The sequence below is a fragment of the Arthrobacter sp. MDT2-16 genome (assembly GCF_054510925.1).
This window is the reverse complement of sequence record NZ_JBTNDP010000001.1, coordinates 508,059-561,842: the sequence shown is the minus strand read 5'-3', so window position 1 is coordinate 561,842 and position 53,784 is coordinate 508,059. Positions and strand designations below refer to the sequence as shown.

The 53,784-nt window shown below is 70.6% G+C and carries 58 protein-coding genes, 1 pseudogene and 3 riboswitches (2 of these 62 running past the window's edge); of the genes and pseudogenes, 27 read left to right on the top strand and 32 right to left on the bottom strand.

Annotated features, from left to right (window positions below; genetic code table 11):
• The 4 genes and pseudogenes from ACX80N_RS02730 to ACX80N_RS02715 all read left to right on the top strand — a co-directional run.
• A protein-coding gene (locus ACX80N_RS02730) for a Na+/H+ antiporter subunit E (protein ID WP_459338188.1) crosses the window boundary here: on the top strand, positions 1-544 show its 3' portion. The gene continues 5 nt to the left of window position 1, outside the view; the window shows 544 of its 549 coding nt (coding positions 6-549); the start codon falls outside the window, past its left edge; it ends in the stop codon at positions 542-544.
• Positions 541-798, top strand: coding sequence for a monovalent cation/H+ antiporter complex subunit F (locus tag ACX80N_RS02725; protein WP_105031732.1), 258 nt, complete (start codon positions 541-543; stop codon positions 796-798). The genes ACX80N_RS02730 and ACX80N_RS02725 overlap by 4 nt, the downstream gene beginning before the upstream one ends.
• A gap of 4 nt (positions 799-802) precedes the next feature.
• A pseudogene (gene mnhG, locus ACX80N_RS02720) lies at positions 803-1,153 on the top strand (monovalent cation/H(+) antiporter subunit G); the annotation flags it as partial.
• 313 nt (positions 1,154-1,466) lie between these two features.
• Positions 1,467-1,847, top strand: coding sequence for a response regulator transcription factor (locus ACX80N_RS02715; RefSeq protein WP_157940212.1), 381 nt, complete (start codon positions 1,467-1,469; stop codon positions 1,845-1,847).
• A gap of 11 nt (positions 1,848-1,858) precedes the next feature.
• On the opposite strand, the gene ACX80N_RS02710 is transcribed toward ACX80N_RS02715, so the two are convergent.
• From ACX80N_RS02710 to ACX80N_RS02690, 5 genes are all read right to left on the bottom strand, one after another.
• On the bottom strand, positions 1,859-3,133 hold the full coding sequence (locus tag ACX80N_RS02710) for a Y-family DNA polymerase (RefSeq protein ID WP_459338187.1): 1,275 nt from the start codon (positions 3,131-3,133) through the stop codon (positions 1,859-1,861).
• A gap of 5 nt (positions 3,134-3,138) precedes the next feature.
• On the bottom strand, positions 3,139-3,522 hold the full coding sequence (locus ACX80N_RS02705; RefSeq protein ID WP_240615142.1) for a LexA family protein: 384 nt from the start codon (positions 3,520-3,522) through the stop codon (positions 3,139-3,141).
• A 164-nt stretch (positions 3,523-3,686) separates the two neighbouring features.
• Positions 3,687-4,028, bottom strand: a complete 342-nt coding sequence (locus ACX80N_RS02700; RefSeq protein ID WP_459338186.1) for a UBP-type zinc finger domain-containing protein — start codon at positions 4,026-4,028, stop codon at positions 3,687-3,689.
• On the bottom strand, positions 4,025-5,596 hold the full coding sequence (locus ACX80N_RS02695; protein WP_459338185.1) for an FAD-dependent monooxygenase: 1,572 nt from the start codon (positions 5,594-5,596) through the stop codon (positions 4,025-4,027). Before ACX80N_RS02695 ends, ACX80N_RS02700 begins: the two co-directional genes overlap by 4 nt.
• Before the next feature lie 15 nt (positions 5,597-5,611).
• Positions 5,612-6,259, bottom strand: coding sequence for a 4a-hydroxytetrahydrobiopterin dehydratase (locus ACX80N_RS02690; protein ID WP_105031726.1), 648 nt, complete (start codon positions 6,257-6,259; stop codon positions 5,612-5,614).
• Positions 6,260-6,492: 233 nt separating this feature from the next.
• Here ACX80N_RS02690 and cycA point away from each other — a divergent pair, with 233 nt between their 5' ends.
• Positions 6,493-7,944, top strand: a complete 1,452-nt coding sequence (cycA, locus tag ACX80N_RS02685; protein ID WP_459338466.1) for a D-serine/D-alanine/glycine transporter — start codon at positions 6,493-6,495, stop codon at positions 7,942-7,944.
• A 15-nt stretch (positions 7,945-7,959) separates the two neighbouring features.
• Here cycA and ACX80N_RS02680 read toward each other — a convergent pair whose 3' ends face one another.
• Positions 7,960-8,253, bottom strand: a complete 294-nt coding sequence (locus tag ACX80N_RS02680) for a hypothetical protein (protein WP_459338184.1) — start codon at positions 8,251-8,253, stop codon at positions 7,960-7,962.
• A gap of 165 nt (positions 8,254-8,418) precedes the next feature.
• On the opposite strand from ACX80N_RS02680, the gene ACX80N_RS02675 reads away from it, so the two are divergent.
• A complete protein-coding gene (locus tag ACX80N_RS02675; RefSeq protein WP_459338183.1) occupies positions 8,419-9,546 on the top strand; it encodes an FUSC family protein in 1,128 nt (375 codons plus the stop codon).
• A 92-nt stretch (positions 9,547-9,638) separates the two neighbouring features.
• Here ACX80N_RS02675 and ACX80N_RS02670 read toward each other — a convergent pair whose 3' ends face one another.
• Positions 9,639-9,899, bottom strand: a complete 261-nt coding sequence (locus tag ACX80N_RS02670) for a DUF4235 domain-containing protein (RefSeq protein WP_105031723.1) — start codon at positions 9,897-9,899, stop codon at positions 9,639-9,641.
• A gap of 116 nt (positions 9,900-10,015) precedes the next feature.
• Positions 10,016-10,140: riboswitch (TPP riboswitch) on the top strand.
• Between the two features lie 61 nt (positions 10,141-10,201).
• Between ACX80N_RS02670 and ACX80N_RS02665 the strand changes: the two genes are divergently transcribed.
• From ACX80N_RS02665 to ACX80N_RS02655, 3 genes are read left to right on the top strand one after another with little or no spacing between them, the layout of a single operon-like run.
• On the top strand, positions 10,202-10,810 hold the full coding sequence (locus tag ACX80N_RS02665) for an ECF transporter S component (RefSeq protein WP_105031722.1): 609 nt from the start codon (positions 10,202-10,204) through the stop codon (positions 10,808-10,810).
• The gene (locus tag ACX80N_RS02660) at positions 10,807-12,303 is read left to right on the top strand and encodes an ABC transporter ATP-binding protein (RefSeq protein WP_459338182.1); all 1,497 of its coding nucleotides are present in this window, start codon (positions 10,807-10,809) and stop codon (positions 12,301-12,303) included. Before ACX80N_RS02665 ends, ACX80N_RS02660 begins: the two co-directional genes overlap by 4 nt.
• Positions 12,300-13,097, top strand: a complete 798-nt coding sequence (locus tag ACX80N_RS02655; protein WP_459338181.1) for an energy-coupling factor transporter transmembrane component T family protein — start codon at positions 12,300-12,302, stop codon at positions 13,095-13,097. The genes ACX80N_RS02660 and ACX80N_RS02655 overlap by 4 nt, the downstream gene beginning before the upstream one ends.
• A gap of 76 nt (positions 13,098-13,173) precedes the next feature.
• Here ACX80N_RS02655 and ACX80N_RS02650 read toward each other — a convergent pair whose 3' ends face one another.
• The 12 genes from ACX80N_RS02650 to ACX80N_RS02595 form a co-directional block, all read right to left on the bottom strand.
• A complete protein-coding gene (locus tag ACX80N_RS02650) occupies positions 13,174-13,911 on the bottom strand; it encodes an amino acid ABC transporter ATP-binding protein (protein WP_105031720.1) in 738 nt (245 codons plus the stop codon).
• Positions 13,908-14,672 carry an amino acid ABC transporter permease gene (locus ACX80N_RS02645; protein ID WP_105031719.1) on the bottom strand — a complete coding sequence of 255 codons (765 nt, stop codon included), beginning with the start codon at positions 14,670-14,672 and terminating at the stop codon, positions 13,908-13,910. Before ACX80N_RS02645 ends, ACX80N_RS02650 begins: the two co-directional genes overlap by 4 nt.
• A gap of 10 nt (positions 14,673-14,682) precedes the next feature.
• Positions 14,683-15,600 (bottom strand): ABC transporter substrate-binding protein, encoded by a 918-nt coding sequence (locus ACX80N_RS02640; protein ID WP_459338180.1) that lies wholly within the window; start codon positions 15,598-15,600, stop codon positions 14,683-14,685.
• Positions 15,601-15,759: 159 nt separating this feature from the next.
• Positions 15,760-15,878, bottom strand: a riboswitch (SAM riboswitch).
• A 107-nt stretch (positions 15,879-15,985) separates the two neighbouring features.
• A complete protein-coding gene (locus ACX80N_RS02635; protein WP_459338179.1) occupies positions 15,986-16,864 on the bottom strand; it encodes an aminodeoxychorismate lyase in 879 nt (292 codons plus the stop codon).
• A 34-nt stretch (positions 16,865-16,898) separates the two neighbouring features.
• On the bottom strand, positions 16,899-17,912 hold the full coding sequence (gene yjfF / locus ACX80N_RS02630; protein WP_459338178.1) for a galactofuranose ABC transporter, permease protein YjfF: 1,014 nt from the start codon (positions 17,910-17,912) through the stop codon (positions 16,899-16,901).
• On the bottom strand, positions 17,912-18,943 hold the full coding sequence (locus tag ACX80N_RS02625) for an ABC transporter permease (protein WP_105031715.1): 1,032 nt from the start codon (positions 18,941-18,943) through the stop codon (positions 17,912-17,914). The genes yjfF and ACX80N_RS02625 overlap by 1 nt, the downstream gene beginning before the upstream one ends.
• Positions 18,940-20,463 carry a sugar ABC transporter ATP-binding protein gene (locus ACX80N_RS02620; RefSeq protein WP_459338177.1) on the bottom strand — a complete coding sequence of 508 codons (1,524 nt, stop codon included), beginning with the start codon at positions 20,461-20,463 and terminating at the stop codon, positions 18,940-18,942. The genes ACX80N_RS02625 and ACX80N_RS02620 overlap by 4 nt, the downstream gene beginning before the upstream one ends.
• Positions 20,464-20,557: 94 nt before the next feature.
• Positions 20,558-21,547 carry an ABC transporter substrate-binding protein gene (locus ACX80N_RS02615; protein WP_105031713.1) on the bottom strand — a complete coding sequence of 330 codons (990 nt, stop codon included), beginning with the start codon at positions 21,545-21,547 and terminating at the stop codon, positions 20,558-20,560.
• A gap of 188 nt (positions 21,548-21,735) precedes the next feature.
• A complete protein-coding gene (locus ACX80N_RS02610) occupies positions 21,736-21,858 on the bottom strand; it encodes a hypothetical protein (RefSeq protein WP_276308019.1) in 123 nt (40 codons plus the stop codon).
• A 190-nt stretch (positions 21,859-22,048) separates the two neighbouring features.
• The gene (locus ACX80N_RS02605) at positions 22,049-22,654 is read right to left on the bottom strand and encodes a GNAT family N-acetyltransferase (RefSeq protein ID WP_459338176.1); all 606 of its coding nucleotides are present in this window, start codon (positions 22,652-22,654) and stop codon (positions 22,049-22,051) included.
• Between the two features lie 29 nt (positions 22,655-22,683).
• Entirely contained in the window at positions 22,684-23,817 is a 1,134-nt protein-coding gene (locus tag ACX80N_RS02600; protein WP_459338175.1) for an FAD-dependent oxidoreductase, read from the bottom strand.
• A 121-nt stretch (positions 23,818-23,938) separates the two neighbouring features.
• Positions 23,939-24,694 (bottom strand): GAF and ANTAR domain-containing protein, encoded by a 756-nt coding sequence (locus ACX80N_RS02595; protein WP_105031710.1) that lies wholly within the window; start codon positions 24,692-24,694, stop codon positions 23,939-23,941.
• Between the two features lie 290 nt (positions 24,695-24,984).
• Here ACX80N_RS02595 and ACX80N_RS02590 point away from each other — a divergent pair, with 290 nt between their 5' ends.
• Entirely contained in the window at positions 24,985-25,878 is an 894-nt protein-coding gene (locus tag ACX80N_RS02590) for a GAF domain-containing protein (RefSeq protein WP_459338174.1), read from the top strand.
• A 15-nt stretch (positions 25,879-25,893) separates the two neighbouring features.
• On the opposite strand, the gene pabB is transcribed toward ACX80N_RS02590, so the two are convergent.
• The 5 genes from pabB to ACX80N_RS02565 form a co-directional block, all read right to left on the bottom strand.
• Positions 25,894-28,005: an aminodeoxychorismate synthase component I gene (gene pabB / locus ACX80N_RS02585; protein ID WP_459338173.1), complete on the bottom strand. Its 2,112-nt coding sequence runs from the start codon at positions 28,003-28,005 to the stop codon at positions 25,894-25,896.
• 3 nt (positions 28,006-28,008) lie between these two features.
• The gene (locus tag ACX80N_RS02580) at positions 28,009-28,626 is read right to left on the bottom strand and encodes a LysE family transporter (protein WP_459338172.1); all 618 of its coding nucleotides are present in this window, start codon (positions 28,624-28,626) and stop codon (positions 28,009-28,011) included.
• A 23-nt stretch (positions 28,627-28,649) separates the two neighbouring features.
• Complete coding sequence (locus tag ACX80N_RS02575; protein WP_459338171.1) at positions 28,650-29,159, bottom strand: low molecular weight protein-tyrosine-phosphatase; 510 nt, start codon at positions 29,157-29,159, stop codon at positions 28,650-28,652.
• Positions 29,160-29,225: 66 nt separating this feature from the next.
• Positions 29,226-30,023, bottom strand: a complete 798-nt coding sequence (locus ACX80N_RS02570) for a methyltransferase domain-containing protein (RefSeq protein WP_459338170.1) — start codon at positions 30,021-30,023, stop codon at positions 29,226-29,228.
• 29 nt (positions 30,024-30,052) lie between these two features.
• Positions 30,053-30,523 carry a MarR family winged helix-turn-helix transcriptional regulator gene (locus tag ACX80N_RS02565; RefSeq protein ID WP_105031705.1) on the bottom strand — a complete coding sequence of 157 codons (471 nt, stop codon included), beginning with the start codon at positions 30,521-30,523 and terminating at the stop codon, positions 30,053-30,055.
• Positions 30,524-30,623: 100 nt separating this feature from the next.
• On the opposite strand from ACX80N_RS02565, the gene ACX80N_RS02560 reads away from it, so the two are divergent.
• Positions 30,624-32,774, top strand: a complete 2,151-nt coding sequence (locus tag ACX80N_RS02560; protein ID WP_459338169.1) for an MMPL family transporter — start codon at positions 30,624-30,626, stop codon at positions 32,772-32,774.
• 105 nt (positions 32,775-32,879) lie between these two features.
• Positions 32,880-33,326 carry a hypothetical protein gene (locus ACX80N_RS02555; protein WP_157940210.1) on the top strand — a complete coding sequence of 149 codons (447 nt, stop codon included), beginning with the start codon at positions 32,880-32,882 and terminating at the stop codon, positions 33,324-33,326.
• A gap of 15 nt (positions 33,327-33,341) precedes the next feature.
• Here the strand turns inward: ACX80N_RS02555 and ACX80N_RS02550 are convergent, their stop codons facing one another.
• Both ACX80N_RS02550 and ACX80N_RS02545 read right to left on the bottom strand, forming a co-directional pair.
• Positions 33,342-34,157: a response regulator transcription factor gene (locus tag ACX80N_RS02550; protein WP_459338168.1), complete on the bottom strand. Its 816-nt coding sequence runs from the start codon at positions 34,155-34,157 to the stop codon at positions 33,342-33,344.
• A gap of 122 nt (positions 34,158-34,279) precedes the next feature.
• Positions 34,280-34,354, bottom strand: a riboswitch (cyclic di-GMP riboswitch).
• A gap of 99 nt (positions 34,355-34,453) precedes the next feature.
• Complete coding sequence (locus ACX80N_RS02545) at positions 34,454-35,356, bottom strand: ArgP/LysG family DNA-binding transcriptional regulator (protein WP_459338167.1); 903 nt, start codon at positions 35,354-35,356, stop codon at positions 34,454-34,456.
• Positions 35,357-35,425: 69 nt separating this feature from the next.
• On the opposite strand from ACX80N_RS02545, the gene ACX80N_RS02540 reads away from it, so the two are divergent.
• Positions 35,426-36,031 carry a LysE/ArgO family amino acid transporter gene (locus ACX80N_RS02540; protein ID WP_105031700.1) on the top strand — a complete coding sequence of 202 codons (606 nt, stop codon included), beginning with the start codon at positions 35,426-35,428 and terminating at the stop codon, positions 36,029-36,031.
• Between the two features lie 50 nt (positions 36,032-36,081).
• Positions 36,082-36,567, top strand: coding sequence for a GNAT family N-acetyltransferase (locus ACX80N_RS02535; protein ID WP_459338166.1), 486 nt, complete (start codon positions 36,082-36,084; stop codon positions 36,565-36,567).
• A gap of 94 nt (positions 36,568-36,661) precedes the next feature.
• Here ACX80N_RS02535 and ACX80N_RS02530 read toward each other — a convergent pair whose 3' ends face one another.
• Positions 36,662-37,279, bottom strand: a complete 618-nt coding sequence (locus ACX80N_RS02530; RefSeq protein WP_459338165.1) for a cupin domain-containing protein — start codon at positions 37,277-37,279, stop codon at positions 36,662-36,664.
• Positions 37,280-37,398: 119 nt separating this feature from the next.
• Here ACX80N_RS02530 and ACX80N_RS02525 point away from each other — a divergent pair, with 119 nt between their 5' ends.
• From ACX80N_RS02525 to ACX80N_RS02485, 9 genes are all read left to right on the top strand, one after another.
• Positions 37,399-37,743, top strand: a complete 345-nt coding sequence (locus ACX80N_RS02525; RefSeq protein WP_459338164.1) for a PadR family transcriptional regulator — start codon at positions 37,399-37,401, stop codon at positions 37,741-37,743.
• A complete protein-coding gene (locus ACX80N_RS02520; RefSeq protein ID WP_459338163.1) occupies positions 37,740-38,729 on the top strand; it encodes a permease prefix domain 1-containing protein in 990 nt (329 codons plus the stop codon). Before ACX80N_RS02525 ends, ACX80N_RS02520 begins: the two co-directional genes overlap by 4 nt.
• Before the next feature lie 47 nt (positions 38,730-38,776).
• Positions 38,777-40,090, top strand: coding sequence for a DUF2252 domain-containing protein (locus ACX80N_RS02515; RefSeq protein WP_459338162.1), 1,314 nt, complete (start codon positions 38,777-38,779; stop codon positions 40,088-40,090).
• Positions 40,091-40,225: 135 nt separating this feature from the next.
• On the top strand, positions 40,226-42,097 hold the full coding sequence (gene dnaK, locus ACX80N_RS02510) for a molecular chaperone DnaK (RefSeq protein ID WP_459338161.1): 1,872 nt from the start codon (positions 40,226-40,228) through the stop codon (positions 42,095-42,097).
• Between the two features lie 2 nt (positions 42,098-42,099).
• Positions 42,100-42,738 (top strand): nucleotide exchange factor GrpE, encoded by a 639-nt coding sequence (locus ACX80N_RS02505; protein ID WP_459338160.1) that lies wholly within the window; start codon positions 42,100-42,102, stop codon positions 42,736-42,738.
• A 184-nt stretch (positions 42,739-42,922) separates the two neighbouring features.
• Positions 42,923-43,909: a DnaJ C-terminal domain-containing protein gene (locus tag ACX80N_RS02500; protein WP_459338159.1), complete on the top strand. Its 987-nt coding sequence runs from the start codon at positions 42,923-42,925 to the stop codon at positions 43,907-43,909.
• Between the two features lie 52 nt (positions 43,910-43,961).
• A complete protein-coding gene (locus tag ACX80N_RS02495; RefSeq protein WP_459338158.1) occupies positions 43,962-44,390 on the top strand; it encodes a heat shock protein transcriptional repressor HspR in 429 nt (142 codons plus the stop codon).
• A gap of 104 nt (positions 44,391-44,494) precedes the next feature.
• A complete protein-coding gene (locus ACX80N_RS02490; RefSeq protein ID WP_105031691.1) occupies positions 44,495-45,061 on the top strand; it encodes a hypothetical protein in 567 nt (188 codons plus the stop codon).
• A 48-nt stretch (positions 45,062-45,109) separates the two neighbouring features.
• Positions 45,110-45,811 carry a PspA/IM30 family protein gene (locus ACX80N_RS02485; RefSeq protein ID WP_459338157.1) on the top strand — a complete coding sequence of 234 codons (702 nt, stop codon included), beginning with the start codon at positions 45,110-45,112 and terminating at the stop codon, positions 45,809-45,811.
• Here the strand turns inward: ACX80N_RS02485 and ACX80N_RS02480 are convergent.
• The gene (locus ACX80N_RS02480) at positions 45,768-46,343 is read right to left on the bottom strand and encodes a DUF5655 domain-containing protein (protein WP_459338156.1); all 576 of its coding nucleotides are present in this window, start codon (positions 46,341-46,343) and stop codon (positions 45,768-45,770) included. The two genes, ACX80N_RS02485 and ACX80N_RS02480, sit on opposite strands and share 44 nt — an antisense overlap.
• A 78-nt stretch (positions 46,344-46,421) precedes the next feature.
• Between ACX80N_RS02480 and ACX80N_RS02475 the strand changes: the two genes are divergently transcribed.
• Complete coding sequence (locus tag ACX80N_RS02475; protein WP_459338155.1) at positions 46,422-47,105, top strand: SDR family NAD(P)-dependent oxidoreductase; 684 nt, start codon at positions 46,422-46,424, stop codon at positions 47,103-47,105.
• A gap of 176 nt (positions 47,106-47,281) precedes the next feature.
• Here ACX80N_RS02475 and ACX80N_RS02470 read toward each other — a convergent pair whose 3' ends face one another.
• Positions 47,282-48,457, bottom strand: coding sequence for an MFS transporter (locus tag ACX80N_RS02470; RefSeq protein WP_459338154.1), 1,176 nt, complete (start codon positions 48,455-48,457; stop codon positions 47,282-47,284).
• Positions 48,458-48,483: 26 nt separating this feature from the next.
• Here ACX80N_RS02470 and ACX80N_RS02465 point away from each other — a divergent pair, with 26 nt between their 5' ends.
• Positions 48,484-49,077, top strand: a complete 594-nt coding sequence (locus ACX80N_RS02465; RefSeq protein WP_459338153.1) for a TetR/AcrR family transcriptional regulator — start codon at positions 48,484-48,486, stop codon at positions 49,075-49,077.
• Between the two features lie 22 nt (positions 49,078-49,099).
• Here the strand turns inward: ACX80N_RS02465 and ACX80N_RS02460 are convergent, their stop codons facing one another.
• The gene (locus ACX80N_RS02460; RefSeq protein WP_459338152.1) at positions 49,100-50,131 is read right to left on the bottom strand and encodes a DUF695 domain-containing protein; all 1,032 of its coding nucleotides are present in this window, start codon (positions 50,129-50,131) and stop codon (positions 49,100-49,102) included.
• A 42-nt stretch (positions 50,132-50,173) separates the two neighbouring features.
• The gene (gene trmB / locus ACX80N_RS02455) at positions 50,174-51,052 is read right to left on the bottom strand and encodes a tRNA (guanosine(46)-N7)-methyltransferase TrmB (RefSeq protein ID WP_459338151.1); all 879 of its coding nucleotides are present in this window, start codon (positions 51,050-51,052) and stop codon (positions 50,174-50,176) included.
• Positions 51,053-51,312: 260 nt separating this feature from the next.
• Between trmB and ACX80N_RS02450 the strand changes: the two genes are divergently transcribed.
• Positions 51,313-52,062, top strand: coding sequence for a GAF and ANTAR domain-containing protein (locus tag ACX80N_RS02450; protein ID WP_459338150.1), 750 nt, complete (start codon positions 51,313-51,315; stop codon positions 52,060-52,062).
• Between the two features lie 15 nt (positions 52,063-52,077).
• On the opposite strand, the gene ACX80N_RS02445 is transcribed toward ACX80N_RS02450, so the two are convergent.
• A complete protein-coding gene (locus ACX80N_RS02445) occupies positions 52,078-53,322 on the bottom strand; it encodes a M20 metallopeptidase family protein (protein WP_459338149.1) in 1,245 nt (414 codons plus the stop codon).
• A 340-nt stretch (positions 53,323-53,662) separates the two neighbouring features.
• Here ACX80N_RS02445 and ACX80N_RS02440 point away from each other — a divergent pair, with 340 nt between their 5' ends.
• Positions 53,663-53,784, top strand: the 5' end (the start) of a protein-coding gene (locus ACX80N_RS02440; RefSeq protein WP_459338148.1) for a DEAD/DEAH box helicase. It continues 1,552 nt past the right edge of the window; only the first 122 of its 1,674 coding nucleotides appear in the window; it begins with the start codon at positions 53,663-53,665; its stop codon lies off the right edge, out of view.

Below are 53,784 nucleotides of genomic sequence, written 5' to 3'. Positions count from 1 at the left end.
CCGCCAGCGCATCCCCCTCATCACCGAACTGCCCCTGGTCGTCTGGCTCGTCCTCGTCTGGGGCGCCCTCTGGCACGACTTCGGGGTGGGGAACCTGGCGTTCGGGGCGATCCTCGCCTACGTCGTCGTGAACTTCTTCTACCTGCCGCCCGTCGAACTGACGGGCCGGTTCAACGTCCTGTGGCTGATCCCCTTCCTCGGGCGCTTCTTCCTCAAACTCGTTACGGCCAGCGCCGAGGTGTTCTGGCTGGCTCTCACCCGGGGGTCGCGGCTCCGCAATGCCGTCGTCGCCGTGACACTGCGCAGCCACTCGGACTTCCTGGTCACGGCCACCGGCCATGCCATCTCCCTCATCCCGGGTTCGCTGGTGCTGGAGGTGGACCGCTCCACGTCGACCCTCTACCTGCACTGCCTCAACGTCGCCTCGGCCGACGACGCCGCCGCGATCCGCCGCGACGTCCGCGCCACGGAGGCATGGCTCATCCGCATCATGGGTAGCCGCGACGACCTCGCAGCACTGCGGGCCGAGGGGGTTCGCCGATGACCGTCGTTATGTATGTCGTAGGAGGAATACTCGCGGTGGCCCTGGCCTTCGCGCTCTTCCGGGCGGTCCGGGGCCCATCCATCCTCGACCGCGTGCTGGCGCTCGACGTCGTCCTCGCCATCATCGGCGCCGCGCTCGTCGTGAACATGGTGGCGAACCGGCACCTCGACAACCTGGTCCTGCTCGTCACGATCTCCCTGATCGGTTTCATCGGCTCCGTCACGGTGGCCCGCTTCGTCACGGACAGGAAGTAGCGCCATGGCCACCGACGTCGTCGTCGCCGTCCTGATGATCGGCGGGGCCCTCATGTCCCTCGCCGCCGGGATCGGCCTCGCACGTTTCCCGGACCTCCTCTCGCGCATGCATGCCGCCACGAAGCCGCAGGTCCTCGGACTGCTGCTCTTCCTGCTGGCGCTCGCCGTCGAGAACGGGACCTGGCTCCTGGTACCCGTGCTCGTGCTGTGCTGGGTGTTCCAGCTGCTCACCAGTCCGGTGTCCGCGCACATGGTGGGCCGGGCAGGCTACCGCACACGGCACCTGCGACGCGACCTGCTCACCCTCGACGAGCTCGATGACGTCGTGGCGCGGGCGGCGGCCGGGGAGGCGGAGGCCCACGAGTCACCGCAACCCGACCCGGCAGCCGGCACCCCGGCCATCGGCGGCCCGGTACCGGTGGATCCCGCCGTCGTCGACCCGGCAGCGCCCCGCGCACCCGGTGGCACCGGCCGGCGGGCGCGCAGGGATCGCGCCTGAGCGCAGACGGCGGCGCGACGGACCTCCACGGGCCAGACGGCGCGCGGAAGGGTGCGTCACCGGCCTGTCAAGCAGCCCCCGGGACCACCGGTGGAGAGCCGCAGGGCCGGCAGGAGAAGGTAAGGTGGCTGCTGATCATGGGGCGACGTCAAGGAAATCGGGTTCAGGAATGGTAGGGCTGCAGCGCAACGCGGTGATCATCGAGGACGACGGCGACATCCGCCGGCTGCTCGGCATCGTGTTGTCCGGCCGGGGTTTCACGGTGCACGAGGCGGTCACGGGAGCCGAGGGGCAGCGCCTCGTCGACACGGTGGACCCCCAGCTCGTCACGCTGGACCTCAATCTCCCGGACATGGACGGACTCGACCTGTGCCCCCGGCTGCGCGCCGGATCGACGGCACATATCCTCACGATCTCCGCCCGGCCCCCGCAGCTCACCGAGGAACAGTGCCTCGCGGCCGGATCCGACCACTTCCTGGCCAAGCCGTTCAGCCCGCGCGCGCTCGCAGCCCACCTCGACGCCGTCCTGCCGATGAGGGCTGCCGCCTGACGCGCGTGCGCCTACCGGGCCTTCACGACGGGTAGCTCCGACCACTTGGTCGTGTAGTGGGGCGAGAGCATGTCCCGTTTCATCGTCCAGTCGGAGCCCGCCTTCAGCCCCGCGTGGCCGAGCCCGATGGCCGACCGTCCGAACCGCCGGCCCACGTCGTGTAGGAGAAGACCTGTGTCCTTCGGCGCCGAGCCGTCGACCGGCAGCAGGGCCTGGGCGCCGGCGGGTCGCAGGTCGGTGACGACCACGCCCGCGCGGATGTACGGCACACCCTCCTCGACGAGGGGGAGGAGCCGATCCGCGGCGCGCGTCAGTTCCAGGGGGTCCGCCGTGTGGGCGGGCAGCGGGACGCAGACGGTCGGCGCGCTCCTGGGTCCGGTGCTGAAGGGTGAGGTGGCGGCGAAGGCCGTGATCACCCGCCCCTGCAGTGACTTCCGGGCCAGGCGGGACGCGGCGCCCTGCGCGTAGGTGCTGAGCGCCTGATGCATCGCATCCCGCGTGGTCACCGGTGTGGCGAAGGAGCGGGAGTAGAGCACCTGCTCGTTGCCGGTGGATTCGTGTCCGGTGATGCAGGGAGTGCCCTGCAGCTCGAGCACCGTCCTCATGAGCACCACCGAGAAGCGCTTGCGGATGCCGACGGGGTCGGCGGCGGCGAGGTCCCATGCCGAGTCGATCCCGATCGCGTTGAGCCGCTGGGCGTTCCTCGCCCCGACACCCCAGACGTCCGAGACAGCGAGGCGCTGCAGCAGGGACCGCCGGTGCTCCTCGGGCACCAGGTCCCAGTGGCACACGCCGTCGAAGCCCGGGTTGCCCTTCGCCCAGCGGTTGGCGAGCTTGGCGAGGGTCTTGGTGGGCGCGATCCCCACGCAGACGGGCAGGCCGACGTGGCGGCGCACCACGGCCCGTATCTCGGTTCCGGTGCGGTGCTGGGCGTCCAGGGGGCCCGGGAGGGTGAGGAAGGCCTCGTCGATGCTGTAGATCTCGAGGTTCCCGGTGTACCGGCCGAGGAGTTCCATGACGCGGGCGCTGAGGTCGCCGTAGAGCTCGTAGTTGCTCGAACGCACCTCCAGCCCCCAGTCCCGCGCCTGCCCGGCGATGCGGAACCACGGCGTGCCCATGCTGATGCCGAGGGCCTTCGCTTCGGGGCTGCGGGTGATCACGCAGCCGTCGTTGTTGGAGAGCACCACGAGCGGCCGGCCCTCGAGCGACGGGTCGAAGGCGCGCTCGGAGGAGACGTAGAAATTGTTGACGTCCACCAGCGCGATGCTGCTGCGGTGCTCAGACATGGTGCTCAGACATGGTGCAGGCACCGGGTGGCGACCCCCCAGATCACCAGGTGGTCCGGATCGGGGACGGGGATGGGCTCGTAGGCGGTGTGGGCGGCGACGAGCAGAACTCCCGACGGTGCGATCCGGAGCCTGCGGATGACGAGCTCGCCGTCGAGCACCGCGATCACCACGGACCCGTCGCGCGGGCGCAGGGCGCGATCGACGATCAGCTCGTCGCCGTCGGAGATGCCCGCTCCCTCCATGGCATCCCCGGAGACCCGGACGATGAAGGTGCTCGTGATGTCCTTGATGAGGTGGCGGTTGAGGTCGATGCGGTCCTCGAACCAGTCCTGGGCGGGGGAGGCGTACCCCGACGGCAGAAGCGAGCCGCCTTCGGTCGAGCCCATCGGCCGGCGCGGCGCCGCACCGGACGCACCGGAACCGTCCATCCTCACACCCCGTCTCCCCGTGGTGCCGGCTCCTCGTCCCGGTGCCGGCCTTCGAAGCCTAGACGCTGCCACCGACGCCCGGAGCACGACGACGGGGGGGGGCCGTGGTGTCGCTGCCCGGGTCAGTGGATGCGGCGTCGCCAGTCGGCGGGCACGCGCCCGGCCGGGCCGGGGACGGGCTGGTCGGCCGGGCGGCTGGTCGGCTCGGCGAGGGCAGGACCGTCCGTGAACTGGTGCGTGCGGTAGTCCCAGAACCAGTCCTCGCCCGGCTCGAAGGACATCGCCACCGGATGACCGGCCGACGCCGCGTGCGCGGAGGCGTGGCGGGACGGGGAGCTGTCGCAGCACCCCACCTGACCGCACGCGGCGCACCGGCGCAGGTGCACCCACCAGCCTCCCGAGGCGTCGCACTCCTTGCAGCCGGTGCCCGAGGGGGCGACGCTCGTATCGATGGCGTCCGTCATGGCAGTCCTTTCGTCCCGGCGGGGTGAGCGGGGGATCCCGTTGTGGGCGAGGCGCGCCGCGCGGCGTCGAAGGCGGGGAGCGCCTCGGCAGGCGTGGCCGCCGCCGCCACGAAGCCGTCGGGCCGTACGAGGTACAGCACGCCGGCCTCGAGCGGGGTCGACCCGGTCGTCGCGAAGGTGGAGAGGGGAAGTCCGAGCTCGCCGGCGACCACACCTGCCAGGCGTGCCGCGGCGTCGTCCCCCGCATACAGGTGCAGCTGCCACACCGCGGTGCGGAGTGCCGCGAAGTTCTCCCCCGTCCAGGGCAGGCGGCGGCCGACGACGGCGTCGCGGCGCCGCCCCGGGGGCGAGTCGGGCATGCGGTAGTGGATCCTCAGCTGGCCCAGGTATCCGGCCAGACGGCGGCCCACCGGCAGGCGGGGCAGCACGGCCATGGCGAGGGGCAGCACCACCTGCGGCACGTAGCGGCGTACCAGGACCGCGGTCCTCCTGCGGGAGGTGACCCCGCGGAACACGGTGTCCGTCGTCCTCAGCAGGCGCATGGCCACGGGTCGGCGCTCGGCCTCGTAGCGGTCCAGGAGCGACTCCGGGGCACGAGCCGCGACCACGTCCGCGAGTTTGAACGCGAGGTTGTGGGCGTCCTGGAGTCCGGTGTTCATGCCCTGCGCGCCGACGGGTGAGTGGACGTGGGCGGCGTCGCCGGCGAGGAACACGGAGCCGGTCCGGAACCGAGCGGCGATCCGGTGGTGGACGCGGTACGTGGAGAACCAGCGGTGGTCCTCGTACGTGACGCCGAAGCCCTCGGCCAGGCGGCGGCGCGCGACGTCCTCCGTGATCGGCGGGGTGTCGTCGCCGGCGATGCCGATGAGGCGCTGCCCGCTCCGGCCGTCCTCCGCCGGGCGCATGGGGAACGCGAGCAGGAACTCGGTGGCGCCCTGGCGGATGTTCACGGAGGCGGGGCTGAGCCCCCGGACGCCCAGCGCGTCCACGAGGTAGAAGCTCTGCCGGCTGGTCGTGCCCTCGAAGGGCGTGCCGCACAGGGACCGGACGGCCGAGGACGCACCGTCGCAGCCGACGGCGAAGCGCGCACGGATGGTCGAGGTCCCGGCGGGGCCCTCGACGACGGCGGAGACGGCGCCGTCGTGCTGCTCCAGGGTGGTCAGCCGGTGCCGCCAGCGCACGGATCCGCCGGTTGCCTGCAGGTTGGAGGCAAGGATCCGCTCGTTGGCGCTCTGCTCCAGCATGTACATCCCGGGGTAGGGCGTGAGGCCCTGCCCGAGCCGGGTCAGCGGGATGGGGGTGAAGGCCTTCCGCCCGTACCCCTGGCGCAGCGACTCGGCGTGCTGGGCCTCGGCCAGCACGCGGTCCACGACGCCGAGCTGGTCGTAGATCTCCATGGAGCGCGAGTGCACGCCCAGGGCGCGCGACTCCACCGTCGGCCCGTCCTTGCCGTCGATGACCGCGACGCGCACGCCCAGCCTCACCAGCCAGTTCGCCAGCATCAGGCCCGTGGGGCCGGCCCCGACCACGAGCACCTCGACGTCGTCCGCCGCACCCTCAGGGGTCATCATCGCCTCCGGGGGTCAGCGGTCGAGGATGGTGCAGACGCAGGCGCGGTTGCCCTCGGCGTCCGCCAGCACCGTGAAGGACGGCGCCGCGGCGTCGTCGACCACCCTGCCCCCGGCGGCGACGGCGGCCGCGATGCGCCCCTCCGCCGCGTCGTGCGGCACCCACACGTCCAGGTGGAAGCGCTGCCGCGGGGTCTCGTGGGCGTCGGTGTGCTGGAACCACAGCAGCGGCACCCGCCCGCCGGGATCCTCGATGTCGTCCCCGTCCCGCGCGCCGGCGTCGCCGGTCAGCAGGGCGGCCCAGAACGGACCGATGGCGGCCACGTCCGCGGTGTCGAGGGCGAGTTCCACGACGGCGGGCGCGGCGGGATCGGCCGGGACACCCTGGCCGGCGGCGACCCGACTGATCCGTCGGGCGAGCTCGACGTCGCGCCCGGTCACGCCGGACGCGTCGTGGCTGAGGAGCCTCACGTCGACATGCGGGTAGGTGAGCGTCACGTCGGGGTGGTGGCCCGCCTCCTCCGCGAGTTCCCCGATGGCGGAGACGAACGCGAGGCCCGTGGCGAAGTCGCGCGTCAGGAAGCGGGCATGCAGTGCCTGGGCCAGCTTCCGCCAGTCGTCCAGCCCGGCGTCGAGGATGTCCTGGGTGCTGAGGATCGTCATGCGGCCAGTATGTCGAAGTCCCGGGGGACAGAGAAGGCCCCGGGGCGGGTGGAACGGCCGCCCGCGACGGATGTCGACCGACGATTCCCGGCGCCGTGATTTGACTCACGCCCGCGGACGGTTCAGGGTTTTAGGTCTGTCCCCATCCCGACCCACCCGCTCGCAGTCATGCCCGCATGCCCTGCAGCCGCAGAAGGAATTCCTACCCCATGCCCGAATCCGCTTCCCCGGCGATGGTCTCCACGGCCCACGCCGCCGGCGACCAGCACCAATCCCCGCACCTCACCCGGGCGCTCAGCAACCGCCACATCCAACTGCTCGCCATCGGTGGTGCGATCGGCACCGGCCTGTTCATGGGCTCCGGCAAGACCATCTCGCTCGCCGGCCCCTCCGTGATCTTCGTGTACATGATCATCGGCTTCATGCTGTTCTTCGTCATGCGCGCCATGGGCGAGATCCTGCTCTCCAACCTCGAGTACAAGTCCTTCAGCGACTTCGCCGGCGACCTGCTCGGCCCCTGGGCGGGCTTCTTCACCGGCTGGTCCTACTGGTTCTTCTGGGTGGTCACCGGTGTCGCGGACATCGTCGCCATCGCCGGTTACGTCGACATCCTCGCGCCCGGCACCCCGCTATGGATCCCGGCGCTCGCCACCCCCGTGGTGCTGCTGCTCCTGAACCTCCCCACCGTGAAGGCGTTCGGCGAGGCGGAGTTCTGGTTCGCCATCATCAAGGTGGTCGCCATCCTCGCGCTGATCGTCACGGGCATCGTCATGATCGCCACCCGCTTCCAGTCGCCCGGCGGGCAGGTCGCCGATCTCGCGAACATCTGGAACGACGGCGGCATGTTCCCGCACGGTCTCTTCGGCTTCATCCTCGGCTTCCAGATCGCGATCTTCGCGTTCGCCGGCATCGAACTGGTGGGCACCGCCGCCGCGGAGACGAAGGACCCCGAGAAGACGCTGCCCCGTGCCGTGAACTCCATCCCCATCCGCATCCTGCTCTTCTACGTGGGTGCGCTGATCGTGATCATGGCCGTCAACCCGTGGCGGACCATCGACGCCGCGAACAGCCCGTTCATCGGCATGTTCACGCTCGCAGGCCTCGGCATCGCCGCCGTCGTGGTGAACCTCGTGGTGCTGACCTCGGCCGCCTCCAGCGCGAACTCCGGCATCTACTCGACCTCACGCATGGTCTACGGGCTGGCGCAGGACGGCAACGCGCCGCAGTCGTTCGGCAAGCTCAGTTCCCGCAAGGTCCCGCAGAACGCCCTGCTGTTCTCCTGCATCTTCCTGCTCGCCGGGCTGATCCTGCTCTACTCGGGCGACTCCGTGATCGGTGCCTTCACCATCGTCACCTCGGTGGCCTCGGTCCTGACGATGTTCGTCTGGTCCATGATCCTCATCAGCTACCTCGCGTTCCGCCGCCGCCGGCCCGAGCTGCACGAGGCATCTGCCTTCAGGATGCCCGGCTCCTCGTTCATGCCGTACGTGGTCCTCGCGTTCTTCCTCTTCATGCTCGTGGCCCTCGCACAGGCTGAGGACACGCGCCTGGCACTGGTCATCGCGCCCCTGTGGTTCGCGCTGCTCGGCGGTGCCTGGTTCCTGAACCGCAGGACCCCGCTCCAGCAGGCCCGCATCGAGGAGCACAAAGCCCTGGTGCGGTCCGAACGGGCCCGCACCGCGTAGGTCCGGCCCTCCCGTTCAGACGAAGGACCGTCCCGTCCGGGGGCGGTCCTTCGTGCGTCCGGCCTGCGCCATCGGTCCGGGCGAGGCTGTCCCCCGGCCGTGCGCGGGCGGCTCTCCGGAGGGGCCGGAGTGCCGGCGCCGGCTGACGAGGGCTGCGTTGAGACCCCCGATGGCAGCGGCGGTGATGAGGCTGTAGAGGACGGCGGCGTCCAGGGCACGCCCGGTCTCGGTGTGCGCGATCACGAGGACCGGCATCAGCACGAGCAGGGTGGTTAGGAACCAGAGGGCCCTGCTGTGGACGAAGCGCATGTCTCCTCCTTCGGCCGACGGTCTGCGACCCTCCAAGCCTAGGAAGGAAGACGACCCCGCGCGTCATCCCTGAGTAGTAAGGGGCCGGTCGTCACCGGGAGGCGACTCCGTTCCCGGGGTCGCTGCAGCAGGGGCGTTCTCAGGTCCGGCTGCCATACTGCGGGGATGGCCAAGAACAGGAGCACATCCGGCCGGGGTGTCCTCGCCGCCCGTTTCGACGACGACCTGAAGGACCGCCTGCGCTCCGCGGCGGTCAGTCCCCAGCTCCTCCTCGCCGCCAAGGCCGCGCTTGCCGCGGCCGTCGCCTGGACCCTTGCGCTGGCCATCCCCGGGGAGGCCTCCCGGTACCCGTACTACGCACCGCTGGGCGCCCTGCTCGCGATCTACCCCACCGTCGCCGGGTCGCTGAAGTCGGGACTGCAGACGGTCGTCGGTCTCACGATCGGGATCGTCCTGGCCTACGTGGCGGTCTGGGCAGGGGATCCGAACTGGGCGACGATCGCCTTCGTCGTCGGAGCGGGCGTGCTCCTGGGAGGCGCCCTGCGGAGGACGGCGGGCGGTGGGTCCGGCATCGCGTCCGCCGGGCTGTTCGTCCTCGTCATCGGCAACGACAACCTCGGGTACTCGCTCGGCTACCTCGTGCAGACCGTGGTGGGGGTGGGCGTGGGGGTCGCGGTGAGCGCGCTGATCCTGCCGCCACTGAACCTGAATGACGCCGTGGGGCAGATGAGCCGGCTCCGCAGGACGGCGGCCCGGCAGCTGCAGGAGATGGGCGAGGCCCTCGAGACGGACTGGGCCGCGGACGACCCCCGCTGGTCGGAGCGCCGGGACGACCTCATGGCGTCCGCCCGGAACGCGCGCGACGCCCTGCAGTACGCGGACGAGAGCCGGAAGGGCAACGTGCGGCGCCGCTTCCACCCGCGCGACGTCCGCCGCGACCACCAGCACGTGGAGGTCCTCGAGGTGGTCGCCGCCCACACGCTGAATATCACGAACATGCTGCAGGACGCCCTGCACGGGACGTCCAGGGAGCACCCCATCCCAAGGGCCGTCCGGCCGGCCCTCCAGCGCTCGTTCACCGCCGTCGGTGACGTGCTCGACCTGTGGACGGTGGAGGAGGACGACGCCGCCACGCTCCAGGCCGCCGAGGACAGCCTGCGGGCCCTCGCGGCCGCGGCGTACGACTCCTCCACCCCGGACGTGCCCTTCGGCGCCGCGGCCGCCATCGCCATGAGCCTGCACCGCATCCTGCAGGCCGTGACACCCGGGCTGCGCATCGAGGGCGCGGACTGATCGGGGGACCGGCCGCGGGATGCCACGAAAAAGGGAGGAGGGACGCCCCTCCTCCCTTCGACCTCCTCCGACCGGCGGAAGGCCGGACCGGGTCAGGTCAGGTCGCGGGTCTTCGAGTACCGGGCGATCGCCTTCTGCGTGGAGCGGTTGGTGAGCACCTGGATGGTGGTGCTCACGGCCCCCGAGATGATGGCGAACACGAGCGCCGAGCGCAGGGTGTTCTCCAGCCCGTCCTTGCTCTTCGGCGGGGCCTCGCCCGTGATCTTCTCCCACAGGAAGTCGACGAGCTTGGTCCCGACGAAGCCCGCACCCGCGCTGAGGCCGACGCCGAGCAGTTTGAACACCACGTTCATGGTTTCTCCTTCTGGTCCGAATAGTCCTGCGCCTAGCCTAGTCGTGCTCCGCACCCGATCGCAGGCACGATCGGCGGGACACCGCCGCGCCGGTGTAGGATCGGGAACGCTCAAGCAACACACGACAGGGGAGCGCCGATCGGCAGCATGCTGCCGGGCCGGGCGCTGAGAGTGCGGACCGCCGCAGACCCTCGAACCTGATCCGGCTAGTACCGGCGAAGGGAGTCGAGTTCTCAGAGTGCACGGGTATCGCTGCGTCGACGCCCGACACTCTCCCCTCCTGTATCCCAGGAGGAATTCCCATGGCATCGTCAACATCCCTCAGGGGCGCCCCGGCGTCGACGCGGCAGTGGCGCGTCGTCGACATCGTGGTGGCCTCGGTCATCGCGGTCGCCGTCGGCGTCCTGTTCTTCGCGTGGTCCGCCGGTTACTCCGGCATCAGCGTCCTCACCGCCGGTTTCCCGCCGCTCGCAGGCCTGTACTCGGGCGGCTGGCTCATCGCGGGCGTGCTCGGCGGGCTGATCATCCGGAAGCCCGGCGCGGCCATCTACTGCGAGGTGCTGGCCTCGGTGGTCTCCGCGCTCATCGGGACCCAGTGGGGGGTGAGCGTGCTGCTCTCCGGGGCCATCCAGGGCATCGGGGCGGAACTGGTCTTCCTGCTCTTCCTCTACCGGAAGTGGAACCTCCCGGTCGCGCTCCTCGCCGGGCTCGGTGCGGGCCTGGCGCTCGCCATCAGCGAGAACATCCTCTACAACGCGCTGTGGAGCATCGAGTTCAAGCTCCTCTACACGCTGTTCGCGAGCATCTCCGGCGTCGTCATCGCGGGCCTGCTCTCATGGCTGGCCATGCGCGGCCTCGCGAGGACGGGCGTGCTGTCCGCCTTCGCGGCCGGGCGTACGGCGGACGTGTGACACCAGCGAATGCGCCGTCCCCGGGCGCGGTGCACATCCGCACCCGGGGATGGGGGTGGCGTCACGCCGGCCGCAGGGCCTTCGCCGCGCGCCACCTCGACCTCGAGATCCAGCCCGGCGAGCGCGTGCTGCTCCTCGGTGCTTCCGGTGCGGGCAAGTCCACCGTCCTGCACGGCCTGGCGGGCCTGCTCGGAAGCCAGGACGAGGGGGAGCAGGAGGGCGAGCTCCTGCTCGACGGCACGCACCCCGCCGCGTCGCGGGGGCGGGCCGGGCTGGTCCTGCAGGATCCCGAGACGCAGGTGGTCCTCGCCCGCGTGGGCGACGAGGTGGCCTTCGCCGCCGAGAACCTCGCCGTGCCCCGTGAGGAGATCTGGCGGCGCGTGGGACGCGCGCTCGACGACGTGGGCCTCGACCTCCCGCTCGACCACCCCACCACCGCCCTGTCCGGCGGGCAGAAACAGCGCCTCGCGCTCGCCGCGGTCCTCGCGATGGAACCCGGACTGCTCCTGCTGGACGAACCCACCGCGAACCTGGATCCCGACGGCGTCCTGGAGGTCCGCGACGCCGTGGTGCGCGTCCTCGAGCGCACGGGCGCCACGCTCGTGGTCGTCGAGCACCGCGTGGCCGTCTGGGCGGACGTCGTGGACCGCGTGATCGTGCTCGACGCCGCCGGCGGGGTCCTCGCCGACGGTCCCCCCGCCACCGTCCTCGTCCAGGAGGGCACCCGCACGCGCCTCGCCGCGGCAGGGGTCTGGGTGCCGGGGTGGCAGCCCGCTGTCGGCGGGACGATGCCCGGGAGCTCCGGCTTCGGCGACGGCGTGCTCCTGTCAGCGCACGGCCTGGGCGTCGCCCGGACGCGGCGCGGCCCTGCCGCCGTCGAGGATCTCGACCTGACGGTGCGGGCCGGGGAGGCCCTGGGCATCACCGGGCCCAACGGCGCCGGGAAGTCCACGGCCGCGCTGACGCTCGGGGGCCTGCTGCGCCCGCGCGCCGGGCGGCTCGACGCCTCACCGCTCCTGGCGGGAACGGCCGGGAGCGATCCGTTCCGCTGGCGCTCGGCCCAGCTGGTGCGGCGCATCGGGACCGTCTTCCAGGAACCCGAGCACCAGTTCCTCACCGCGACCGTCGCGGACGAGCTCGCGTTCGGGCCGCGGCAGGCCGGCATCGCCGAGGCGACGCGCACCGCGAGCGTCGCCGAGCGGCTGCGCCTCACGCACCTGCTGCAGGCCAACCCGTTCACGCTCTCCGGCGGGGAGAAACGGCGCCTGTCGGTGGCGACGATGCTCGCCACCGCGCCGCGCGTCCTCGTCCTCGACGAGCCGACGTTCGGCCAGGACGCGGGGACCTGGGCGGAGCTCGTCACCCTGCTCCGTGAACTGGTCGACGACGGCGTGGCCGTGCTGTCGGTGACGCACGACGCCGAGTTCATCGCCGCCCTCGGCGGCACCACCCTGCACATCTCCGGCGGGGCGGGACGGCTGGTGTCCCGATGAGCACCGACTACCTGACGCCCGTGCTCACCGGGACGACGCTCATGCGGGCCAACCCGGTGTCCAAGCTGTTCGCCGCCGTCGTGATCACCCTGGCACTGATGGCCAGCATCGACTGGGTGAGCGCCGCCGTCGTCCTGGCCTGCGAGCTCGCGCTGATGCCGCTGCTCGGCATCAGCGTACGGGGCCTCGTCCGGCGCATCTGGCCGCTGCTGATCGCCGCGGGGGTCGGTGCCTACGGCACGGCGCTGCTCGCGGAGAAGACGGGGGCGGTGCTGCTCGACATCGGGCCGTTCCTGTTCACCGAGGGGTCGGTGGCCGCCGGGATCGCCGTGGGGCTGAGGGGACTGGCACTCGCGCTGCCGGGCATCTTCATCCTGCTCAGCACGGATCCCACGGACCTCGCCGACGCGCTCGCACAGAAGCTGCACCTGCCGCACCGGTTCGTCCTCGGGGGGCTGGCGTCGCTGCGGCTCGTGGGACTGCTGGTGGAGCAGTGGGAGATGCTCGGGCTCGCCCGGCATGCACGCGGGATCGGCTCCGACGGGTCCCCCGTCGCCCGTGCCCGGAACCTGCTGGGGCAGTCCTTCGGGCTGATCGTGCAGGCCATCCGGCGGGCCACGCGCCTGGCGACGGCGATGGAGGCCCGTGGGTTCGGCAGCGGCAGTCGCACGTGGGCGCGGGAGAGCACCTTCTCGCCCCTCGACGCCGTCGTGGCCGCCGTCGGACTCCTCGTCGCCGCGGGCGCGGTGACGGCGGCCGTCCTGGCCGGGACCTGGAACTTCATCCTGTCCTGACGGCGCCCACGGATCGTGGGGGAACGGAACGGGGGCCCGCCCGGGCGGACCCCCGTTCGACGGGCCGACGCAGTACCTAGAGGACGTCCGAGAGGAACGACTTCAGGCGCGGCGTCCGCGGGTCGTCGAAGATCGCGGCCGGAGGTCCGGTCTCCACCACCACGCCGCCGTCCATGAAGGTCACGGTGTCCGAGACGTTGCGCGAGAAACCCATCTCGTGCGTGACGACCACCATGGTCATGCCCGCCGAGGCGAGGTCCGCCATGAGCGCCAGGACGCCCTTGACGAGCTCCGGGTCCAGGGCGGACGTGGCCTCGTCGAAGAACATCACCTCGGGATCCATCGCCAGAGCCCGGGCGATCGCGACGCGCTGCTGCTGCCCACCCGAGAGGTTGCCCGGACGGACGTCGGCCTTGTGCTTCAGGCCCACGAGGTCGAGCTGCGCGAGGGCCTTCTCACGGGCCTCGTCGGCGGACATCTTCCGGAGCTTGCGCAGCGCCAGCGAGACGTTGTCCAGCACCGTCTTGTGGGGGAAGAGGTTGAACTGCTGGAACACCATGCCGATGCGCCGGCGCAGCTCGTCCGGGTTGTCCTTCAGGACGGACCGGCCGTCGAGCAGGATGTCACCCTGGTCCGGTTCGATGAGCCGGTTCAGGACGCGCAGCAGGGTCGACTTCCCGGAGCCGGACGGGCCGATGACGGATGCCGTCGTGCCCTGGTCCACGTGCAGGTCGATACCGCGCAGCACGTGGTTGGTGCCGAAGGACAGGTGCAGGTTCCGCCCCGTCAGGGTTCCCGATTCGATGGTCGTCACGCCTTTGCTCCTTCGCCGATCCTCGCGGCCAGTTCATCCGGTTCGGGCTTCTGCTTCTTGCCCACGCGGAGCCGGTTGTCGATGAAGTTCACGAGGTGCGTCAGCGGGATCGTCAGGCACAGGTAGAACAGCCCGGCCGCGATGAGCGGCGACAGGTTGCCGGTGTTGCTCGCGGCGTCGTTACCGACCCGGAAGAGCTCCCGCTCACTGGCCACGAGGCCGATGAAGTAGACCAGCGAGGACTCCTTGATGAGCGAGATGAACTGGTTCACCAGGGCGGGCAGCACGCGCCGCACGCCCTGGGGGACCACCACGAGCTGCATGGACGCGCTGTAGCTGAAGCCCAGGGCGCGCGAGGCCTCCAGCTGTCCCTTCTCCACGCTCTGGATGCCGGAGCGGAAGATCTCACCGATGTACGCCGAGGCGATCAGCGAGAGGGCGAGGATGCCCAGGGGGTACGGACTGGTGCTGCCCGTGATCTGCCGGAGGATGGGACCGAGCCCCAGGCCGATGAGCAGGATGATCACGACGGCGGGCAGTCCCCGGAAGATGTCCGTGTAGATACGGGCGATCCACCGGAACACGCGGTTGCGGGAGATCCCCATGATCGCGAGGAGCATGCCGACGACCGTTCCGATGATCCCCGAGGCCAGGGCGAGCATGAGGGTGTTCGGCAGGCCGACGGTCAGGAGGTCCGGCAGGACGGCTGCCATCGCCTCCCAGTCGAAGAAGGTCTTGCCGAGCTGTTCGAGGGCGTCCATGCAGGGACCGCTACTTTACTTCCACGGCTTTGCTGCCGGGCTTCCAGTCGGAGGGCATCTCGCGGTCGGGGTACCACTCCTTGGTGAGCTCGGTCCACGTGCCGTCGGCGACGACGGCGTCGAGGCCCGCGTTCAGGGCGTCGATGAGGGGCTGGTTGTCGCTGTTCACGGCGTACGCGGTGAAGTTCTCGGTGTTGATGATCGTCTCGGCGATGGTGGTGTCGTCGCCTTCCTTGACCTGGCCGGTGGCCTGCTGCGACGGCGCCACCCAGGCGTCGACCTGGCCGTTCTTCACGTTCGCGTAGACGGTGTTGTAGTCCGGGAAGCGCACGGGCTCCAGACCCAGGGTGTTGGAGACGTAGTCGTCCTGGACGGTGCCCTGGACCACGCCGATGCGGGTGCTCTCCGAGAGGAAGTCGAAACCGGTGACCGGGGAGCCGTTCTTGGCGACGACGGCCATGTAGCCGAAGTCGTAGCCGTTGGTGAAGCCGACGTTCTCGCGACGGGCCTCCGTGGTGGAGATCGAGGAGGATCCGACGTCGTACTGCTTGTTCTGCACCTGGGCGAGGAGCGCCGAGAAGTCAGTGGACGCGAACTCCACCTCGAGGCCCAGCTTGTCGCCGATGGCGCGCAGCAGCTCGTTGTCGTAGCCGGTGAAGACGCCGTCCTCGAGGAAGATGTTCGGCGGGGCGTCCGACAGCGTGCCGACGCGCAGCGTGCCGTCGGTGATGAGGCCGAGGTCCGCCGTGTCGATCTCCTCGATCGGGGTGGTGGTCTCGGTGGTGTACTTGTCCAGCGACTGCTGGTCGCTGCCGGCCAGGGCGTCCGTGGTCTCGGCGGGTTCGCTGCTGGAGCTGCTGCCGCAGGAGACGGTCAGGGCGAGCATGGGTACGGCGAGTGCCGCGAGGAGCTTGCGGGAAAGATTCATGGTGTCCTTCTTGGAGGCGGGCCCGGGGAGGGCGCACTGGGTGAGATCGTTCGCCGGGTACCGGCGGGGGAGGAGATGCTGCTCGGTGACACGCTCGCTGTTCTGGGCTGTGCGCGCTGTGGCGGGAGGTGCCGACGAAAGCCGGGACATGACCGCACGACGCCGTACTTGCCAACCGGGGGACTGGGCCCGGCGACCGAATCTTCACCTGGAGCACCCCACTACGGGAGAGGGTTGCTGTCCAGCCGGCCAGGGCCTGAAGGCTGGAACTCTTGATTTCAGCAAAACGCTAGGGCAGGACGGAGTGCCGGGTCAAAACGGGACCACGGACATTGCGCCGCTTGACGCGCAATCACGCCCGTTCAGGCGGGTGGTGTGGCGGACTTCACACGAAGCGGTCCACGAGCTCCGTGAGTTCGGCGGTCAGTGGGGCCGACGTGCGGAGCTCCTGCCCGTCGAGCGAGAGGACGGGGGCGAGGAGCCGGATGCTCGAGATGAGCCATACGGCGTCGGCCTCCAGGAGGTGGTGCGGCTCGAGCGGACCGTAGCCGAGCTCCCACCCCTGCTCCTTCGCCGCCGCGAACAGCGCGGCCTGCGAGGTGCCCGCCAGGATGCCGCTCTCCAGCTGCGGCGTGAGGAGGGTCTTCCGCCCGTCGCGCTCGCGGGCGAGCAGCACGGTGGAGGTGGGGCCCTCGAGGACCTTGCCGTCGGAGGAGGTGAAGATGACGTCGTCGGCGCCGTGCGCCTTGGCGTAGCGGATCGCGGCCATGTTGACGGCGTAGGAGAGGGTCTTCGCGCCCATCAGCAGCCACGGCGCGCGCTGCGCCACCGTGCTGTCGTAGCCGCGTTCGAGGAAGAGGACCTTCAGGCCCGCCTCGCGCTGGGTCAGGGTCGACGCCGGGACCGGCGCCGCCTGCACCCACGCCGTCGCCCGTCCCGCGCCCTCGACGCCGCGGGTGGCGATCAGCTTCACGACGGCGTCGCTCCGGCCGGGCTCGGCCGCGGCGAACGCGCGCAGGGCGGTGCGGATGGCACGGCTCCACGCCTCGGCGTCGGGCACCTGAAGATCGAGGGCCGCGGCCGAGGACGCGAGCCGCGCCAGGTGCGCCCGCTCCTTGCGGGGTGTCCCGTCCACGGCCAGCATCGACTCGAAGACGCCGTCACCGCGGGTGGCCCCGAGGTCGGAGATCATGAGCTGCGGCTGCGACGCGTCGGCGATCCTGCCGTCGTCGTGGGCCGGGTCGAGGAACACGAGAACAGTCATGGCCCCAGCGTATCGGCCCGGGGCGCCGGAGCCCTCAGGTCAGGCGCACCTTCCGGGTGAACAGCTTCTGCAGCAGGATGAAGGCCAGGAGCAGGGCCCCGATCACGATGCGCGTCCACCACGAGCTCAGGGTCCCCTCGTAGGAGATGAACGTCTGCACGATGCCGAGGACGAGCACCCCGGCGAGGGATCCGAGCACGTAGCCGTACCCGCCGGTCAGCAGCGTCCCGCCGACGACGACCGCCGCGATGGCGTCCAGTTCCAGCCCGGTGGCCGCCAGGCTGTACCCGGAGAGGCTGTAGAACGAGAACAGGATCCCGGCGATCGCGGAGCACAGCCCGCTGATCCCGTACACGAGGATCTTGGTCCGCGGGACGGCCAGGCCCATGAGCAGTGCCGAGGACTCCCCGCCGCCGATCGCGTACACGGTGCGGCCGAACCGGGTCTGGTGCAGCACGTAGAACGCGACGGCGACGACGAGGAGGGCGATCACGACGCCGGGGGAGACGAACAGCTTGTCCGCCAGCGGGATCCTCGCCTGGGCCATGGAGGTGAAGAAGGGGTCGGTCACGGTGATGGAGTCGACGCTGATGACATAGCAGAGTCCGCGCGCCAGGAACAGCCCGGCGAGGGTCACGATGAACGGCTGGATCTCGAAGACCTGGATCACGGCGCCCATGGCCAGGCCGAAGACCGCGCCGGTCAGGAGCACGAGGAGAATCACGGCGAACGGGTTCCAGCCGGCCTGCAGGAGGGCGGCGGCGATCATCATGGACAGCGCGACCACGGAGCCGACCGACAGATCGATCCCGCCGGTGAGGATCACGAAGGTCATGCCGACGGCGAGGACGATCAGGAAGGTGTTGTCGATCAGGAGGTTGAGGAACACCTGCCCGGACAGGAACCCGGGGTACATGGCGGCACCGACGGCGAACATCGCGAGGAACAGGCCCACGGTCGCCAGCGTGGGGGCGTAGCGTGCCTTGCCCTGCAGCCGGCTGATGCGGCGGCGGTCGAGGGGTGCCGGGGTGCGGGTGAGGACCGACATCAGATGGCCACCTTCACTTGGGACTGCTCGGTCACGGGACGCCTGCGTTGCCTGAAGAGGGTGCGGGCCCTGCTGGACTGCAGGAGGCACACGATGATGACCACCAGCGCCTTGAACACGAGGGTGGCCTCGGGCGGGACGCCCAGCGTGTACACGGTGGTGGTCAGGGTCTGGATGATGAGTGCCCCCACGAGGGTCCCCACCAGGCTGTACCGGCCGCCGGCGAGCGATGTGCCGCCGATGACGACGGCGAGGATCGCGTCCATCTCGATGTAGAGACCCGCGTTGTTGGCGTCCGCCGCCGTCACGTTCGAACTGATCATGAGGCCGGCGACGGCCGCGCACAGCCCGCTGAAGACGTACACCGTCCAGGTGATGGTGCGTGCGTCGATCCCCGCGAGCCTGCTGGCCACGGGGTTGATGCCCACGGCCTCGATGAGCGTCCCGAGGGCCGTGCGGCGCGTCAGCAGGCCGGCGACGCCGAAGGCGCCTGCCGCGATGAGGATCGCGATGGGCAGGCCGAGGAAGAATCCAGCGCCGATCGCCTGGTAGGAGTCGTTCGAGACGGAGATGATCTGCCCGTCGGTGACCAGTTGGGCCAGGCCCCGCCCCGCGGTCATCAGCACCAGCGTGGCGATGATCGGCTGGATGCCGATGACGGAGACCAGGAAACCGTTCCAGAGCCCGAGGGCCAGGCCAGCCACGACGGCGATCGTCACCCCCATGGCGGCGGTCTGCCAGGAGGAGGGGTCCGGTGAGCTGTAGATGTACATGCAGGAGATGGCACCGGCGATGGCCGCGACCGCTCCCACCGAGAGGTCGATGCCGCGGGAGGCGATGACGAGCGTCATGCCGAGGGCGATCAGGATGGTCGGCGCCCCGTTGCGGAGGATGTCGATCAGGCTCCCGTACAGGTGGCCGTCCTGGATGCGGACCGAGAGGAAGTCCGCGCGGAAGAGCTGGTTGAGCAGCAGCAGGAGGACCAGCGCGAGCACGGGCCAGGTCAGGCGGTGCCTCAGCAGGGCGCTCATGCGCCGGTCCCCGCGATGACCGTCATGACGTCCTCCATGGTGACTCCGTCGTTCGGGATGTCGGCCACCATGTGCCGGTCCTTGAGGACGGCGATGGTGTCGCTGAGGCGCAGCACTTCCTCGAGCTCGGCCGAGATGAAGACGATCGACATCCCGCCGGAGGCGAGGCCGCTGATGAGTTTCTGGATCTGGGTCTTGGCGCCGATGTCGATGCCCCGGGTCGGTTCGTCGAGGATCAGCAGCTTCGGTTCGGTGATGAGCCAGCGCGCCAGGAGCACCTTCTGCTGGTTGCCTCCGCTGAGGTCGCGGATGAGGGCGTCCTTGTTGGCCGGGCGGATGTCGAGGGTCTCGATGAACTGCTCGGCCAGCTGGTCCTGGGTGTTGCGGGGCACGCGCCGCCACCAGCCCTTGCCGGCCTGCATGGCCAGGATCAGGTTGTCGCGCACCGAGAGGTCGCTGATCAGACCCTCCTCCTTCCGGTTCTCCGAGGAGAATGCGATGTCCCGGTCGATGGCCGAGCGGGGCGTGCGGAGCGTCCGGACGGACCCGTTGATGCTCAGCCGTCCCTGGTCCGCGCGGTCGGCGCCGAAGAGCAGCCGGGCCGTCTCGGTGCGGCCGGATCCGAGGAGGCCGGCGAGGCCGAGGATCTCGCCGGCGTGCACGGTGATGGTCACGTCCCTGACCGAGCCCTTCCTGCCCAGGCCCTCCGCCTGCAGGAACGGCGTCCGCTCCGCGCGGTCGGGCTGGCGCCGGCTCTCGGCCGCCTCGAGTTCGGCCAGCGCGTCCAGTTCCTTGCCGATCATCTTGGAGATCAGGCCCATGCGAGGGAGGTCGGCGGTCAGGTACTCGCCCACGAGCCTGCCGTTGCGCAGGACCGTCATGCGGTCCGAGACCTCGTACACCTGCTCGAGGAAGTGGGACACGAACAGGATCGCCACGCCCCGGTCCCGCAGTGTCCGGATCACCGAGAACAGCTGCTGGACCTCGTCCGCGTCGAGGCTCGAGGTGGGTTCGTCGAGGATGAGCACCCGGGCCTCGACCTGCATGGCGCGGGCGATGGCGACGAGCTGCTGGACGGCGATCGAGTGGGACGACAGCACGGACCGCGGGTCGATGTGGCCCAGCTGGAGCTGATCGAGGACCTCCTCCGCCTTCCGGCGGACGTTCCGCCAGTGGATGCCGCCGCGCCTGCGCGGTTCGCGACCGAGCAGGATGTTCTCCTCGACCGAGAGGTTGGGGCAGAGATTCACCTCCTGGTAGACGGTGCTGATCCCGGCAGCCTGCGCCTCGGCCGGCGTGCCGAAGCTCTGGCGGGCCCCCAGCACGGTGATGGTGCCGTCGTCGACCGCGTAGACGCCCGTGAGCGCCTTGATGAGGGTGGACTTCCCGGCGCCGTTCTCACCCAGCAGGGCGTGCACCTCTCCCGGGAACAGCCGGAAGTCGACGCCGTCGAGCGCCTTCACGCCCGGGAAGGCGATCGAGATGCCTTTCATGTCCACTACGGGGGTGCTCTCGCTCATGCCCTGCCCTCCTGTGGCCGGATGCGGCGGGTCGTCCCCACCGCATCCGGCTCTCCTGGTGACCCGGCCACCCTCGCGGGGCCGGATCCGGTTCCTAGTACTCGCGGCTCGCGAGGACTTCCTTGGCCTGCTCGGGGGTGAAGGTGGTCTCCTCGGTGACCACGCGGGCCGGGACCTCCTCGCCCGCCACCACCTTGGCCGCCAGGTCCATCAGCTGCTCGCCCAGGAGCGGATTGCACTCCACGATGAAGTTGATCTTGCCGTCCGCGAGGGCCGTCATGCCGTCCTTGACGGCGTCGACGGTGATGATCTTGATGTCCTTGCCCGGCACCTTGCCCGCCGCCTCGATGGCCTCGATGGCACCGAGGCCCATGTCGTCGTTGTGCGCGTAGACCACGTCGATGTCCGGGGTGTTCTTCAGGAACGCCTCCATCACCTGCTTGCCGCCGCTGCGGGTGAAGTCGCCGGTCTGCGACTGCACGATCTTCAGGTCGGGGTCCGCGGCGATGGCGGTCTCGAAGCCTTCCTTGCGGTCGATGGCCGGAGCGGCTCCCGTGGTCCCCTGCAGTTCGACGATGTTCACCGGGCCCTCGGTGGAGGCCGAGTCCTCGACGAGCCAGTCGCCGGCCTTCTTGCCCTCCTCGATGAAGTCCGAGCCGAGGAACGTCTTGTAGAGGGAGGTGTCGGCGGAGTCGACGGCGCGGTCGGTGAGGATGACGGGGATCTCCGCGTCCTTGGCCTCCTTCAGCACGGTGTCCCAGCCGGACTCGACCACGGGTGAGAACGCGATGACGTCCACCTGCTGCTGGATGTAGGAGCGGATCGCCTTGATCTGGTTCTCCTGCTTCTGCTGCGCATCCGAGAACTTGAGGTCCACGCCCGCGGCCTCCGCCGCTTCCTGGACCGACTTGGTGTTGGCGGTGCGCCACCCGCTCTCCGCGCCGACCTGGGCGAAGCCCATGGTGATGGTGCCGTCGGAAGCGCCACCGGCGTCGGAACCGCCACCGGAATCGGACCCTCCGCCGCAGGCGGTGAGGGCGAGGGTGGTGGCGGCGACGACCGCCACGAGGGATTTCCTGAACACTGCTGCCTCCTTGGAAACGGAACCACAGCAAGGGGTATCTGCACCGTCGTTGCTGCAGGGGCGGGGAGCCCTGCGGCAATTGTGAACGGTAACAAATGGCTGGTCAAGGGAATCGCGTCATTCCGGTAGTACCCCGGACGACATGGGGGAGGCCGGACCGCGGCGGGCCCGGCCTCCGGAGGGATCGGTTACTTCTGGTCGTCCTTGCCGTCGACGGCGTCCTTGGCCTTGTCCTTGGCCTGGTCCACCTTCTCCGGATGGTCCTGTGCAGCATCCTTGGCCTTGTCGGCCATTCCACCAATGTCCGCCATGAAGACTTCTTTCCGTCGAACCGGTCCGCGGCCCGCCGTGGCTGCCGCGCTCTGACCCCTCCATGCTCCACCCGCCCGGGAATGCGGGGAACGTGGGAGGACGGCGGAGCGGGAGGTTGACAAACGCATCCGGCCGGATCCCCGTGCGGGCCCCGCCGGGTGCTGCACCCGCCTGTGGGGGAGGATCCGCTCAGGAGTGGATCCTCATCCTGTGGAGGAGGTTCTCGCGCACCATCGGCCACTCGTGGGCGAGGATCGAGTAGACGACGGTGTCGCGCAGTTCCCCGCTCCTGGTGCGGCTGTGGCTCCTGAGCACCCCGTCCTGCTTCGCGCCGAGTCGCTCGATGGCCTCGCGCGACTGGTGGTTCAGCCAGTGCGTGCGGAACTCCACCGCCGGGCACGCGAACACGTCGAAGGCATGGCGCAGCAGGAGGAACTTGGACTCCGTGTTGGTACCCGTCCGCTGGGCGGAGGCGGCGTTCCACGTGGAGCCGATCTCGACCCGCGGGGTGTCCTGGTCGATGTTCATGTACGTCGTCATGCCGATGATCCTGCCGGGCCCGCCGTCGGCGTCGACCAGGCGCGTGGTGAAGGGCAGCATCGAGCCCTTCTCCTGCAGGCCCGTCCGGCGGTCGATCTCCTGTCGCATGCCCTCGGGCGTCGGCACGGACGTGTACCAGAGGTTCCACAGCTCGCCGTCGCGTGCGGCGGCCACGAGGCCGTCGTGGTGTGCGGGTGAGAGGGGCTCGAGGAGGACGCGGTCGCCCCGCAGGGTCGTAGGTCGCAGGGCGGTCATGCACCGACCCTAGCCGCGGACGGCGGGCACTACTGCCCGACGCGGCCGTCCGACCGGCTGGGGCGGAAACGCCCGGGGACCGACTCCCGGCCCTCCACGAGCGCGAGGACGAGTTCGCCGAGCAGCGGCGCGAACTTCGCGCCGTGGCCGGAGCAGGCGGACACGAGCGTGAGGCCGTCCTCGCGGTCGACGACGAAGTCCTCGGTGGGGGTGTTGGTGAACAGGCAGGTCGTCTCGGCGTACGGCTCGGGCACGAGACCCGGGAGGTAGCGCTCCACATGGGAGACCACGCGCTGCCGGTTCTCCTGCGCGATCACGCCGTCCTGCCCCGAGGCCGAACGGAGCCGTCGGCCGGCGTTGTACTCCGCCACCTTCTGGCCCGACCAGCCGGCGTCGCGACCGCCCGGCAGGCCGTACACCACCATGTCCTTCGTCTTGTGGATGAAGGTAGGCCATCCATCGCCTTCGTCCGCATACGGGAAGTGGTAGGCCTGCTCCTGCCTGACCTCCAGGGGAGGCAGTGCCCCGACGAAGGCCCGGGGCAGGTCCATGGTCCTCAGGAGGTCGGGGAGCCAGCCGCCCGCGGCCACGACGACCTCCTCCACGTCCACGTGGCGACCGTCCGCGCCCCGGACGCGGTAGCCCCGGGTGCCGCTGCGCTGCACCGCGACGACGCGCCACCCCTTCTCGAGCATGGCTCCGTGGGACGCCGCCCGGTCGAGCATGGCCAGCACCGCGGATTCGGCGTCGAGCACCCCCGCGCCGGGGTGCCACAGGACCGGGGTCTCGAACTCCCGGCCCCAGCGGGCAGTCGCTCCGGCGGCGCCGAGGAGTTCGTGGTCGATGCCCGCCGCCGCGAGGATGCGCGCGAAACCCTCCGGATCGTGGCCCTCGCCGTGGTCGAGCGCACCGGTGCGCGTGAGGAGGGCGGCGCCGCAGGCGCTCTCCAGCTCGGCCCATCCCCGTGCCGCCTCACGGACCAGGTCGACGTACAGTCGCTCGGCGTAGGCGTAGCGGAAGATGCGCGCCGAGCCGTGCGAGCTGCCGCGGGGGTGGGCCGGGGTGTCCTGCTCCAGGACGGCGACGTCGTGCCCGGCCCGCGCCAGCCGCCAGGCAGCGGAGGACCCGGCAAGACCGGCGCCGATCACGGCGATGCTCGTCATAGCGGCACTCCTTCACGATTCCTCCGCCGGCCGTCCTGATGGAGCTTACGAGCGGACACCCGACCGATCCGCGAACGGGCGGGAGGGGTGCCCGTCCGTCGAGCCGGCCGGGGGTCCGGCGTCAGTAGTCGAAGTGGGTGGCGACGGGCTCGGTCTGACCGACCGACTCGAGGATGTCGGCGGCCAGGAGCCGCAGCTTCGTGTTGCGGGTCGACGACGCCCGCCGGAGGATGGCGAACGCCTCCTTCTGGGTGCACCTGTTCTGGGCCATGATCGCGCCGACGGCGGTGTCGATCGTGGTGCGGGCGGTCATCGCGGCCTGGAGGTTCTGGGTGTCCTCGGTGAGTTTCGCGATCCGCACGGCCAGCCTCAGGGACCGCGAGGCGTCGCGGGCCAGGCCCTCGGCCACGGCGATGCCCTTGTCGTCGAAGATGTCCGGGGTGGTGGAGTAGAAGTCGAGTCCTGCGCTGGCTCCGTCCTGGAGCCGGATCGGGATGCCGAGGGCCGAGCGCAGGCCGTAGGACGCGATCGCCTCGCGGTACTCCGGGAAGCGCTCCTCCGTGAGGAAGTCACGGATGTGCACGGTCTCGCCGGTGCGCGCGGCGCGCAGGCAGGGGCCGTCGTCGAACCCGTACTGCACCTCGTCGACCTCGCGGGCGCGGTCGCTGCTGCTGGCCACCGTGACCATCGAGCGTGGGCGCAGGAGGGTCACCCCGCAGAACACCTCGCCGTAGGGTCCGGTGAAGGCCCGGGAGGCGACCGTGGCCAGTCCGGCGAGGAAGTCCTGGACGTCCTCGCTCTCGAGGACCATGTCCTGCAGTAGGGCCGTGACCGGGTCCCGCTCCTTCTCGGAGGCCAGTTCGTTCTCGTCCGGCATGGGAGCACCTGTCCGTTCATCGCACATCAGAGGGAGGGCTCACTGTTGAACCACGGGAAGCGGCACCGCGAGGGCGGGACCATGTCCTAGAACTATACGGCCGGGTATCGCCACCGCCTGTTCGCGGGGCAGTCGCGGACCATGCCCAGTCGCCGCCCCCTGTCCACCCCTCCCGTGTCCGCGTGGTCCGCGTACGGGAAGTACCCTGCAGGTCCTACGATGGACGGCAGCCGGGGCAGCTGATGGTGGATCGTCCCGAGACAGCAAGTGAACGGGATGAGGAACCAGCAGTGACTGATGCGTACCTCCAGCAATGGACCGCCCTGGAAGCGGTGAGGGTGGCGGGTCTGCGCTCCGAACAGGTGCTGGCCGGCTACACCGCGTTGGGCGGCAGCCACGACGTCTTCGACGTCACGGGGTACCTGCGCGGGCTGACCCGCCTGCCGGTGCAGGACCGCAATCTGATCGCCGACGCCATCAACGAACTCATCGACGCCACCGGTTCCATGGCCGACGGCGCGCACTACAGCACCGACGAGGCGGCATTCGCGTCCGGGTTCGAGGAGTACCTCCGGCCGCTGACCACGAATCCCGACGGCTACGGCTTCGACCGGCGCGCGCTGCGCCCCGATGCCCAGACGGTGGGCGGGACGGGGACGCAGCTGGCGCGCACGTCGTCCGGACCGAGGGACGGTACCGACATCACGGACAACGCGGAGGTCCGGCGTCTGCAGGCCCTGTACCTGTCGGGCATGCTGGATTCCGGTGCCGAGGAACGGTTCGATGCGCTCACCGTCCGGACCCGGGACCGGTTCGGCGTCAGTTCGTCCTCGATCGCCTTCATCGCCGAGGACCGGCAGGTGATCAAGTCCCTGGCCGGCCCCATCGGTCAGGATCTGCCCCTCGAGCTCTCCCTGTGCGCGGTGACGGTGAAGGCGGAGCGCACCCTGGTGATCCCCGATGCGACCCGGGACCCCTTGTACAGGGACCATCCCCTTGTCACAGGGGGCCCGAAGGTGCGCATGTATGCCGGGCACCCGCTGTCCACCATGGACGGATGGCGCATCGGCTCGCTGTGCGTCATGGATGACAGGCCGCGACGGTTCACGGAGGAGGACGCCGCGGACCTGCGGACCCTCGCGCGGCTCGTCCAGGACGAGATGTGGCGGGGCTCGATCAGCTGACGCGGGCCTGCCGGTTCAGGAGCCGGCTCGGATGTCGGCCGGGAACGCGGCACCCAGCGCCGTGAGGACGCCGCGCGCCTTCGTGCGTACCTCGTCCCACTCCTCCTCGGGCACGGAATCGGCCGTGATCGCGCCGCCCACGCCGAGGGTCAGGCGGGTGCCGTCGTCGTCGTCCTCGAGCACGAGGGTGCGGATGACGACGGCGAGGTCGGTGGCGCCCGTGAGGGCGAGGTAGCCCGCGGCGCCCGAGTAGGGTCCGCGCGGAGCCCGCTCCAGGCCGTCGAGGATGGCCATGGTGCTGATCTTCGGCGCTCCGGTCATCGAGCCGGCGGGGAAGGCGGACGCGACGACGCCCGCCCGTGCGCTTCCGGGACGGAGCCGGGCGTCGATGGTGCTGACCATCTGGTGCACCGTGGCGTACGTCTCGATGGCGCACAGGCGGCTGACCGTGACCGAGCCGGGTACGGCGTGGTGGGAGAGGTCGTTGCGCAGGAGGTCCACGATCATGATGTTCTCCGCGCGGTCCTTCGCCGACGTCCTGAGGTCCTCGCGCAGTGCTGCGTCCGCAGCCGGGTCCGCAGAGCGGCCCCGCGTCCCCTTGATCGGTTCGGCCCGCATGCGCCCGTCGGCGGTGATCCTCAGGAAGCGCTCGGGTGAGCTGCTCGCGACCGCGAACCCCGGGAAGCGCAGGAAGTGCGCGAACGGTGCGGGACTGCCCGCGCGCAGGCGCAGGTACACGGTCAGCGGATCGAGCCGGTCCCCGCGCCCGGTGCGCGCCGACAGCGACGTCGTCAGGCACACCTCGTAGGTGTTGCCGTCGGCGATCTCCGCCTGGGCGCGCCGGATCTTCGCCAGGTACCCGGCACGTGTGTCCCGCCCTGCGAAGTGCGGTACGGGCAGCGGGGGCGACGGCGGGACGGGACCGGGCGCCACGACGGCCTCACGGGCGCGAACCAGCCAGGCGTCGCGCTCGGGGTCGGGCCTGCCGTCCGAGAGCGTCAGCAGGAAGGCGGCGCCCTCGAGGTGGTCGAGGACCACGGCGCGGCCCGCGAAGATGAGGGCGGCCTCGGGCAGGCGGCCCGCAGGGGTGTCCGAGCCGCCCGTCTCGCGCTTCAGTTCGTAGCCGAGGTAGCCCAGCCAGCCCAAGCCGAACCCGCACGCCAGGCCGTCGGGTACACGCACGGCCCGCCGCCCCCAGACGTCGTCGAGCCAGCGGAAGAAGGGCTCGCGGATCCTCGTGGTCACGGGCCCCGCACCGACCTCCAGCACGCCGCCCCGGTAGAGCGCCACCTGCCCGAACGCGCCGCCGGCATCGGCCATGATGCTGAAACGGTTGCGCCCGTCGGCGAGCAGGCCGGTGGGCGGGTTCGTCGGGGCGTCGGAGCTGTCGAGCCAGGCGGCCGCCGGTGCCTCCCCGTACAGCGAGGAGAACAGCGCGGCCGGATCCGGGACGGCCTCGACACGCTCGCAGTCCAGCGCGAGTCCGCGCCGCCCCGCGCGCTCAGGAGCCAGCAGGACCGCGCAGGAGGGCAACCCGGTGAGGGCGAGGCGCACGGCCTGGGGTGACGGGGGTCCGCGGTGGCCCTGCACGACGACGTCGGCGGCGGCAGCGGGATCGTCCCCTGCCAGCCAGCGCTCCTCCTGTGCCGCCCAGCGCTGCCAGAACGGCGCATAGGCGTCGCCGTCGCGCTCGATCGCCGTCCGCCGCCTGATCCCGGCGTCGGCCTCGACCCAGATGACGGCGTCGAGCGAGGCGCGCGCTGCTGCCGCGGCCGCCCCCACCCCTTCCAGGAGCACGATCTCCGTCACCGGCGTCGTGCGCGCCGGGCCGTCGTGTCCCCGACCCCAGTCCCAGGCGTTCCAGTGCGCCGTGCGCCCTGCCCGCAAAGGGGTGAGGACCCGCTCCACGTAGCGGGCGATGCCGGCGTCGAGCCCGTCCCACCCCGGATAGATGTCCTCGAGGTGGAAGAGGCCCACGCTGTGGTGTTCGCGCAGGAGGGCCGCGAGCTCGACGGCGAGGGTCGTCTTCCCGGCGCCGGAGCGGCCGTCGATCGCGATGAGCAGGGGAGCCCCGCGCGATGCGGCGTCGGGTGCGGTGGTGGAGGAGATGCCGGGAGCGTCGGGCACGGGTCAGCCCAGGGCGAGCAGGGCGCCGACGCCCACGAACAGCGAACCGAAGGTGCGGTTGAGGATGGTCTGTCCGCGCTCGTCCTCGGTGAAGCGGCGGAACGAGCGTGCCGTAGCCGCGTAGAAGAACCACATGACGAGGACGTCGATCACGATCACGGTCGCGGCCAGCACGCCGTACTGGCTCAGCAGGGGATCCTCGGGACGGATGAACTGGGGGATGAGCGCGAGGAAGAACACGATCGCCTTCGGGTTGAGCAGGTTCACCCAGACACCCCGGCGGAACATCGACGAGGCTCCCTCGCTGACCTGCAGGGCGCGGACCTCGCTGTGCTCGGGCTTCGCGAGGAACTTCCACACCCCGAGGTACACGAGGTAGGCGGCGCCGGTGTAGCGGATGAGGTCGAAGGCGAGGGGCGAGTTCGCGACGAGGAGGCCCACGCCCGCCCCGGCGATGCCGATGTGGACCAGCAGTGCCGCCTGCTGCCCCAGGATGCCCCAGATGGAGCGGCGGAACCCGACCGTCAGCGCGTTGCTCATGGTGTTCACGGCTCCCGCACCCGGCATGAAGCTGATGAGCGTCTGTGCGCCGAGCAGCGCAAGCCAGAGGGAGGGATTCACCCGTTCATGGTATGCGCCGTGGGTCAGGGCTCCGAACCGTCGGCGTCGAGCTCGTTGCGGACGTACTTGACGACGCCGTCCACCGCGCCGTCCACCATCGCCCAGGTCGCCTCGAAATCGCTGGCGTCGCCGTACCAGGGGTCGTAGATGCCGAGGTGCTCGAGGTCCGTGTCCGTGGTCGTGGGGTCGAACTCGCGCAGGAGGTGGATCTTCTCGCGGGCGCCGTCGTCGGGCGCGTTCGTGCGCAGGAATCCGTAGTGGTCCAGGTCGAGGGCGAGGATGAGGTCACGCTCGCCGTACCATTCCTGCTCGAACCGGCGTGCACGGTGTCCGTGGCTGTCGATGCCGAGTTCGGTCAGTTTCGCGGCGGCCCGCTCGTCGATCGGCCGCCCGGCCTCCCAGTCCGTGGTGCCCGCGGAGTCGACGGCGACGTCGTCGCCCATGCCCGCGTCCGCGAAGGCGCGGGCCAGCATGAGTTCGGCCATGGGGGAGCGGCAGATGTTCCCGGTGCAGACGGTGACGATGCGGTACATCACGCCAGCCTAGCTGCGGTGCCCGTCCGGGGTCGGGTCGACGCCGTCGGGCTGCCGGTCGAAGGGTCAGGCCCGCGCGAGGATCTCCACGCTCGGCACCAGGAACACGCCGTCGTCCATCCGCGACCACCTGCGCCACCCCTCGGCGAGGCGGTCCAGGGTCTGCTGGTCGGCGAGGCCGCGCTCCAGGGTCTGTCCGGCGAAGGCCGAGTGCAGCACGCGCTGGGCCCAGGACTCGGCATGGACGCGGCGGTCCTCGGCCGTGGCGTAGACCCAGCTGGTCGAGGACACCTCGATGTCCGCGAACCCCGCAGCCGCCGCCCAGCCGGGAAGCCTGCGCCCGGCGTCGGGCTCGCCGCCGTTGCCCCGTGCAAGCGTCCCGTAGAGCTCCCGCCACTCGTCGAGTTCGTCGACCGCGGGAAACCACGTCATGGCGCCGAAGTCCGCCTCGCGGGCCGCGACGAGCCCGCCCGGGCGCACGACGCGGCGCATCTCGCGCAGCGCGGCCACCGGGTCCGCCAGGTGCTGCAGGAGCTGGTGCGCATGCACGACGTCGAAGGACTCGTCCGGTGCATCGAGGTCGTAGACGTTGCCCACGCGGAATGCGGCGTTGGCGAGGTCCGCATGGGCCTCCGCCGCCTGCGCGATGACGTCCGCCGAACTGTCGATCCCCACCACCGAGCCCGGGGCCACGAGGTCGGCGAATCCGGCGGTGATGCTCCCAGGTCCGCAGCCGACGTCGAGCACGTCGAGGCCGGCTTCGAGGAGAGGCTCGAGGTAGGCGGCCGACGACGCGACGGTGCGCGCCGCGTGCGCCGTCGTGACGCTCGGGTGGTGTCCGTGGGAGTAGACCTCGCTGTTCATGCTCCGAAGGCTAACCGGCGGCGTCGTCCTCAGCCAGCATCCACGTCGTCCAGCGCCACATCACGGGCGGCCACGGTGGCGTCGGTGACGTCCTGCAGCATGTCCCGCAGGAGCGCCAGCTGCTCCTCGGAGTACCGGTCGAAGACGGCGTCGATGTGCCGGGCGAGGGGGGCGAACAGCATCGCCCCCGTGGAGCGTGCCTTCTCCGTCATCTCGAGGTGCACCTGCCGCCGGTCGACGTCGCTGCGACGCCTCGTGACGTGGCCGGCCGAACCGAGACGGTCCACGAGCGCGGTGGTGGCCGGTGAGCTGAGGTTCAGTTCCTCCCGCAGCAGGCCCGGAGTGACGGTGAGACCCGCGCGGGCGGCGCCCATCATGATGCTCAGCGCATGGAGATCGGTGCGGTAGAGGCTGTCCCGCTCGCTGACGGTGTCGACGTAGCGGTCCGTCTCGACCGTGAACTGCCGCAGCAGTGCCATGAGTTCTTCCCTCGCGGCCATGGGTCCTCGCCTTCTTTCCCCTCCAGTTTAGGCCGGTTATGATTATCTCCACCATAGATATACTTTATTGCAGAGATACCTTCGAGAGGGCAGGAACGTCATGAGGAACAGATGGTTGAGGGTGTTGCTGCCCGCGGTCGTCGTGCTGGTCTGGCTGGTCGGTGCCGCCGTGGGCGGTCCCACCTTCGGTCGGCTCGAGGAGGTCTCGAGCAACGACCAGGCATCGTTCCTGCCCAGGAGCGCCGAGTCGACGGCGGCGGGTGAGTTGCAGCAGCGCTTCAGCGACTCCGACGCCATCCCGGCGGTGATCGTGGCCGAGTCGGACGCGGCCATCGACCCGCGGGACCTCGGTCCCTACGCCGACCTCGGTGCGACGCTCGGGCAGGTCGAGGGGCTCGAGCCACCCGCCGAGGGTGCGCCGGCCGTCGCAGGGCCCATCCCCTCCGAGGACGGCTTCGCGGTGCAGTACATCGCCTTCGTCTCCTCGGACGCCGAACTCGCCGAGGTGGTCGGCGAACTGCGCACGGTGCTGACGGACGAGCTCCCCGACGGCGTGAGCGGGTACGTCACAGGACCCGCCGGATTCACCAACGACCTCGTGGACGCGTTCGGTGGGATCGACGGCATCCTGCTCGGTGTGGCACTCGGCGCGGTGTTCCTGATCCTGCTCGCGGTCTACCGCTCCGTCGTGCTGCCGTTCCTCGTCCTCCTGACCTCGGTGTTCGCACTCTCGACGTCGATCCTGCTCGTCTTCTGGCTCGCGAAGCTCGACTGGATCCAGCTCAGCGGGCAGAGCCAGGGGATCCTCTCGATCCTCGTGATCGGTGCGGCGACCGACTACGCGCTGCTGCTCGTCGCCCGGTTCCGGGAGGCGCTCGCCGAGCACGGGACCCGATGGGAGGCCATGCGCGTGGCGTACCGAGGCGCCGTGGAGCCGATCGTCGCCTCTGGTGCCACGGTGATCCTCGGCCTGCTGTGCCTGCTCTTCTCCGACCTCAACTCGAACAAGAGCCTGGGGCCCATCGCCGCGATCGGCATCGTCTTCTCGCTCGGAGCGGCGCTCTCCCTCCTGCCCGCCTTCCTGCTGCTCTTCGGCAGGGCAGCGTTCTGGCCGCTGGTCCCGCGCTACAACCCGGAACTCGCCACCGTCGTCCCTCCTCATCACGGCAGGCACGCCGCCCCGACGGCGTCCGGCCCGGAGACCGGGCTCGAGCGGCTCAGGGGGATCTGGCGGAGCGTGGCCCTGCTGGTGGCCCGTCGCCCGCGGGTCCTCTGGGTCGTGTCCCTGCTCGTCCTCGTGGCCGGGGCGCTCGGGCTGACCCAGCTCCAGGCAAGCGGCGTCCCGCAGTCGGCCCTGATCCTCGCGCCCTCCAACGCCGTCGACGGCCAGGAGGCACTGGGCCGGCACTTCGACGCCGGATCCGGGAGCCCGGTCTACGTCGTGGCGCCGGAGGCGGACCGGCAGACGGCACTCGACATCGTCACCGCGCAGGAGGGGATCTCGGAGGCGGCCCTGACCGCCGACCCCACCGGCGCCGCCGTCGTCGAGGACGGCCGCGTGCTCATCAGCGGGACGCTGGCGTACCAGGCCGACTCCGGCCAGGCGGAGGGCGTGGTCCGCGACCTGAGGGCCGCGCTCGACGACGCCAGCCCGGATTCGCTCCTGGGGGGCGTCACGGCGGTGGCGGTGGACACGAACGACACCGCGCTCGCCGACCTGGTGAAGATCATCCCGATCGTCCTCGCCGTCATCCTCGTAGTCCTCATCATCCTGCTGCGCTCGGTCGTGGCGCCGGTGCTCCTCGTGGCCAGCGTGGCGCTCTCGAACGCGACCGCGCTCGGGGTGTCGGCGCTGGTGTTCAACAACGTCTTCGGGTTCGAGGGCGCGGATGCGTCGGTGCCGCTCTTCGCGTTCGTGTTCCTCGTGGCGCTGGGCGTGGACTACAACATCTTCCTGATGACCCGGGTGCGCGAGGAGTCCCTGCGCATCGGCACCCGGCCGGGGATCCTGCGTGGACTCGGGGTCACCGGCGGTGTCATCACCTCGGCGGGGGTGGTCCTGGCCGCGACCTTCGCCGCGCTGGGGGTCATCCCGATCCTGTTCCTCGCGCAGATCGCCTTCATCGTGGCGTTCGGCGTGCTGCTGGACACCGTGCTGGTGCGGTCGCTGCTGATCCCCGCGCTGGCCTACGACATCGGGCCGGGGATCTGGTGGCCGTCACCGCTCGGGAAAGTGGCGTCCCCGCGGTAGCCCGCTCATCCCGCCGTCGAGCACGAACCGCCGACCTTCCGCAAGCTTTGCGCAAGAACATCCGGGTACCGCGCCCGGCAGCGGACCCGTCACTAATCTTGGACTGTGCCCACCCCATCCACGCCGCCGCGTCCTGACCAGGACCACGGTACGGTGCCCCTCCACGACGCCGTCCGGGTCCCGGACGCGCCAGGAAGGGCGGCGCAGCTCCTCGACCCGGACGTCCTCCGGGACATGAGGCGCGATTTCTCGGACCCCTCGGTGGTGGAGCGCTTCGCGCGCGACTTCTGCGATTCGCTGGCGGGGAAGATCGACCGGCTCGACGGCCGGCTCCAGGACGACGACGCGATGGGGGCGGAGGACGCCGTGCTCAGCGTGACGACGTCCGCCACGATGGTGGGCGCCGTACGCCTCGCCCAGGCGGCAGGTGCCACGCAGCGATCGATCAGGGCCGGCAGCCTCGAGGACGCCCGGCGCTCGGTGGCGCGTCTCCGCGCGTGCGCAGCCGACACCGTGTCCGCGTTCCAGGACAGCCGCCCCGAACACCGCTGACCGGGGGCGGGCGGCTCAGCGCGAGGTGGTGCCCTGCGGCATGATCCGGAATCCGACCCCGCGCACGGTGATGATCAGATCCGGGTCCCCCATGGTGCGGGCCAGCTTCTGGCGGAGGTTCGCGATGTGCACCTCGATGGCGCGTTCGTCGGTGCGGCTCACGAAGTTGTATCCGCGGTAGTCCTTGCCCCGCGAGACGCGTACCAGCTCCTCCTTCGTCCGGACGGCGCCGTTGCTGCGCAGGAGTTCGTGGAGCAGGTTGAACTCGGTCTTCGTGAGCGGCAACTCGATACCGGAGCAACTCGCCGTGCGCGCCTCGCCGTCCACCACGAGCGCGCCGTTGCGCAGGAGGGTGTCGGAGGCCTGCCGACGGTCGGGGACGGACGGAGCGACCACCGTCACGGGTACCGCGGACCGGCCCGACGGATGCTGTGCCATCTGCCCGGCACGGGGCCGGCGGAGCATCGCGTCGATGCGTGCCCGGAGCTCGCGGGGACGGAACGGTTTCAGGACGTAGTCGTCCGCGCCGGCCTGCAGGGCGGTCAGGATGTCCAGTTCGTCCGCGCGGCCGCTCAGGACGATCACGTAGCAGTCCGTGGTCGAGCGGATCCTCCGCAGGACCTCGTACCCGTCGATGTCGGGCAGCCCGATGTCCAGGGTCACCACGGTCGGGTGTTCCCGACGCACGACGTCGACGCCCTCGCGACCGGTGGCCGCGCCGGTGACCTGGAAGCCTCCCTGCTCCAGGATGGCGGAGACCAGGTTGCGGATGTCGAGGTCGTCCTCGATCACGACGGCCGGCCGGACGTCCCCGGGCGCAGGGCTATTCATGGCGTGTTACCCCGTGATGGTGCTGCGTGCCCGCAGGGGCCTGCTCGAGGACGATCCGTCCGACCGGTGCGGGGGCTGTATGGAATTGAGGCGTCCTTGGCATACTGCGTGGACCTCTTCTGTTCGGCGGCCCGGCTGACCGCATGGGTCCCGTGGCTTTGCGTCCCCGGCTCGCACCGGGTTTGCCTTTGTCGACGAGCGGTTGCCCGCCCGACGATATTAGCAACCCCCGGTGACACCGCAGCGACCAACGGCCCGGCGCGGTTCGGCGTGGCGTTCCTCCGCGGCTGCGGAGGTCACCGCGGCGCCGCATCGGGCTGCCGGAGGATGACTGCATGATGGCGTACCGCGTCACTGACGGCGGACAGCGCTGTCGAGCCGTGACGCCACTGCTGCCAGTACAGCGGCACGTCCACGTGGCCGCCCGGTTCGAGGGCCTCGAAGGCCCGGCGGTCGGCCTCGCCCCTCAGCTCCAGTTCGGAGACGAGCCCCCAGCCCATGCCGAGCCGGATGGCGTCGATGAACTCCTGGGCCGCGGGGACGTAGTGGCGCGGCGGGTCGAGGGTGCGACGCGAGCGCGAGCGGAGGTACCGGTCCTGCAGGTCGTCCTTCCGGTCGAAGACGATCACGGGGGCGACGCCGAGCTGCTCCGTCGTCGCACCGTCCCGGAACCAGGTCCGGCGGAACTCCCGTGTGCACACCGGGACGTAGCGCATGATCCCGAGCGGATGGGACGAGCACCCCCGGACTGCGGCGGCGACCGACGTGATGGCGGCCGCCGCCGCACCGCTGCGGAGCAGGTCGAGCGAGTGCTCCTGGTCCTCGCGCAACACCTCGATCTGCAGCGTGCCGGCAACCGTGGCCAGGGCGGGCAGCGCCCAGGTATGGAGCGAATCGCCATTGATGACGATCGTGATGCGCCGGCGCCCGCCCTGGTCGCCCGGCTCGAGGTCCGCCGCGAGGTCCGCGGCCAGCAGGTCGAACTGCCGGGCGAAGCGGACCACGGCCTGACCGGCCTGCGTGGGGCGCAGGGGCCGTGTCCGGGTGATGACGGGACGACCGACGGCGGCCTCCAGTGCGCGGATACGCTGGCTGACCGCCGAAGGGGTGATCGCGAGGGCCGCTGCCGCTGCCTCGAAGCTTCCGGCGGCCACGATCGCGGCGAGTGCCTCCGCGTGTGCCGGGTCGACGTGCCTCATGAGCAATTCTTACCATGCTGAAGGATCATTAGCTGGCCTGAACCGGTTGCCGCCTCCTAGGTTGAGGAGGTGATCACCACCGCCGCCACCGGACTCGCTGCCGGTCTGACCCTGATCGTCGCCATCGGATCGCAGAACGCCTTCGTGCTGCGCCAGGGCCTGAGGCGTTCCCATGTGCTGCTGGTGGTGGCGGTGTGCGCCCTCTCGGACCTGGTGCTGATCCTGCTGGGGGTCGGGGGACTGGGGGCGGTCATCGAACGGGCCCCCGTGGTCCTCGAGGTGGTGCGCTGGGCAGGGGCCGCGTTCCTGGCCGGCTACGCGGTCCTGGCGGCACGGCGTGCCCTCCGGGGCGAGCACCTCGACGCCGACGGCGGACCCGCCACGATGTCGTGGCGGGCCGCGCTCGGGACGTGCCTCGCCCTGACCTGGCTCAACCCCCACGTGTACCTCGACACGGTGCTGCTGCTGGGTACGCTGGCGACCACGCACGGCGTGCCGGGCAAGTGGTGGTTCGCCGGGGGAGCCGCTCTCGGCAGCCTCGTGTGGTTCACCGCACTCGGCATCGGGGCCCGCTACCTCGCGCCGCTCTTCGCCCGTCCACGCGCCTGGCGGATCCTCGACGCGCTGATCGCCGTCGTGATGCTCCTGCTGGCCGTGATGCTCGTCCTGCGGTAGCCGACGGCGCCGCGGGTGCGCCGCCCGGCCCGGGGAGTTACCGTCACTGCATGCGGATCGTGCCGTACGGGTCGGACCATCGGGCGGAGGTGCTCGAGCTGTCGATGCGCGCCTGGGAGCCGGTGTTCCCGCTGGTCCGCGAGGCGGTGGCGCCGTTCGTGTACGGGTCCTTCTATCCGGACGGGTGGAGGGAACGCCAGTATCGTGACCTCGCGGCCGTGCTCGACGGCGAGCCCGGGAACATCGCCGTCGCCGTGGAGGGTGCGCGCGTGGTGGGCTGGGTGTGCCTGCGACTCCATCCCGAGGACAGCATGGGCGAGATCCACGTCCTGAGCGTGGACCCGGAGTTCCAGCGGCGGGGCGTGGCCCGCGACCTCATGGATCATGCCTTCGCCAGGAGCCGGGAGGCCGGCATGCGCATGGTCCTCGTGGAGACCGGCGACGATCCGGGCCATGAACCGGCCCGCCGGGCGTACGAGGCGGCAGGCTTCGAGCGGTGGCCCGTTGCCCGCTACTTCAAGGACCTCTCCGGTTAGGGGACAGGGAAGGCGTCGCTCTCCTCCGGAGCGACGGTCCCGGGCCCGCTCGATGCGTAGGACTCTTCCCGCCGGTGGCGGAGGTGCTCGGCGACTACTCCTCGGTGTTGGCGCGTTCCTCGATCCAGTCCGTCGCCGCGTCCGAGAGGAACATGCCGTCGGGGCCGCGCTCACCCATCCACCAGGAGTCGGCGGCCACGAGGCCGCCCGCGCTGCTGATGTCCGCCACCACCTCGGGGGTCAGCGCCTCACCGTTGTGGGCGGTCAGCCAGTCCCGGGTCTGCGGCATGACGCCGTTCCACCACTGTTCGAGGTCCATGCCGGACAGTATGGCACCCTCCTTCCATTCCTGGATGATGCGCGGGGACGCATGGATGCACAGCATCCGCAGCGGGCCGTCGCCGTCGTTCGTGAAGCCGTGCCATTCGCCGGCCGGTGCCACGACGGTGTCGCCCGCCACTCCCGAGAGCCCTGCCGTCCCGACCGTGAAGCGCACGTGCCCCTCGAGGACCACCCACGTCTCGACGTACGGGTGCCGGTGCAGGGCGACGGTGTCACCGGGGTCGTTGTCCACCGCGAAGTAGGAGACGGCGGAGCCGTGCGCCTCGCCCTCGAAGCGGCGTGTCCTGCTGCCGGTGAGTGCGAGTTCCGCCGCGGGGATCGCACGAGCCGCGGGTGAGGCGCCGGTGGTCCTGGTCGTGTCGGGGTGCATGGGTGCCTCCTGGGTCGCTGGGATGCAGGGTGGACGGCGCAGGGGCTTCTTTCTCATCGCGCGTGCGGGCATCATTGTGCCTCTTGCTATAGTGTGCAACGCACACTATAGTTCCAGGCATGGCCCTCGATGACGACCGAACTGCCGGACACCTGCAGGAGCTGCGGCGCGGGACGGTCGTCCTGGCCTGCCTCACCCGGCTGCGCACCCCCGACTACGGGTACGCGCTCCTCGAAGCGCTCGAAGGCCTGGACATCCAGGTCGACGCGAACACGCTCTATCCACTCCTGCGGCGCCTCGAGAAGCAGGGCCTGCTGACGAGCGAGTGGAACACCGCCGAGTCCCGTCCCCGCAAGTTCTACCGGACGAGCCCGGCCGGCGACGACCTCGCCGCCACCCTCTCCGCCGACTGGGATCGGCTGACCGCATCGCTGCACCGCCTCGCTGAAGGGGAACTGCCATGACAACGTTGACCGATCGCTACGTCTGGGCCGTCGTCCGCACCGTGCCCGATACCCACCGCGCCGATATCGAGCCCGAGATCAGGGAGATGATCGGTGGCGCGGTCGACGCCCGCCTCGCCGCCGGTGAGGAGCCCGCCGCCGCGGAGCGCTCGGCGCTGCTCCAGCTGGGGGACCCGGAGCGCCTCGCGGCCGACTACGTGGACCGGCCCCTCACGCTGATCGGGCCGCGCTACTACCTCGACTGGCTCCGGCTCCTGAGGACGCTCCTCGCCGTCGTCGTCCCCATCTCCACCGCCGCGGTGTTCCTCGTGCAGTTCCTGAGCCAGGGTGAGGTCGGTGCGGCGATCGGCGGCGCTGTCACGACGGCGCTGAACGTCACGGTGCACATCGGGTTCTGGAGCACGCTCGTGTTCGTCATCCTGGAGCGGACGGGGGTCCCCGACACGGGGCTGGGGTGGTCCCCCGACACCCTCCCCGTCCTGCCCGACCGCTCGCGCCATGCGCGCCTGCCCGAGCTCGTCGCGTCACTGGTGTTCCTCGCCGTCTTCGCCGGCGCCATCCTCTGGCAGCAGGTCCGCTCCGTGGTCAACGCCGACGACGGCAGCGCGATCCCCCTGCTCGACCCGGCACTGTGGTCCTTCTGGCTCCCGTGGTTCCTGGGGCTGATCGTCCTCGAGGCGGGTTTCGCGGTCTGGCTGTACCTGCGGGACTGGTCCTGGCCGGCCGCCGTCGTGAACCTCGCCCTCGCCCTCGCCTTCGCGGTGCCCGCGGTCCTCCTGTGGTCCGGTGGAAGGCTGCTCAACCCGGCCTTCGTCGACGCCGTCGGATGGGGTCCCGCGGTCGCGACGGGGGGCGGCTGGACGGTCGGCTCCATCGTGACCGCGGTCGTGGTCCTCATCACCGCCTGGGACGTGGTGGACGGGTTCCTGAAGGCGCGGCGTGCGTCCGCCCCGGGAGCCCGGCAGCCCGTCCTCGTGGGCCGCTGACCCTGCCCGGGCACGCTCCGCCCGGGCGACGCGCGTACCGTGGTCTGATGGCAGCCACCGAGCCCCGTCAGCAGCACATCGTGAACACCCTCGTGGAAGCGCACCAGGACCTCATGGTCGCCGACCCCCTCGCCTTCCGGGCGCGGTTCCGGAAGATGGCGGCGGACCCCTACGCCTTCTACCGCGGCAGCGCGTCGCTGTTCTACACCGACATGGCAGGGCTCGACGACAGGTGGGCGGACGGGCGCACGGGTCGCGTGTGGATCCACGGCGACCTGCACGCCGAGAACTTCGGCACCTACATGAGCAACGAGGGACGGCTCACGTTCGACGTCAACGACTTCGACGAGGCGTACGTGGGCCACTTCTCCTGGGACCTGCGCCGGTTCGTTGCGTCGCTGACGCTGCTGTGCTGGCAGAAGGCGCTGCCGTCGCGGGCGGTGCGCGACCTGTCCCGCACCTACCTCGAGGCGTACCTGGGCCGGGTCGGGGACTACGTGGACGACGAGCAGTCGGCCTTCGCCTTCGGGCTGGACAACACCGAGGGCACCATCCACCGGGTCCTGCAGCAGGCCCGCGCCGCGCGGCGGACGCGCCTGCTCGACTCCCTCACGCTGATCGAGGACGACGAGCGCCAGTTCCGCGACGACGGATCGATTCGGGTGCTGGGAGGCGAGGAGTCCGCGGAGGTGTCGGACGCGTTCGAGCGCTACCTCGCCACCATCCCTGACGGCGAGCGCTCCCGCCGTCGCGTGTTCTACCGGGTCAAGGGGATCGTGGGGAAGAAGGGCTTCGGGATCGGCAGTGCGGGGCTGCCCACCTACAACGTGCTGATCGAGGGCTTCGACGAGGCGCAGGAGAACGACATCATCCTCACGATGAAGCAGTCGAACATCGCCGCGCCCAGCCGGATCGTGGACGACGAGCGCGTCCGCGGTTTCTTCCACGACGACGGGCACCGCGCCGTCGTGAGCCAGCGCTCGCTGCAGACCCACACGGACCCGTTCCTCGGCTACACCTCGATCCGTGGGGTCTCCTTCGTGGTGTCGGAACTGTCCCCCTACAAGCGGGATCTCTCCTGGGAGGACCTCACGGAACCCGAGCAGATGGTGCCCGTGCTCGAAGCGCTCGGGCAGGCCACCGCGAAGATCCACTGCTCGACCGACGAGGACAGCGACCACGACCTCGTGCCGTTCCGCACGGAGACCGCGATCCTCGCCGCCGTCGGTGACGCGCGCGAGGAGTTCATCGCAGACCTGGTGGGATTCGGCGAGGCCTACGCCGAGACGGTGCGGCAGGATCATGCCCTCTTCGTCGACGCTTTCCGCGAAGGACTCATCACCGCCGTACCGGCGGCATAGTGCAAGTTGAGTCCTCCTGGCTCAACTTCGTTTTGATCTCCGGCTGTGCAGGACTATAGTTGAGTGCAGAACGCTCAATCCACGCGCCCGGCGGATGAGCGCCTCGCAAATCCCGGGCAGTCGAAAGGAACTTGCATGTCACGTGCAGTAGGTATTGACCTCGGAACCACCAACTCGGTCGTCTCGGTCCTCGAGGGTGGCGAGCCCACCGTCATCGCCAACGCCGAGGGCGCGCGCACCACGCCGTCGATCGTCGCCTTCTCCAAGGCCGGCGAGGTCCTGGTCGGCGAGATCGCCAAGCGCCAGGCCGTCAACAACATCGACCGCACCATCTCCTCGGTCAAGCGCCACATGGGCACCGACTGGAGCGTCGACATCGATGCGAAGAAGTACACCCCGCAGGAGATCTCGGCGCGCATCCTCCAGAAGCTCAAGACGGATGCCGAGAGCTACCTCGGCGAGAAGGTCACCGACGCCGTGATCACCGTCCCCGCCTACTTCAACGACGCCGAGCGGCAGGCCACCAAGGAGGCCGGCGAGATCGCGGGCCTCAAGGTGCTGCGCATCGTCAACGAGCCCACCGCCGCGGCCCTCGCCTACGGTCTGGACAAGGGCAAGGAGGACGAGCTCATCCTCGTGTTCGACCTCGGCGGCGGCACGTTCGACGTCTCCCTCCTCGAGGTCGGCAAGGACGAGGACGCGTTCTCCACCATCCAAGTCCGCTCCACGTCCGGTGACAACCGCCTCGGCGGCGACGACTGGGACCAGCGCGTCGTCGACTACCTGCTCTCGCAGGCCAAGGCCAAGGGCGCCGATCTCTCCAAGGACAAGATCGCGCTGCAGCGCCTCAAGGAGGCCGCAGAGCAGGCCAAGAAGGAACTGTCCTCGGCGACGTCCACCAACATCTCGCTGCAGTACCTCTCGGTCACCGCGGACGGCCCCGTCCACCTCGACGAGCACCTGTCGCGTGCCAAGTTCCAGGACCTGACCAAGGACCTGCTGGACCGCACCAAGAAGCCGTTCCAGGACGTCATCGCCGAGGCCGGCATCAAGGTCTCCGACATCGACCACATCGTCCTCGTCGGCGGATCCACCCGCATGCCCGCGGTCAGCGAACTCGTGAAGGAGCTCGCCGGTGGCAAGGAGCCCAACAAGGGCGTCAACCCGGACGAGGTCGTGGCCGTCGGTGCCGCACTGCAGGCCGGCGTGCTGAAGGGGGAGCGCAAGGACGTCCTGCTGATCGACGTCACCCCGCTGTCCCTCGGCATCGAGACCAAGGGCGGCATGATGACCAAGCTCATCGAGCGCAACACGGCCATCCCGACCAAGCGCAGCGAGACCTTCACCACCGCTGACGACAACCAGCCGTCCGTGGCCATCCAGGTCTTCCAGGGCGAGCGCGAGTTCACCCGGGACAACAAGCCGCTCGGCACGTTCGAGCTGACCGGCATCGCGCCGGCACCGCGCGGCGTCCCGCAGGTCGAGGTCACCTTCGACATCGACGCCAACGGCATCGTGCACGTGTCCGCCAAGGACAAGGGCACGGGCACCGAGCAGTCGATGACCATCACGGGCGGTTCGTCGCTGTCCAAGGAGGACATCGACCGCATGGTGCGCGAGGCCGAGGAGCACGCAGCCGAGGACAAGCAGCGCCGCGAGGCCGCCGACACCCGCAACGGTGCCGAGCAGCTCGCCTACTCGGTGGACAAGCTCATCGCCGACAACTCGGACAAGCTGCCCGAGGACGTCCGCACCGAGGTCCAGGCCGACGTCGACGCCCTGAAGAAGACGCTGGAGTCGCAGGACAACGACGCCGAGGTGAAGTCGGCCTTCGAGAAGCTGCAGTCCTCGCAGTCCAGGCTCGGCGAAGCGATCTACGCCTCCGCCCAGCAGGACGCAGGCTCCGCAGCCGGCGCACCCGCCGACGACCAGCCGGCCTCCGCAGGCGCCGACGAGGACATCGTCGACGCCGAGGTGGTCGACGAAGACACCAACGAGAAGAAGTAGCCATGCCGCACCACGGAAACGAAGAAGAGCACGAGTCCGAGCCGATCGTCCCTGAGACGGGCGAAGTCCGTGGGCAGCAGAACGACGCCGGTACTCCGGCCGCGGAGGAATCCGCGGCCGGAGTGCAGGCAGGTCCCGCCGGCGACAGCACGGAGGGCGACGCCCTGGCCCAGGCCGAGGCGATCCTGAACGAGGCCGGCGCCGACGGGGCGAGCAATCCCGCCGTGGACGTCGTCGCGGAGCTCCGCAACGACCTGCTCCGCCTGCAGGCCGAGTACGTGAACTACCGGCGCCGTGTTGAACGCGACCGGGATGTCGCACGCGACCAGGCCGTCATCGGCGTCATCAACACGCTGATGCCCGTCCTCGACGACATCGACGCCGCGCGCCAGCACGGCGACCTCGCCGAGGGACCCTTCGCGGCAATCGCGGGCAAGCTCGAGAACGCCCTCCGGACGTACGAGCTCACCCGGATCGACGAGGTCGGCGTCGCCTTCGACCCGAACATCCACGAAGCGCTCATGCAGCAGCCGAGTGCGGACGTCCAGGCTGATAGCGTCAGCCAGATCCTCCGCGCGGGCTACCGCAAGGGCGAGCGCGTCCTCCGGGCCGCGCAGGTCATCGTAGCGGTGCCTGAGTAGTTCTTACCGCGCTGCGCGGATGCCGAACGGCGGCGACGAAATTTCCCGGCTCGCTAGAGCTCGCTGGGAGATATTGAAGCCGCCTTCCTCGGCACTCCGCGCAGCGCTCCCGGGTTGTGTGATTCCTTCGGGATCGTGCAACCCGGCCCCACGTTTCAGTAGTACCTAGGAAAGGAGACGCCCGTTGGCCAGTCAGGATTGGGTGGACAAGGATTTCTACAAGATCCTGGGTGTTTCCAAGGACGCGTCCGACACCGACATCAAGAAGGCGTACCGGAAGCTCGCCCGCAAGTACCACCCCGACCAGAACCAGGGTGATGCCGCGTCCGAGAAGACGTTCAAGGACGTCTCGGAGGCCTACTCCGTGCTGTCCGACGCCGAGCAGCGCCAGCAGTACGACGCCATCCGCGCGATGGGCGGGGGAGCGCGCTTCTCCGCCGGCGGTGCCGGTGGAAGTGCCGGCGGCGGTGCGGGGTTCGAGGACATCTTCGGGAACCTCTTCGGCCAGGGGGCCGGGACCCGTCAGCGCACCGGCTTCTCCAACAGCGACCTTCCCCCCGAGTTCGCCGACCTGTTCGGCGGCGGTGGCAACGGATTCCCGGGCGGCTTCCAGTCCACGCGCCCCCAGAAGGGCGCCGACCGCACGGCCAGCACGTCCATCTCCTTCGCGGGCTCCATCAACGGGACCACCATCGGCCTGCGTGAACCCTCGGGCGAGCAGATCGACGTCCGCATCCCGGCCGGTATCCGCGACGGACAGAAGGTCCGGGTGAAGGGCAAGGGGCAGCCGGGGCAGAGCGGCCCCGGCGACCTCATGGTCACCGTCGCCGTGAAGGAGCATCCGCTGTTCAAGCGCGACGGCGACAACATCCGCGTGCACGTCCCCGTCAGCTTCCCCGAGGCGTCCCTCGGCGCCGAGATCGACGTCCCGACCCTCACCGGTGAGTTGGTGAAGATGAGGATCCCCGCCGGGACGCCGTCGGGCAGGACCCTGCGCCTCAAGGGCAGGGGCGTGAAGACCGCCAAGGCCACGGGGGACCTGCTCGTCACCGTCGACGTCGTCGTCCCGCAGAATCTGTCCAAGGAGGCCGAGGCCGCCGTCGAGGCCTTCCGGGCTGCTACGCGGGACGCGGATCCGCGGGCGGGCCTCGCCGCGAAGGCGCGCCTGTAAAGAGTACATTTGAGCGACCGCCGGGAGCCCCGGCGACGGAAGGAGGCCCGCCATGGACTACACGCTGCCGATCTATGTGATCTCCGTGGCCGCCGAACTCGCCGACATGCACCCGCAGACCCTGCGCCAGTACGACCGGCTGGGCCTCGTGACGCCCAGCCGGGCACCCGGAAGGGCCAGGCGCTACTCGCAGAAGGACGTCGGGACGCTGCGCGAGATCCAGCGCCTGTCGCAGGAGGGGGTGTCCCTCGAGGGCATCCGGCGCATCCTCGAACTCGAGAACCAGGTATCCGCACTGCAGGCGCGCGTCACGGAGCTGTCCTCCGAGCTGGCGTCCCGCCGCTTCCACGCCGAATCGAGCCGGGTCTTCGCCGCCGGGCTGGCGGGCGACGTCGTCACACTGGCCCGCGGCCAGCGCCCCCGCCCGCGCAGCCAGGCGCTCGTGGTGTGGCGCCCCGACACGGCGCGGACGGCGAACTAGCCACCGCCGGTGAGCGGTCGCCCGCGGCCGCGCACGGCCGCGGGTGGAATATGTCGGAGGACGCGGGCAGACTAAGGAGATGGAATACCTCGTGGGGTTGCACGATGCTTGATCTCTTCGTCCAGGCGCTCGTCGTCGGCGCCGGGGTCCTCACCGCCGTCGGCGCGGGGACCGGCGTGGCCGGGTGGCTCGTGGTCCGCAAGGTCAAGCGCTCCCGCATCATCGAGCGCACGAGGGACCGCGGCGTGCTGGCGGCCCGCGCTTATGCGCCGGACCGGCTGACGCGGGAACCCGCGCGGCTCATCGGTGACCTGACGCGGTCCTCGCGTGCCACGCACCTCGCCCTCGCCGAAGCGACGGCGCAGCGACGCCCCGTGGGGGACCTCCCCCGGGCGGCCGCTGAGATCGACCAGGCCGCGGCCTCCCTGGAGACCCTGCTGCGTGCTGCCGACCGTGAGCCGAACCGGGCACTGAAGCAGGAGTGGACCGCGGATCTCGCCGCGCAGGCGCGGGCGCTCGACGAGCTGTCCGCCGACCTGCGCCGCAGCCTGCTGCAGACCTCGCGGTCCATCGACACGCTGCAGCTCGAGCAGGCCACCAGCCGCCTCCGCACCGAGATCTCCGCCATGGCCACCTGGCGGGACAGCTACGGGAACCGGCAGACCTGGTGACGGGTCAGTCCAGGTAGCCGCAACCAACCATCACCCCGGGGGTCCAGAGTGTCGATCAAACGCCGCATCACGCGGATCGTGCAGGCCAACCGCTCCGCGGCGGAGGAGTCCAAGCAGGATCCCCGGATCCAGGCGCAGAGCGCCCAGCAGGCGCAGCGCAACCTCCTCGACCAGGCGCGCCGGGGGGCAGCGGACGTCGCGGCGCACCACCACCGGGTGGGCCTGGCCGCGAACGAGGCCGCCGACTACGTCAACCGGGTCGAGGCCGCTGCCGCAGCCGCGGTGCAGCGCGGGGACGACGACGCCGCCCGGGCCGCGATCCGCGAATCGATGACGGCGCGGCGTCGCCTCGAGACCCTCACCCGGCAGTTGCACGAGGCGGAGCAGCAGGCACGCCGGCTCCACGACGACGTGCAGCGGCTGGAACAGCGCGTGCAGCAGAACGCCATGGAGTACGACGCCATGCTGGCCCGCCGCGCGGCGGCCCAGGCTGCGATCGGTGTGCATGACGCACTGGCGTCGTCCTCGCGGGAGGCGGCCGCGATGGACGCGGCGCGGCGCAACGCCGAACTCGAGGTGCGGCGCTTCGAGGCGCAGGCCCAGGCCCGTGAGGAACTGTCCTGGACGGACCCGTCGTCACCGCGCCTGCAGCAGGCCTTCGAGGAACTCGAGGCGGAGGCCGCCGCCCAGCAGGAGCTCGAGGAGCTCAAGCGGAGGAACGGCCGAGGCTATCCTCCAGTGCAACGCTGAGCGCCTGCCGGACGGCGGCATCGACGTCCTCCGGCTGCCTGAGCCGGAGGCGCCAGGCGAACGGTTCGTTCGTGCGGATCGGCTCGAGCCCGGGCAGTCCGGGGATCGCGAGCCGGAAGACCAGGTCCACGGCGGTCCTGGTGGGCGTGAGCTGCGCGAACTTCCGTCGCGACGACTGCAGGGACACGTAGGTCTTGCGCAGCTGGATGGTGACCTCCGGTGTCGCGGTGGCCCAGGATACGATGCTGTCAGCGATGGGCCTGAGGGCCGGACGGTTCGCGTACTGGGCGGCGTAGAGCTCCTCCGCCGACCGCTCGAAGAACTCCGGCAGTCCGAAGACCTCCCAGTCGACGCTCATCAGGTTGTATCCGGTGACTCCCTGTTCCTTCAGCCAGTGCGAGAGATCCTCCCGCGTGCCGATCCCCGCAGTACGCGCCTCCGCAGCCCAATCCGCCGGTGTCCGTCCGGTGGTGCGGAGCAGCCGCGCGGCGTTGGCGTGCACCATCGACTGCCAGCTCTGCATCTCGCCCATGGCCACACTGTAGCGTTCCGGTGCCGTCCCGCCGGGCGCGAAGGGAAGGACGCCGAAGGCCGTTGCTACACTCTGCCCATGACCGAGCTGAGCGGTGCCCACGTCCTCGTCGTCGGTGCGACGGGAGTCCTCGGGGCCGAGCTGTCCCGCCAGCTCGTGGCCCAGGGCGCCCAGCTCACGCTCTCGGGCCGTTCCGACGACAGACTGGCGGCGCTCGCGGACGAACTCGGCGATGCCGTCCTGGGCCGCGCCGCTGCCGATCTCGGCAGACCCACGGGCCCGGCGGACATCGCCGCTGCCATCTACGGGCGCGAACTGAGCGGGCTGGTGTTCGCCTCCGGCGTCGTGGCGTTCGGTCCCGCCGTCGAGGTGGACGACGACACCCTCGACGAACTCGTGCTCGTGAACCTGCTCGGCTACATGCGGCTCGTGCGCGAGATCGCGCCCCGGCTCGCGCGGGACTCGTTCATCGCGCAGATCAGCGCCGTCGTCGCCGAGAGCCCGACGGCGGGCATGGCCGCGTACTCCGCGACGAAGGCGGGACTGAGCGCCTACGGGAAGGCGCTGACACTGGAGCTGCGCAGGCAGGGGGTGCGGGTGCTCGACGCCCGCCCGCCCCACACCGAGACCGGGCTGGCTAGCCGGCCCATCGCAGGGGAGGCGCCGAGGCTGCCGCAGGGCAAGGATCCGGTGGCTGTCGCCGCACGCATCGTGACGGCCATCCGGGACGGCGAGCGCGACCTGCCGTCGTCGGCATTCTGAGCAGGGGCCCGGCGGGCACAGCCATCCATCGGAGGTGACCATGGCGGACGGACCCGAGCCCTTCGAACTCCACGAGTCGGGAGCGTTCCTGCACGGGACGAAGGCGGACCTCGCCGGGGACCTCCAGCGCCGGGGCCTGGCCGTCATCGACGACTGAACCGACGGCGCCTCGCCTCTCACTCCACCCGCACCCTCACCCGGATCGGCGCGGCGGCAGCGGTGCTCGCCGCGCACGCGAGAGCCGCCACCGCGAAGGCGAGCGTCGCGCCGCCCTGCTGGAGCAGGAATCCGGTGAGGGGTGCGCCGGCCGCCTGCCCCAGCACGAGGGAGGTGAACAGCAGCGACGTGCCCGCAGCGCTGCCCGCGTCGGTGGTGGAGGCCCACAGGATGAGCACGGAGGTCGCCGCCGTGTAGGCCAGTCCGAACAGGGCGGAGGCCGCGTAGGCCAGGAGCAGGGAGTCCGGTACCGTCCCGAGGAGTGCGGTGGCCGCCGCCGTCGCCAGGGTGGTCAGCGACCAGGCGGCTGGGACGGAGCGGCCGGCGAGCCAACGCGACACCAGGGTGGCGCCGGCGCCCCCGAGCCCCAGCGCTATCCAGGCGCCGGCCGACAACCCCTCGCTCATACCGCCCGACTGCTCGAGCGTGGACCGGCCGTACACCCACACGGCGGCGCACCCGATCCCGAAGACGAAGGCCCCACACAGCGGCCGGGCCAGCCCGCGCCTGCTCGATCGTGCGACGAGGGACGGAGCGGGCCGAGGTGGTGCAGCCGGTGCGACGGCGCTTCCGTCGAGCCGCAGGACGGCGAGCATGGACGTCACGGCGAGCACTGCCACGAGCGCCCATGCCAGGCGCCACGCCTCACCGAGCACCAGGGACAGGGCGCCCGCCAGGACCACGCCGAAGCCCGTCCCCGAATTGACCACCGATTGCAGGCGCCCGCGGGCCTCCGGTGCGGTGTTCCGCTGCACCAGCTCCACCAGGGCGGGGGACGCGAAGCCTGCTCCGGTGCCGGCGAGCAGGACCCCTGCGGCGAAGATCGGGGTGGTCTGGGCGCCGGCGATGCCGATGCTGCCGAGAGCCGCCGAGAGGCCCGCGAGCAGCGTCACCGCCCGCGGATGACCCTGGGCGAAGCGGAAGCCGATCCCGGCGGAGACGCAGTAGAGGACCGACGCACCCGCGGCCAGCAGGCCGCTCACCGCGGGCGGCAGCGGGAACGACGCCGAGAAGGCGGGCAGGAACAGTCCGTAGCCAAGCCGGGCCAGACCGTAGGTGACCGCGATGAGCGAGACCGCGGATGCGGCGAAGAGGAGGTCCCGACGGGACGTGGCGAACTGTAACGATCGTTTCATTGAAACGAACGTTATACCCTTGTTCCATGGCACGACAACCGACAGCGCGGGATCGACTCCTCGATGCGGCAGAGGACCTGGCCGCGACGCGGGGTGTCACCGCCACCCCCGTGGATGCGATTCTCGAGCGCGCCCAGGTGTCACCGGCGACGCTGTACGCGCACTTCGGCAACAAGGAGGGGCTGATCACCCACGCCCTGCAGCGCAGGCTGTCCCGGTGGGACACGACCTGGCAGGAGTGCGTCGACGAGGCGCCCACCCCCGAGGAGAAGGTGCTCGCGCTCTTCGCAGCCCTCGCACGGTATCGGCAGGGGGTCACACCTTCCCGGTGGTGCGTGTTCCTCGGGGTCACCGCGGAGACCCCGCACCCGGGTCCCGACCTCGAGGCCACCCTGGGCGACGACACCCGGCTGTTGCTGGGGCGGCTCGAAGACCTGGCGGCTCCCCTCGTCGGCGCCGACGGAGCCGCGCTCCTGGCACGCCACCTCGTCCTGATCTACACCGGGGTCCTCGGGATGATCCTGCGTGGGACGGACGTGGACACCGCCACCACCGAAGGGCGGCGCATCGCGAGCATCACCCTGCAGTCCTTCACCGGAGCGCCGGCGGCGGCTTCCTGAGCCCACCGGGACCGGTGCCCGGTCACGCGAAGTCCTGGACCTTCCTCCACCCGGGATCGAGCGAGTGCCGGGCGGTGACGGGACGCCGGTCGCGAGCGGCGGCGTCGAGCACGTCACGCCCGTTCTGGTCCTCCGAGTCGGAGTAGAAGTGGAGGGTCCTGACGCCCCTGGAGGTCTCGGCGGCGACGAGCATCCCACGGTGACCGAGGGACCGCACGAGGGTGTCCTCGAGATCGTCGAGGACACCGAGCGCCGCCGGCAGGGGCAGGCCCTGCCCGTCGGCCTCGAAGGGGACCCGCAGCGCCGTGTGGAGATCGAAGCGCGGATGGTCGATCCACCGCAGCGGGCGCAGGACCCGCACCGAGATCGGGTCGCCGGCGCCGAGTGTCCCCTGCATCAGCAGCCACGCCGGCGGGGGCAGCGTGCCCGCCAGGTCGGCCACCCGCGCCGGCAGGTCCACGGCCGCGATGCTGTCCACGACGTCGGTCGCGATGCAGTCCACGCGGCGTACCCAGCGTTCGACGTCGTCCTCGCCCAGCAGCCACTCGAGGACGAGGACGCACAGGCCGTGCTCGTCGTCCCAGCGACCCGTGAACCCGGGGTTGTACACGGAGACGATGAACCCGTCACCCTTGCGGGTCACCGCCGCGTGGACCCTGGTGCGGCGGAGGTCGAACGTCCTGCCGCGGTACGTGATGGTGGAGTCGAGCATGTCGGGCCGCGCGCTGCGGGCGGGCATGAATTCCCAGCGCCTGCTCGGCGGCGGCGCCGCCCGGTACCAGCGCTCGGCCACGGGACGCAGCGCGGCATCGCCTCCGCTGGAGAGGCACAGGGTGTGCTCGGCACCGACACCTGTGCGCGTCTCCCACTCCAGGCCCCGGGCGATCGCCCTCACCCTGTGGGTCATCACGTCCACGTAGGCGTCGAAGTCACCGGCCCTCGTGGCTGTGGTGAGCAGTTCCTCGCCGTCCTCGGTCCACCACTGCCAGAACGCCGCGACGGGGTCCCTGCCGTGTCCGTGGCGGGATGGTGCCCGGCGGCTGAAGAGTCCCATGGTCCCTGCTTCTGTCGGTGTACGCGTCCGGGGAGGCGTCGGTCAGCGACGCCGGTAGGTGAGGTCGAAGACCATCCGCCCGGCCTTGATCGCCTTGTTCTCGAAGCTCGTGAGGGTCCGCCCCTCGAAACGCGGCGCCCAGCCTCCGCGCTCGTCGACGCCCTCGTTGACGCCCGTGTTGCCGGTGCTCACCGGGTCGCGTCCCTCACGCACCGGGGCGCCGCCCACCACCGATTCCACGCCGCTCTCCCACACCTGGGTGAGGGGGCTCGCGGCTCCGGCGCGCTCGCCGTCGTGCAGGTTCTCGAAGTGCCCGCTCGCATCGAGGACCTCGCGCATCTGCACCGCATAGCTGGACCAGTCCGTGGCCAGGCGGAAGAGTCCGCCGGGCTCGAGGATGCGCGCGGCCAGCTCCACGTAGTCGTCCTTGACGAGCCGCCGCTTGTGGTGCCGCGCCTTGTGCCAGGGGTCGGGGAAGAACGTCCACAGTTCCGCGACGGAGGACGCCGGGATCATGCCGGCGAAGGCCTCCGCCGCGTCGACCTGAGCGGTCCGCACGTTCGTCAGGTCCTTCTGGCTGATACGGAGCATCGTCTGGGCCAGCCCCGGCCGGTAGACCTCCAGGGCGAGGTAGTCGCGGTCCGGGTCCTGTTCCGCGGCGTGCGTGATGGCCTCGCCGAGTCCCGAGCCCACCTCCACGACGAGCGGGGCGGTCCGCCCGAAGGCGGTTCCGGCGTCGAACACGAAGCCCGGAGCCACGGACGTGTCGGCGTTGTCGATGCGCGGTACGTCGATGAGGAAGTCCTCGGCGAGGTCGTCCCAGGCCTCGCGGCGCCGGCCCTGGAGGCGTGAGCCCCGCCGGACGAAGGAGACGGGCTGGGCGCGGTGCGGCTGGTCGGGGGTCTGTGCTGAGGGCTCCATCACCTCCAAGGCTACCGGCAGCACGCCCGCCGGTACCGCCGCCGGGCACGGCCTGTGGCCGGCGAGGTGCGCCCGGGGAATCCCTACGCCACGGGTGAACCGCGCATCCGCTGCTGCGCCGGGCACCCCATCGTCGGACCGGGTGGTCATCGCATCGGGGCGCCGTGCATCGTCGATCGGGTGCACCGCCGCGGGGCGGTGCACTGGTGTGCCCACGCGGACAGTGGCAGAGTGATGTGACGAACCCGAGGAGGCGCGACATGAACACGGGTCCTGATGCGGTGGCGCCGGCGGCAGCTGGGAGCGGCGAGGCCACGGGCGGTCTCGCCCTGCAGTTGAGTGAGCTCGCGCGCGGACTCCGTCGTCAACCCGACGTGGATTCGACCCTCGCCGAGATCGTCCACGCCGCCCTGTCCCTCATCCCGCCCGCGGCGGAGGGCTCCATCAGCCTCGTCCGGGCCCGGCGGCGCGTGGAATCGCGGGCCGCGTCGGGGGACCTGCCCCGGATCATCGACGACCTGCAGACCCGGACCGGGCAGGGTCCGTGCCTCGATGCGGTCTTCCGTGAACGCATCGTCCGGGTGCCGAGTCTGAGGGACGAGCCCCGGTGGCCCGACTTCGCACGGCGTGCCTGGGACGCCGGAGCGCGCAGCATGCTCTCCTTCCAGCTCTTCGTGGACGACGACAACCTCGGTGCGCTGAACCTGTACGGCGCGGAGGTGGGCGAGTTCGGTGAGGACTACGAGCAGGTCGGCCTGCTGATCGCGGCCCACGCCGCGATCGCCCTCTCCGACGCGCAGGAGATCTCCAACCTCAACGCCGCGCTCATCACCAGGGACGTCATCGGCCAGGCGAAGGGCATCCTCATGGAACGCCACAAGCTCACCGCCCACGAGGCGTTCCTGGTGCTCTCCTCCGCGAGCACGAAGACCAACACCAAGCTGATCGAGGTCGCCGAGCAGCTCGCCGTCCGCGGAGATCTGGCGTCGCGGCGCCGGATCGCGGAGTAGGCGGGGACCGCCGCCCTATCGCCGGTGTGGACCAGCGCCGGCGGCGGCGTCGAGTCGGCTGATCGCGAGCTGCGCGTAGAGGGCCGCGCCGTCGGGGAGGACGCTGTCGTCGAAGACGGCGTACGGCGAGTGGTTGAAGGGTGCCGTGACCGGATCGACGCCCGGGGTCACCGCCGAGAGGAAGACGAAACTGCCGGGCACGGCCTCGAGGATGCGGGAGAAGTCCTCGGACCCGCTCAGTGGCCGGGGCATGGTGAGGTACCGGTCGGTCCCGAGCAGTGCGCCGACCTGCGCCTCGGCGTGTGCCGTCTCGTCGGTGTCGGTGACGGTGACGGGGTACTCGTGGACGTACTCGACGTCCGCCTCGAGCCCGTGGGCGGCTACGAGGTGCCGCACCAGGCGGGGGACCGCCTCCGCCATCCTGTCCCTGTTCACTGCCGAGAACGTGCGGACGGTCGCCTCGATCCGCGCCGTCTCCGGGATGATGTTGCGCTGCGTGCCTGCGCGCAGCACCCCGACGGACAGCACCACGGGGTCGAACATGTCGAACTGCCGGGTGATCACGACCTGCAGCTGCGTGACGATCTCCGCGGCCACCGTCACCGGGTCCTTGGCGGAGTGCGGCGAGGACCCGTGCCCGCCCGCGCCCCGGACCGTGATCGTCAACCCGTCCGACGCCGACATCAGAGGCCCGGACCGGCTGGTGAATACCCCGGTGGGTATGAGCGAGGACACCACGTGCAGGCCGTAGGCGGCGTCGGGCCTCCTGCCTGCGGCATCCAGGACGCCCTCGCGGATCATGACGCCGGCGCCGTCGTGCCCCTCCTCGCCGGGCTGGAACATGAGCACGACATCGCCCGCCAGCTGCTCCCGGCGCTCGGCGAGGAGCGTGGCGGCCCCGGAGAGCATGGCGGTGTGCAGGTCGTGGCCGCAGGCGTGCATCACGCCGGCGACCTCGGAGGAGTAGGGGACGCCGGCGGCCTCCTGGACCGGCAGGGCATCCATGTCGCCGCGGAGGAGCACCACGGGAGCCTCGCCCGCCGGCGTGGCGCCGCCGCGCAGGACGGCGGTGACCGAGGTGGTGTCCGTTCCCAGGGTGATCTCGTAGGGGAGCCCGTCGAGGGCCGCCAGCACCTTCTCCTGGGTGCGCGGCAGCTGCAGGCCCAGCTCCGGCTCCCGGTGCAGGCGGTGCCGCAGGTCGGTGATGTCACCCGCGAGTGAGCGGGCATCCTCGAGCAGGGTGGCTGGGGACGAAGTCATGGGGGTTCCTCCTGGTACGGTACCGGCGCTGGTGGTCCCACCCTCGCAGATGCGCCGGGCCGGGGCGAGACCCCGGAGCCCGGTTCCCGTGGTGCCGGGGCGCGCCGTCTCCGCCGATGCGGGCCAGGAGCGTCACTGCTGGTAAACTGGGGATACTTGCCTGCGCAGGGCGGATCGGTTCCGCCAGTGAGATGCGCAGCCTGCGTCGCTAGAACGCATTCTTTTGTCCCGCATCCAGCTTCCGAGACCGGAAGCGCGGTGGACACTGTCTGACTTTTCTTCGGCGAACCCCCGCACCGCCCGGTGCCGGGAAGATGAGAAGAAAGTTCGTGTACTTTCCATGACTACTTTTGCTGCCCTCGGTGTGCCCAAAGCGCTGGTCGAGAACCTCGCCGCGCAGGGGATCGCCGAACCGTTCCCCATCCAGGTGAAGTCCCTTCCGGACTCCCTCGCAGGACGTGA

Excerpts from the sequence above, each read along its gene's own strand:
- ACX80N_RS02570 (WP_459338170.1), bottom strand. The coding sequence starts at position 30,023 with ATGAACAGCGAGGTCTACTCCCACGGACACCACCCGAGCGTCACGACG.
- ACX80N_RS02645 (WP_105031719.1), bottom strand. The coding sequence starts at position 14,672 with ATGGACGCCCTCGAACAGCTCGGCAAGACCTTCTTCGACTGGGAGGCG.
- ACX80N_RS02655 (WP_459338181.1), top strand. The coding sequence starts at position 12,300 with ATGAGCACCGACTACCTGACGCCCGTGCTCACCGGGACGACGCTCATG.
- ACX80N_RS02710 (WP_459338187.1), bottom strand. The coding sequence starts at position 3,133 with ATGTCTGAGCACCGCAGCAGCATCGCGCTGGTGGACGTCAACAATTTC.
- ACX80N_RS02725 (WP_105031732.1), top strand. The coding sequence starts at position 541 with ATGACCGTCGTTATGTATGTCGTAGGAGGAATACTCGCGGTGGCCCTG.
- ACX80N_RS02690 (WP_105031726.1), bottom strand. The coding sequence starts at position 6,259 with ATGACGATCCTCAGCACCCAGGACATCCTCGACGCCGGGCTGGACGAC.
- ACX80N_RS02520 (WP_459338163.1), top strand. The coding sequence starts at position 37,740 with ATGACAACGTTGACCGATCGCTACGTCTGGGCCGTCGTCCGCACCGTG.
- ACX80N_RS02450 (WP_459338150.1), top strand. The coding sequence starts at position 51,313 with ATGAACACGGGTCCTGATGCGGTGGCGCCGGCGGCAGCTGGGAGCGGC.
- ACX80N_RS02495 (WP_459338158.1), top strand. The coding sequence starts at position 43,962 with ATGGACTACACGCTGCCGATCTATGTGATCTCCGTGGCCGCCGAACTC.
- ACX80N_RS02460 (WP_459338152.1), bottom strand. The coding sequence starts at position 50,131 with ATGGGACTCTTCAGCCGCCGGGCACCATCCCGCCACGGACACGGCAGG.
- ACX80N_RS02575 (WP_459338171.1), bottom strand. The coding sequence starts at position 29,159 with ATGTACCGCATCGTCACCGTCTGCACCGGGAACATCTGCCGCTCCCCC.
- dnaK (WP_459338161.1), top strand. The coding sequence starts at position 40,226 with ATGTCACGTGCAGTAGGTATTGACCTCGGAACCACCAACTCGGTCGTC.
- ACX80N_RS02625 (WP_105031715.1), bottom strand. The coding sequence starts at position 18,943 with ATGAGCGCCCTGCTGAGGCACCGCCTGACCTGGCCCGTGCTCGCGCTG.
- ACX80N_RS02480 (WP_459338156.1), bottom strand. The coding sequence starts at position 46,343 with ATGGGCGAGATGCAGAGCTGGCAGTCGATGGTGCACGCCAACGCCGCG.
- trmB (WP_459338151.1), bottom strand. The coding sequence starts at position 51,052 with ATGGAGCCCTCAGCACAGACCCCCGACCAGCCGCACCGCGCCCAGCCC.
- ACX80N_RS02610 (WP_276308019.1), bottom strand. The coding sequence starts at position 21,858 with ATGGCGGACATTGGTGGAATGGCCGACAAGGCCAAGGATGCTGCACAG.
- ACX80N_RS02620 (WP_459338177.1), bottom strand. The coding sequence starts at position 20,463 with ATGAGCGAGAGCACCCCCGTAGTGGACATGAAAGGCATCTCGATCGCC.
- ACX80N_RS02530 (WP_459338165.1), bottom strand. The coding sequence starts at position 37,279 with ATGCACCCCGACACGACCAGGACCACCGGCGCCTCACCCGCGGCTCGT.
- ACX80N_RS02560 (WP_459338169.1), top strand. The coding sequence starts at position 30,624 with ATGAGGAACAGATGGTTGAGGGTGTTGCTGCCCGCGGTCGTCGTGCTG.
- ACX80N_RS02515 (WP_459338162.1), top strand. The coding sequence starts at position 38,777 with ATGGCAGCCACCGAGCCCCGTCAGCAGCACATCGTGAACACCCTCGTG.
- ACX80N_RS02705 (WP_240615142.1), bottom strand. The coding sequence starts at position 3,522 with ATGGGCTCGACCGAAGGCGGCTCGCTTCTGCCGTCGGGGTACGCCTCC.
- ACX80N_RS02490 (WP_105031691.1), top strand. The coding sequence starts at position 44,495 with ATGCTTGATCTCTTCGTCCAGGCGCTCGTCGTCGGCGCCGGGGTCCTC.
- ACX80N_RS02715 (WP_157940212.1), top strand. The coding sequence starts at position 1,467 with ATGGTAGGGCTGCAGCGCAACGCGGTGATCATCGAGGACGACGGCGAC.
- ACX80N_RS02675 (WP_459338183.1), top strand. The coding sequence starts at position 8,419 with ATGGCCAAGAACAGGAGCACATCCGGCCGGGGTGTCCTCGCCGCCCGT.
- ACX80N_RS02600 (WP_459338175.1), bottom strand. The coding sequence starts at position 23,817 with ATGACGAGCATCGCCGTGATCGGCGCCGGTCTTGCCGGGTCCTCCGCT.
- ACX80N_RS02535 (WP_459338166.1), top strand. The coding sequence starts at position 36,082 with ATGCGGATCGTGCCGTACGGGTCGGACCATCGGGCGGAGGTGCTCGAG.
- ACX80N_RS02465 (WP_459338153.1), top strand. The coding sequence starts at position 48,484 with ATGGCACGACAACCGACAGCGCGGGATCGACTCCTCGATGCGGCAGAG.
- ACX80N_RS02635 (WP_459338179.1), bottom strand. The coding sequence starts at position 16,864 with ATGACTGTTCTCGTGTTCCTCGACCCGGCCCACGACGACGGCAGGATC.
- yjfF (WP_459338178.1), bottom strand. The coding sequence starts at position 17,912 with ATGTCGGTCCTCACCCGCACCCCGGCACCCCTCGACCGCCGCCGCATC.
- ACX80N_RS02605 (WP_459338176.1), bottom strand. The coding sequence starts at position 22,654 with ATGACCGCCCTGCGACCTACGACCCTGCGGGGCGACCGCGTCCTCCTC.
- ACX80N_RS02595 (WP_105031710.1), bottom strand. The coding sequence starts at position 24,694 with ATGCCGGACGAGAACGAACTGGCCTCCGAGAAGGAGCGGGACCCGGTC.
- ACX80N_RS02700 (WP_459338186.1), bottom strand. The coding sequence starts at position 4,028 with ATGACGGACGCCATCGATACGAGCGTCGCCCCCTCGGGCACCGGCTGC.
- ACX80N_RS02640 (WP_459338180.1), bottom strand. The coding sequence starts at position 15,600 with ATGAATCTTTCCCGCAAGCTCCTCGCGGCACTCGCCGTACCCATGCTC.
- ACX80N_RS02565 (WP_105031705.1), bottom strand. The coding sequence starts at position 30,523 with ATGGCCGCGAGGGAAGAACTCATGGCACTGCTGCGGCAGTTCACGGTC.
- ACX80N_RS02695 (WP_459338185.1), bottom strand. The coding sequence starts at position 5,596 with ATGACCCCTGAGGGTGCGGCGGACGACGTCGAGGTGCTCGTGGTCGGG.
- ACX80N_RS02470 (WP_459338154.1), bottom strand. The coding sequence starts at position 48,457 with ATGAAACGATCGTTACAGTTCGCCACGTCCCGTCGGGACCTCCTCTTC.
- ACX80N_RS02550 (WP_459338168.1), bottom strand. The coding sequence starts at position 34,157 with ATGAATAGCCCTGCGCCCGGGGACGTCCGGCCGGCCGTCGTGATCGAG.
- cycA (WP_459338466.1), top strand. The coding sequence starts at position 6,493 with ATGGTCTCCACGGCCCACGCCGCCGGCGACCAGCACCAATCCCCGCAC.
- ACX80N_RS02680 (WP_459338184.1), bottom strand. The coding sequence starts at position 8,253 with ATGCGCTTCGTCCACAGCAGGGCCCTCTGGTTCCTAACCACCCTGCTC.
- ACX80N_RS02475 (WP_459338155.1), top strand. The coding sequence starts at position 46,422 with ATGACCGAGCTGAGCGGTGCCCACGTCCTCGTCGTCGGTGCGACGGGA.
- ACX80N_RS02545 (WP_459338167.1), bottom strand. The coding sequence starts at position 35,356 with ATGAGGCACGTCGACCCGGCACACGCGGAGGCACTCGCCGCGATCGTG.
- ACX80N_RS02665 (WP_105031722.1), top strand. The coding sequence starts at position 10,202 with ATGGCATCGTCAACATCCCTCAGGGGCGCCCCGGCGTCGACGCGGCAG.
- ACX80N_RS02525 (WP_459338164.1), top strand. The coding sequence starts at position 37,399 with ATGGCCCTCGATGACGACCGAACTGCCGGACACCTGCAGGAGCTGCGG.
- ACX80N_RS02445 (WP_459338149.1), bottom strand. The coding sequence starts at position 53,322 with ATGACTTCGTCCCCAGCCACCCTGCTCGAGGATGCCCGCTCACTCGCG.
- ACX80N_RS02670 (WP_105031723.1), bottom strand. The coding sequence starts at position 9,899 with ATGAACGTGGTGTTCAAACTGCTCGGCGTCGGCCTCAGCGCGGGTGCG.
- ACX80N_RS02505 (WP_459338160.1), top strand. The coding sequence starts at position 42,100 with ATGCCGCACCACGGAAACGAAGAAGAGCACGAGTCCGAGCCGATCGTC.